This is a genomic window from Bacillus sp. JJ1773 (genome assembly GCF_036962035.1).
In the GTDB taxonomy this organism is placed as follows: Bacteria; Bacillota; Bacilli; order Bacillales; family Cytobacillaceae; genus Cytobacillus.
In genome coordinates, this window is the sequence record NZ_JBALNX010000043.1 from 1 (window position 1) to 57,671 (window position 57,671).

57 protein-coding genes, 1 pseudogene and 1 other annotated feature (1 of these 59 running past the window's edge) are annotated in these 57,671 nt (G+C 38.4%); of the genes and pseudogenes, 48 read left to right on the forward strand and 10 right to left on the reverse strand.

Annotation, left to right across the window (positions count from 1 at the left end):
* A partial coding sequence (locus tag V7127_RS11985) for a prepilin-type N-terminal cleavage/methylation domain-containing protein (RefSeq protein ID WP_335486262.1) occupies window positions 1-275 on the reverse strand: 275 nt, incomplete at its 3' end.
* 181 nt (window positions 276-456) lie between these two features.
* On the opposite strand from V7127_RS11985, the gene V7127_RS11990 reads away from it, so the two are divergent.
* The 28 genes from V7127_RS11990 to pheA all read left to right on the forward strand — a co-directional run bounded on the left by V7127_RS11990 (window position 457) and on the right by pheA (window position 25,625).
* Entirely contained in the window at window positions 457-1,287 is an 831-nt protein-coding gene (locus V7127_RS11990; RefSeq protein WP_335345773.1) for a hypothetical protein, read from the forward strand.
* 30 nt (window positions 1,288-1,317) lie between these two features.
* Window positions 1,318-2,631: a hypothetical protein gene (locus V7127_RS11995; RefSeq protein WP_335486265.1), complete on the forward strand. Its 1,314-nt coding sequence runs from the start codon at window positions 1,318-1,320 to the stop codon at window positions 2,629-2,631.
* A 22-nt stretch (window positions 2,632-2,653) separates the two neighbouring features.
* Complete coding sequence (locus V7127_RS12000; protein ID WP_335486268.1) at window positions 2,654-4,315, forward strand: GspE/PulE family protein; 1,662 nt, start codon at window positions 2,654-2,656, stop codon at window positions 4,313-4,315.
* Between the two features lie 11 nt (window positions 4,316-4,326).
* On the forward strand, window positions 4,327-5,367 hold the full coding sequence (locus V7127_RS12005; RefSeq protein WP_335486271.1) for a type IV pilus twitching motility protein PilT: 1,041 nt from the start codon (window positions 4,327-4,329) through the stop codon (window positions 5,365-5,367).
* A gap of 1 nt (window position 5,368) precedes the next feature.
* Entirely contained in the window at window positions 5,369-6,574 is a 1,206-nt protein-coding gene (locus V7127_RS12010; protein ID WP_335486274.1) for a type II secretion system F family protein, read from the forward strand.
* Window positions 6,575-6,681: 107 nt separating this feature from the next.
* Window positions 6,682-7,113, forward strand: a complete 432-nt coding sequence (locus V7127_RS12015) for a type IV pilin protein (protein WP_335486277.1) — start codon at window positions 6,682-6,684, stop codon at window positions 7,111-7,113.
* Between the two features lie 38 nt (window positions 7,114-7,151).
* The gene (locus tag V7127_RS12020) at window positions 7,152-7,901 is read left to right on the forward strand and encodes a prepilin peptidase (protein ID WP_438824000.1); all 750 of its coding nucleotides are present in this window, start codon (window positions 7,152-7,154) and stop codon (window positions 7,899-7,901) included.
* Window positions 7,902-7,922: 21 nt separating this feature from the next.
* Complete coding sequence (pilM, locus tag V7127_RS12025) at window positions 7,923-8,915, forward strand: type IV pilus biogenesis protein PilM (RefSeq protein ID WP_335486280.1); 993 nt, start codon at window positions 7,923-7,925, stop codon at window positions 8,913-8,915.
* A gap of 2 nt (window positions 8,916-8,917) precedes the next feature.
* Complete coding sequence (locus tag V7127_RS12030; RefSeq protein WP_335486284.1) at window positions 8,918-9,547, forward strand: hypothetical protein; 630 nt, start codon at window positions 8,918-8,920, stop codon at window positions 9,545-9,547.
* On the forward strand, window positions 9,544-10,296 hold the full coding sequence (locus V7127_RS12035; protein WP_335486287.1) for a pilus assembly protein PilO: 753 nt from the start codon (window positions 9,544-9,546) through the stop codon (window positions 10,294-10,296). The genes V7127_RS12030 and V7127_RS12035 overlap by 4 nt, the downstream gene beginning before the upstream one ends.
* Before the next feature lie 108 nt (window positions 10,297-10,404).
* The gene (locus V7127_RS12040) at window positions 10,405-11,487 is read left to right on the forward strand and encodes an SPOR domain-containing protein (RefSeq protein ID WP_335486290.1); all 1,083 of its coding nucleotides are present in this window, start codon (window positions 10,405-10,407) and stop codon (window positions 11,485-11,487) included.
* Window positions 11,488-11,835: 348 nt separating this feature from the next.
* Window positions 11,836-12,411 carry a Maf family protein gene (locus V7127_RS12045; protein ID WP_335486293.1) on the forward strand — a complete coding sequence of 192 codons (576 nt, stop codon included), beginning with the start codon at window positions 11,836-11,838 and terminating at the stop codon, window positions 12,409-12,411.
* A 56-nt stretch (window positions 12,412-12,467) separates the two neighbouring features.
* Entirely contained in the window at window positions 12,468-13,157 is a 690-nt protein-coding gene (gene radC, locus V7127_RS12050; protein ID WP_335486297.1) for a RadC family protein, read from the forward strand.
* Between the two features lie 170 nt (window positions 13,158-13,327).
* The gene (locus tag V7127_RS12055) at window positions 13,328-14,344 is read left to right on the forward strand and encodes a rod shape-determining protein (RefSeq protein WP_335345760.1); all 1,017 of its coding nucleotides are present in this window, start codon (window positions 13,328-13,330) and stop codon (window positions 14,342-14,344) included.
* Between the two features lie 140 nt (window positions 14,345-14,484).
* Entirely contained in the window at window positions 14,485-15,369 is an 885-nt protein-coding gene (gene mreC, locus V7127_RS12060) for a rod shape-determining protein MreC (protein ID WP_335345759.1), read from the forward strand.
* The gene (mreD, locus tag V7127_RS12065; protein ID WP_335345758.1) at window positions 15,366-15,881 is read left to right on the forward strand and encodes a rod shape-determining protein MreD; all 516 of its coding nucleotides are present in this window, start codon (window positions 15,366-15,368) and stop codon (window positions 15,879-15,881) included. The genes mreC and mreD overlap by 4 nt, the downstream gene beginning before the upstream one ends.
* A 147-nt stretch (window positions 15,882-16,028) precedes the next feature.
* Window positions 16,029-16,706 (forward strand): septum site-determining protein MinC, encoded by a 678-nt coding sequence (minC, locus tag V7127_RS12070; RefSeq protein WP_335345757.1) that lies wholly within the window; start codon window positions 16,029-16,031, stop codon window positions 16,704-16,706.
* Window position 16,707: 1 nt separating this feature from the next.
* Window positions 16,708-17,511, forward strand: a complete 804-nt coding sequence (gene minD, locus V7127_RS12075; RefSeq protein ID WP_335345756.1) for a septum site-determining protein MinD — start codon at window positions 16,708-16,710, stop codon at window positions 17,509-17,511.
* A gap of 146 nt (window positions 17,512-17,657) precedes the next feature.
* Window positions 17,658-18,434 carry a M23 family metallopeptidase gene (locus V7127_RS12080; protein ID WP_335486300.1) on the forward strand — a complete coding sequence of 259 codons (777 nt, stop codon included), beginning with the start codon at window positions 17,658-17,660 and terminating at the stop codon, window positions 18,432-18,434.
* A complete protein-coding gene (locus V7127_RS12085) occupies window positions 18,427-19,293 on the forward strand; it encodes a M50 family metallopeptidase (protein ID WP_335345754.1) in 867 nt (288 codons plus the stop codon). The genes V7127_RS12080 and V7127_RS12085 overlap by 8 nt, the downstream gene beginning before the upstream one ends.
* A gap of 21 nt (window positions 19,294-19,314) precedes the next feature.
* Window positions 19,315-20,775, forward strand: a complete 1,461-nt coding sequence (locus V7127_RS12090; protein ID WP_335486303.1) for an Rne/Rng family ribonuclease — start codon at window positions 19,315-19,317, stop codon at window positions 20,773-20,775.
* A 49-nt stretch (window positions 20,776-20,824) separates the two neighbouring features.
* Window positions 20,825-20,916: a sequence feature (ribosomal protein L21 leader region), on the forward strand.
* Window positions 20,917-20,929: 13 nt separating this feature from the next.
* Window positions 20,930-21,238: a 50S ribosomal protein L21 gene (rplU, locus tag V7127_RS12095; RefSeq protein ID WP_066292891.1), complete on the forward strand. Its 309-nt coding sequence runs from the start codon at window positions 20,930-20,932 to the stop codon at window positions 21,236-21,238.
* A 10-nt stretch (window positions 21,239-21,248) separates the two neighbouring features.
* Complete coding sequence (locus tag V7127_RS12100) at window positions 21,249-21,593, forward strand: ribosomal-processing cysteine protease Prp (protein WP_335347765.1); 345 nt, start codon at window positions 21,249-21,251, stop codon at window positions 21,591-21,593.
* Window positions 21,594-21,887 (forward strand): 50S ribosomal protein L27, encoded by a 294-nt coding sequence (gene rpmA / locus V7127_RS12105; RefSeq protein WP_066292897.1) that lies wholly within the window; start codon window positions 21,594-21,596, stop codon window positions 21,885-21,887.
* 324 nt (window positions 21,888-22,211) lie between these two features.
* Window positions 22,212-22,754, forward strand: a complete 543-nt coding sequence (locus tag V7127_RS12110) for a sporulation initiation phosphotransferase B (RefSeq protein ID WP_335347766.1) — start codon at window positions 22,212-22,214, stop codon at window positions 22,752-22,754.
* 80 nt (window positions 22,755-22,834) lie between these two features.
* The gene (obgE, locus tag V7127_RS12115) at window positions 22,835-24,121 is read left to right on the forward strand and encodes a GTPase ObgE (RefSeq protein ID WP_335486306.1); all 1,287 of its coding nucleotides are present in this window, start codon (window positions 22,835-22,837) and stop codon (window positions 24,119-24,121) included.
* Window positions 24,122-24,149: 28 nt separating this feature from the next.
* Window positions 24,150-24,605: an ACT domain-containing protein gene (locus V7127_RS12120; RefSeq protein WP_066292905.1), complete on the forward strand. Its 456-nt coding sequence runs from the start codon at window positions 24,150-24,152 to the stop codon at window positions 24,603-24,605.
* A gap of 141 nt (window positions 24,606-24,746) precedes the next feature.
* On the forward strand, window positions 24,747-25,625 hold the full coding sequence (gene pheA / locus V7127_RS12125) for a prephenate dehydratase (protein ID WP_335486310.1): 879 nt from the start codon (window positions 24,747-24,749) through the stop codon (window positions 25,623-25,625).
* Between the two features lie 422 nt (window positions 25,626-26,047).
* Here pheA and V7127_RS12130 read toward each other — a convergent pair whose 3' ends face one another.
* Together V7127_RS12130 and V7127_RS12135 are read right to left on the reverse strand one after the other, a co-directional pair.
* A complete protein-coding gene (locus tag V7127_RS12130; RefSeq protein WP_335345558.1) occupies window positions 26,048-26,584 on the reverse strand; it encodes a transcription repressor NadR in 537 nt (178 codons plus the stop codon).
* Between the two features lie 71 nt (window positions 26,585-26,655).
* The gene (locus tag V7127_RS12135) at window positions 26,656-27,798 is read right to left on the reverse strand and encodes an IscS subfamily cysteine desulfurase (protein WP_335486313.1); all 1,143 of its coding nucleotides are present in this window, start codon (window positions 27,796-27,798) and stop codon (window positions 26,656-26,658) included.
* A 160-nt stretch (window positions 27,799-27,958) separates the two neighbouring features.
* On the opposite strand from V7127_RS12135, the gene nadB reads away from it, so the two are divergent.
* From nadB to V7127_RS12165, 6 genes are all read left to right on the forward strand, one after another.
* Window positions 27,959-29,548 carry an L-aspartate oxidase gene (nadB, locus tag V7127_RS12140; RefSeq protein WP_335486316.1) on the forward strand — a complete coding sequence of 530 codons (1,590 nt, stop codon included), beginning with the start codon at window positions 27,959-27,961 and terminating at the stop codon, window positions 29,546-29,548.
* A complete protein-coding gene (gene nadC / locus V7127_RS12145) occupies window positions 29,517-30,356 on the forward strand; it encodes a carboxylating nicotinate-nucleotide diphosphorylase (RefSeq protein ID WP_335486320.1) in 840 nt (279 codons plus the stop codon). The genes nadB and nadC overlap by 32 nt, the downstream gene beginning before the upstream one ends.
* A gap of 60 nt (window positions 30,357-30,416) precedes the next feature.
* Window positions 30,417-31,523 (forward strand): quinolinate synthase NadA, encoded by a 1,107-nt coding sequence (nadA, locus tag V7127_RS12150; RefSeq protein ID WP_335486322.1) that lies wholly within the window; start codon window positions 30,417-30,419, stop codon window positions 31,521-31,523.
* A 206-nt stretch (window positions 31,524-31,729) separates the two neighbouring features.
* Window positions 31,730-33,418 carry a SafA/ExsA family spore coat assembly protein gene (gene safA / locus V7127_RS12155; protein ID WP_335486325.1) on the forward strand — a complete coding sequence of 563 codons (1,689 nt, stop codon included), beginning with the start codon at window positions 31,730-31,732 and terminating at the stop codon, window positions 33,416-33,418.
* The gene (locus V7127_RS12160; protein ID WP_335486328.1) at window positions 33,402-34,382 is read left to right on the forward strand and encodes a phosphotransferase; all 981 of its coding nucleotides are present in this window, start codon (window positions 33,402-33,404) and stop codon (window positions 34,380-34,382) included. Before safA ends, V7127_RS12160 begins: the two co-directional genes overlap by 17 nt.
* Window positions 34,383-34,484: 102 nt before the next feature.
* The gene (locus V7127_RS12165; RefSeq protein ID WP_335486331.1) at window positions 34,485-35,147 is read left to right on the forward strand and encodes a YhcN/YlaJ family sporulation lipoprotein; all 663 of its coding nucleotides are present in this window, start codon (window positions 34,485-34,487) and stop codon (window positions 35,145-35,147) included.
* 89 nt (window positions 35,148-35,236) lie between these two features.
* Here V7127_RS12165 and aroD read toward each other — a convergent pair whose 3' ends face one another.
* A complete protein-coding gene (aroD, locus tag V7127_RS12170; protein WP_335486556.1) occupies window positions 35,237-35,995 on the reverse strand; it encodes a type I 3-dehydroquinate dehydratase in 759 nt (252 codons plus the stop codon).
* 15 nt (window positions 35,996-36,010) lie between these two features.
* Window positions 36,011-36,559: pseudogene (locus V7127_RS12175) on the reverse strand (shikimate kinase); the annotation flags it as partial.
* A gap of 190 nt (window positions 36,560-36,749) precedes the next feature.
* Here V7127_RS12175 and V7127_RS12180 point away from each other — a divergent pair.
* The 6 genes from V7127_RS12180 to yajC all read left to right on the forward strand — a co-directional run bounded on the left by V7127_RS12180 (window position 36,750) and on the right by yajC (window position 41,746).
* A complete protein-coding gene (locus V7127_RS12180; protein ID WP_335486334.1) occupies window positions 36,750-37,301 on the forward strand; it encodes an intercompartmental signaling factor BofC in 552 nt (183 codons plus the stop codon).
* Between the two features lie 155 nt (window positions 37,302-37,456).
* Complete coding sequence (gene ruvA / locus V7127_RS12185; RefSeq protein ID WP_335345549.1) at window positions 37,457-38,068, forward strand: Holliday junction branch migration protein RuvA; 612 nt, start codon at window positions 37,457-37,459, stop codon at window positions 38,066-38,068.
* Between the two features lie 37 nt (window positions 38,069-38,105).
* Window positions 38,106-39,107: a Holliday junction branch migration DNA helicase RuvB gene (ruvB, locus tag V7127_RS12190; RefSeq protein WP_335486337.1), complete on the forward strand. Its 1,002-nt coding sequence runs from the start codon at window positions 38,106-38,108 to the stop codon at window positions 39,105-39,107.
* A gap of 56 nt (window positions 39,108-39,163) precedes the next feature.
* Window positions 39,164-40,192, forward strand: a complete 1,029-nt coding sequence (gene queA, locus V7127_RS12195; RefSeq protein WP_335486559.1) for a tRNA preQ1(34) S-adenosylmethionine ribosyltransferase-isomerase QueA — start codon at window positions 39,164-39,166, stop codon at window positions 40,190-40,192.
* A gap of 49 nt (window positions 40,193-40,241) precedes the next feature.
* Window positions 40,242-41,381: a tRNA guanosine(34) transglycosylase Tgt gene (gene tgt, locus V7127_RS12200; RefSeq protein ID WP_335345546.1), complete on the forward strand. Its 1,140-nt coding sequence runs from the start codon at window positions 40,242-40,244 to the stop codon at window positions 41,379-41,381.
* A 74-nt stretch (window positions 41,382-41,455) separates the two neighbouring features.
* The gene (gene yajC, locus V7127_RS12205; RefSeq protein ID WP_335486340.1) at window positions 41,456-41,746 is read left to right on the forward strand and encodes a preprotein translocase subunit YajC; all 291 of its coding nucleotides are present in this window, start codon (window positions 41,456-41,458) and stop codon (window positions 41,744-41,746) included.
* A gap of 167 nt (window positions 41,747-41,913) precedes the next feature.
* On the opposite strand, the gene V7127_RS12210 is transcribed toward yajC, so the two are convergent.
* Window positions 41,914-42,306: a TIGR04086 family membrane protein gene (locus tag V7127_RS12210; protein WP_335345561.1), complete on the reverse strand. Its 393-nt coding sequence runs from the start codon at window positions 42,304-42,306 to the stop codon at window positions 41,914-41,916.
* Window positions 42,307-42,507: 201 nt separating this feature from the next.
* On the opposite strand from V7127_RS12210, the gene V7127_RS12215 reads away from it, so the two are divergent.
* Window positions 42,508-43,158 (forward strand): DUF421 domain-containing protein, encoded by a 651-nt coding sequence (locus V7127_RS12215; protein ID WP_335345544.1) that lies wholly within the window; start codon window positions 42,508-42,510, stop codon window positions 43,156-43,158.
* Between the two features lie 24 nt (window positions 43,159-43,182).
* Here V7127_RS12215 and spoVB read toward each other — a convergent pair whose 3' ends face one another.
* Complete coding sequence (spoVB, locus tag V7127_RS12220) at window positions 43,183-44,745, reverse strand: stage V sporulation protein B (RefSeq protein WP_335486343.1); 1,563 nt, start codon at window positions 44,743-44,745, stop codon at window positions 43,183-43,185.
* A gap of 122 nt (window positions 44,746-44,867) precedes the next feature.
* Between spoVB and V7127_RS12225 the strand changes: the two genes are divergently transcribed.
* The 7 genes from V7127_RS12225 to dtd all read left to right on the forward strand — a co-directional run bounded on the left by V7127_RS12225 (window position 44,868) and on the right by dtd (window position 54,469).
* Window positions 44,868-45,164, forward strand: coding sequence for a post-transcriptional regulator (locus tag V7127_RS12225; protein WP_335486346.1), 297 nt, complete (start codon window positions 44,868-44,870; stop codon window positions 45,162-45,164).
* Window positions 45,165-45,321: 157 nt separating this feature from the next.
* Entirely contained in the window at window positions 45,322-47,589 is a 2,268-nt protein-coding gene (secDF, locus tag V7127_RS12230; protein ID WP_335486349.1) for a protein translocase subunit SecDF, read from the forward strand.
* A gap of 154 nt (window positions 47,590-47,743) precedes the next feature.
* Window positions 47,744-48,604: a cation diffusion facilitator family transporter gene (locus V7127_RS12235; RefSeq protein WP_335486562.1), complete on the forward strand. Its 861-nt coding sequence runs from the start codon at window positions 47,744-47,746 to the stop codon at window positions 48,602-48,604.
* A gap of 91 nt (window positions 48,605-48,695) precedes the next feature.
* Window positions 48,696-51,062 carry a single-stranded-DNA-specific exonuclease RecJ gene (gene recJ, locus V7127_RS12240; protein WP_335486352.1) on the forward strand — a complete coding sequence of 789 codons (2,367 nt, stop codon included), beginning with the start codon at window positions 48,696-48,698 and terminating at the stop codon, window positions 51,060-51,062.
* Window positions 51,053-51,565: an adenine phosphoribosyltransferase gene (locus V7127_RS12245; protein WP_335486355.1), complete on the forward strand. Its 513-nt coding sequence runs from the start codon at window positions 51,053-51,055 to the stop codon at window positions 51,563-51,565. Before recJ ends, V7127_RS12245 begins: the two co-directional genes overlap by 10 nt.
* Before the next feature lie 255 nt (window positions 51,566-51,820).
* The gene (locus V7127_RS12250; RefSeq protein ID WP_335486358.1) at window positions 51,821-54,016 is read left to right on the forward strand and encodes a RelA/SpoT family protein; all 2,196 of its coding nucleotides are present in this window, start codon (window positions 51,821-51,823) and stop codon (window positions 54,014-54,016) included.
* A gap of 12 nt (window positions 54,017-54,028) precedes the next feature.
* Complete coding sequence (gene dtd, locus V7127_RS12255; protein ID WP_335486361.1) at window positions 54,029-54,469, forward strand: D-aminoacyl-tRNA deacylase; 441 nt, start codon at window positions 54,029-54,031, stop codon at window positions 54,467-54,469.
* 191 nt (window positions 54,470-54,660) lie between these two features.
* On the opposite strand, the gene V7127_RS12260 is transcribed toward dtd, so the two are convergent.
* From V7127_RS12260 to V7127_RS12270, 3 genes are all read right to left on the reverse strand, one after another.
* Window positions 54,661-56,433 carry an SH3 domain-containing protein gene (locus V7127_RS12260; RefSeq protein WP_335486365.1) on the reverse strand — a complete coding sequence of 591 codons (1,773 nt, stop codon included), beginning with the start codon at window positions 56,431-56,433 and terminating at the stop codon, window positions 54,661-54,663.
* Window positions 56,434-56,870: 437 nt separating this feature from the next.
* A complete protein-coding gene (locus V7127_RS12265; RefSeq protein ID WP_335486368.1) occupies window positions 56,871-57,560 on the reverse strand; it encodes a DUF2642 domain-containing protein in 690 nt (229 codons plus the stop codon).
* Window positions 57,561-57,603: 43 nt separating this feature from the next.
* Window positions 57,604-57,671, reverse strand: the final stretch of a protein-coding gene (locus tag V7127_RS12270; protein WP_335486371.1) for an arsenic transporter. The gene runs 1,288 nt beyond the window's last position; the window shows 68 of its 1,356 coding nt (coding positions 1,289-1,356); its start codon lies beyond the right edge, outside the window; its stop codon occupies window positions 57,604-57,606.

Genomic DNA, 57,671 nt, shown 5'->3' on the forward strand with positions numbered 1-57,671 from the left:
GTTTTATTAGTAATGCTGCCTGTTTTACCATTATTAATATCCTTTTGAATATTCTCAGGAAAAATAATAAATTCTTTCTTATCCTTTTTCTCTTTTTCTCTTTCTTGCAATATATTTAATACCATTTGAGCAGTATTAGCCGCAGAGAATTTTTCTTCATTTTTCTTTATAAAAAAGGCTGATTGAGAGAAGAATGTCATGAATGAGATAAAAATAATGGTGAGTATTAATATGGATAGCAGTAATTCCAGTAAAGTAAACCCTTTTTGATTCATTTCTATCCCTCCAACTCAAAGAAAGTACAATCTTCTCAAACACTCTCATTTATTATACAATATGAATCATCCATGAAAAGTTCTATTTAGGTCTTTTTTAGTAGTTTTTGAAAAAATGTAACATTTTGCCTGCAGTTTTTGTGATAAATTGGGATTATAATTTTTTTGGGGGTGTAGAGGAATGATAACTGCTATATTTTTGATAGTTTCGTTGTTAATTCTTACGCCCGTATTGCTTTTGCTGCCGATTGGGTTTCCTAAGAAGTGGAAACTTGTTCTTATTGGTGTTGCATTCTTACTAGCAAATGTAGGACTAATGGCTAATATGCAATTACCAATATATCAAACGATATTGATTATTTTTCTGCTTTGTTTTTTAATTACCCTTTTGATAGAGAAAAGAATAGTGAATGTTACTCAAACGAAAGTAGATTCTAAGCCGATAGAGAAGAAAATCATATCCATAGAAAAAGAAACTTTACATAGAGAAGATGAGAAACCAAATATAGTCATAGAAAAAGAAGCTTTACCCACTGTGCTAAATGAAGTAGCTGCAGCTAGCGAAATTCCTCAAGAAGAGGATGACTTAATGGAGCAGGAAAATTCTCTCTATGAGGAAGACGAGGCTTCTGAGGAAATTCAAATAGTTGCACAAAAAATATTTGATACTGAAACTCCGGTAGATCCTCTAGACTTAGATGAGGATGTTTCATTTCTAGAGAATCGGGTAGCAACGATCACTACTAATGGAGACGTGAGCAGTACAAAGCATCAGGAGAATAATTCTGAAAACGCTTATATGTCAGAAATTGAGAAATTACTCGAAGAAAATGATATAGGGTATGAGGAAACAGAAGAGATGCCTAAAACAATTGATCATGTTCCTCAACCTGTAATGGAAGAATTAGAGGAAATTGTGTTTACTAAAGAGCTTCAAATAGAAGAAGATAATGAGGAAAAAACTGATTTGGATGAAGAAATTGAGATTGAAGAACTAGTATTTCATAAATAAGAGATAAGCAATTGAAGGGGAGTTGGCTAGGTGAAAAACAAGCAAGGAATTAAAATTTTTATTGTGCTTTTCCTTTCTACATTTTTTATCTTTGCCTTCTCGCATTACGGTGCTTCCGCTTTCAATTCGATTATCAATAATGCTGACAACTTTGATGAGAATACAGTGGTTGGAAATGTTAACATTTCGGGCAAAAATGAATCAGAGGCGATGAAAGCTGTAGATGAGCAGCTAACCCTTTGGTTAAATGAAATGGTAATAAATATTCATTTTAAAGAAAATCAGATTCAGTTAGACAATGCTTTGTTTCGTTTTAATATTACTGAATCAGTTAAAACAGCACAAAATGGGCAGCAGAATACGGTAATTGTCCAATTTGAAGAGAACACGTTAGAAGATTCTATCTTGAATTCTTACCCTTTAATAGATTCCCGATCTATTGATTTTGAGAAATTACAGACAGATTTGTTAAAAAGTGCAACACGATTACAATCTGAACAACTTGAATTAAAGCTTGAAGACTATATTACAAGTTCAAGTATTAATGAAGATGTTGTAATTCATGAAGTTCAAGTTAAAACAGATGTAGTTTATTTTAGCAGTATATTAGAAAAGCCTATTGAGATTCCAGCTAATAATAGGTTCTCTTTACTTAAGCTAATAGAAGAAAAAGGGTTTAACAATATGTCTGCAGATGCTCTAAATGCCATAGCCTCTGGCATATATCAATTAATTTTGCCGACTAACTTTGCAATTATTGAAAGAAATATCGGGAATGAAAAGCCTGAATATATTCCATTAGGTTTTGAAGCAAAAGTAGATTCACAAAAAAATATCGATCTTATTTTTGTTAATCCGAATGAAATACCATACGAAATTAATATGCAGTTTTTTGACAGTGTGTTAATCCTTTCGCTCAAAGGGAAATCCTTTTTAAATAAGTATGAGGTTATTTCAAATGATGAACAAAGCTTTAAACCCAAAATTATAAAACAGTATAATTCCTTGTTAAAGCCTAGTGAAAAAGTGGTTGAAAGGCAAGGTAAAGAAGGATTATTTATTAAAGTTTTTCGAGAGATTTATGATGAAAAAGGAGCACTTTTAAGAAGTGAAGCTATTTCAGAAGATTTCTATCCTCCAATTCATCAAATTGAAGTGTACGGTCTCATCAATAAAGCCGATGTTGAAGCTAGCAGACAGGCAGAAACTCGTTCCGAAAATACTGAGTCCTTAGATGATAATCAACAGAGTAACAATAGCAATCATATGGATGAAGAAGCAATTGGAGAAGTGATTAAATCAAATAGTGATCTCTGGGGCAAGCCATTTGAAAAAATGAAATAATCATATAAAGCAGGGATAGTATATGAAACAAAATCGGCAGCGGCTTGGTGATTTACTTGTAAATGCTGGCCTTATTACAGAAGAGCAGCTCCTAGTAACATTAAAGGAAAAAAGTAATGGGCAAAAGCTTGGTGATGCCCTTCTTCAAAGGGGATTTATTACAGAACAGCAGCTTATTGAAGTACTTGAATTCCAGCTCGGCATTCCACATATAAGCCTGTATCGCTATCCATTTGATACAAAGCTATTTAATATTATTCCAAAAGAGATAGCAAAGCGTCAGCTCTTAATTCCTATGAAAAGAGACGGGGACAAGCTGTTTGTCGCTATGGCTGATCCAATGGACTTTTTTGCAATTGATGATTTACGTCTGTCAACAGGATTCCAGATTGAAACGGCCATTGCAACGAAAGACGATATTTTAAGAGCGATAAACAAGTATTATGACATCGATGAGGGCTTTGAGGAGCTACTGGGTGATGATTCGCAAACTGAGACAGTTCAAGAAGAAAAGATAACAGATCAGGATTCACCAATTGTAAAATTAGTGAACCAAATATTATCGAATGCAGTTACGATGAAAGCTAGTGATATTCACATTGACCCACAGGAAACGAAGGTTGTTGTTCGTTACAGAATTGATGGGGTCCTAAGAGTAGAACGTGTTCTTCCAAAGCATATGCAGGGTGTTCTGATTGCTAGGATCAAAATAATTGCAAACCTAGATATTACAGAGCACCGCATCCCGCAGGACGGGAGAATAAAAGTAAACCTTGACTTCCATCCTGTTGATTTACGTGTTTCTACATTGCCTACTGTATTTGGCGAAAAAGTGGTTATGCGGATTCTCGATTTAGGCAGCTCTTTAAATGATATCAACAAGCTAGGCTTCAATAAATTAAATTTAAAGCGATTTAAAGACATGATCGAAAAGCCAACGGGAATTGTTTTGTTAACAGGCCCTACAGGTTCTGGGAAATCATCCACTTTATATGCGGCATTAAACCAGTTAAATAGTGAAGAAGTGAATATTATTACGATTGAAGATCCGGTTGAGTACCAACTTGAGGGTATTAATCAAATTCAAGTAAATTCCAATATTGGGATGACATTTGCGGCAGGATTGCGCTCTATTCTTCGCCAAGACCCAAATATCATTATGGTTGGTGAAATTCGAGATAAGGAAACAGTTGAAGTCGCTATACGAGCTTCACTTACAGGGCATTTAGTATTAAGTACTCTCCATACGAACGACTCTATTGGTACCATTACTAGATTAATGGATATGGGAGTAGAGCCTTTTCTAGTTGCTTCGTCACTTAGTGGAATTGTTGCCCAAAGACTTGTCAGGAGAATTTGCCGAGATTGTGCAGAGGTTATTGCACCTTCTAAGCGAGAGGTAGAGATTTTTGCAAAAAGAGGGATGAGTGTAAATAATGTCACTCGCGGTCGAGGCTGTTCATCATGTAATATGACAGGCTACAAAGGTAGGATTGCCATTCATGAGGTGCTTGTCGTTAGTGATGATATACGACGCACGATTATGAATGGAGAATCAATTACTAGATTAAGAGAATTAGCAATAAAAAATAAAACGATCTTCCTTATCGATGATGGCTTGTTAAAGGTAAAACAAGGACTCACTACTACTGAAGAAGTATTACGAGTCGCGATACTTGAATAGGGGTGCGAGGAATGAAGGAAAAAATAGATTATTTATTACGCGCCGCATTTGAATTGAAAGCATCAGATTTGCATTTAACCGTTGGTGTTCAGCCAATTCTTAGAATAAATGGAGACTTGAAAAAATACGGAAAAGAACCATTATTGCCTGACGAAACGGAAGGCATGGCAAGGGCGATTATTCCTAAGCATATGTGGGAGCAGTTTAAGGAAAAGGGAGAATTGGATTTCTCCTATGGTATTCCGGGTGTTTCCAGATTTCGTGTGAATACATATCACCAAAGATCGTGTATAGCAATGGCTATTCGGGTTGTACCGACAAAAATTCCAACGATTGAGGAGTTAGAGCTGCCGAATATTTTACGAAAAATAGCCGAAAAGCCACAAGGCCTTGTCCTAGTGACTGGCCCAACAGGAAGCGGTAAATCTACGACACTAGCTTCAATGATCCAGTATATGAATGAAACGATGCGAAAGCATATTATCACACTCGAAGATCCAATTGAGTATTTGCATAAGCACGGCAATTCAATTATTGATCAGAGAGAGGTTGGCTTTGATACGAAGAATTTTGCCAATGGCTTAAGGGCGGCATTACGCCAGGATCCTGACATTATTTTAGTTGGTGAGATGCGTGATTTGGAAACTATTCAAACTGCGATTACGGCTGCTGAAACGGGGCATTTAGTGTTAGGGACATTGCACACATCCAGTGCGCCATCGACAATAAATCGGATTATCGATGTATTCCCACCTTCTCAGCAGCCGCAAATTCGAATTCAGCTTGCTTCTGTTCTAGTGGCGATTATTTCACAGCGGCTCTTTCAACGAGAAGATATTAAAGGCCGGAAAGCTGCAACTGAAATATTAATTAATAATTCGGCAGTAGCTAATCTTATTCGAAATGAAAAAATCCATCAAATCGTGAATATTATGCAAACGTCACGTGGGCAGGGAATGCATACACTTGAGAGCAATATTAAGAGTCTAATTCAGTCCGGCATCATCTCTAAAGACATTGCAGAACCATTCCTGCAGGAGATGTTAACTTAAAATGGGAAGATATAAATATTCCGGCCGAAATCGTAAAGGGAAAATAGAAGGAATAATCAACTCAACATCGAAAAGGGAAGCAATGTTTAAGTTAAGGGAGGAAGGAATTAGGGTTTTAGAGATCGCTGAAGTGCCTGAATCCTTCTTAACAAAAGATATTTCAATTGGAAATCCTGTTAAGCTACAGCACTTTGTTATTTACTTAAGACAATTTTCAACATTATTAAAAGCAGGGATATCTGTAGTAGAATCTACAAAAATACTATCTGTGCAAACGGAAAGTAAAGCGTTGAAAAAAGCGCTGTTGGCTATTGAAGGAGATTTAAGAGAGGGAAATCCACTCTCGGACGCCGCTGCTAAACATAAAAAAATCTTTACTTCGATGTTTATCAATATGGTTCGTGCAGGTGAGGCAGGCGGTAATATGGATGAAACGCTTGAAAGACTTGCTGAACATTTTGAGAAACAGCATAATACTAGGCAGAAAATCAACTCTGCCCTTGCTTATCCAATTGTCGTGGGGATCGTGGCAATTGCTGTTGTTATTTTTCTTTTAGTTTCGGTTGTGCCGACATTTGTTGCAATGTTTGAAGATTTCGGAGGAGAATTGCCAGCCATTACGAAGTTTGTTCTGAGCGCAAGCGAATTTATGCAATCTTATTGGTGGCTAGTTTTAATCTTTTTTATCAGTTTGGTAATTATGATTATAATCCTGAGGAATAATTCGAAGACAAGATATTATTTAGATTATATAATTCTAAGAATCCCTATATTTGGAAAGATGCTGCAAAAAGCAGTAATCGCAAGAATGACAAGGACATTAAGCTCGCTATTTACGAGTTCTGTCCCCATATTACAGGCCATGACGATAGTTGAAAAGGTTGTTGATAATGAAGTTATGGCAAGGGTTATACGGCAATCAAGAGCTTCTCTTGAAAAAGGTCAATCATTAACAGAACCAATGAAAAAGCACTGGGCCTTTCCTCCTCTCCTAACACAAATGATCGCTATTGGGGAAGAAACAGGTGCTTTGGACGCCATGCTTGGTAAAGTAGCTGATTTCTATGAAAAAGAGGTAGAAAACAGTACTGATAGAATTAAATCTCTTATTGAACCGTTAATGATTGTTTTCCTTGCGGGCATTGTCGGAACGATTGTGACATCCATAATGGTTCCAATGTTTGAGATCTTTAATCAGGTCGGATAATGTTTTCAAAAAATTAACATTTTATATCTATTATTTTTATTAGCGTCTAGTATAATTAAATTTAGGTCTTATGTCATAATTTGATATTAATAGAGAGGGAGATTAGTATGTTGAAAAGAATTGGAAAGAGATTGAAGGATCAGCGTGGGTTGACGTTGGTTGAATTGTTGGCGGTAGTTGTAATTTTGGGGATTATAGCGGCTATTGCAGTTCCAAGTATCGGAGGTATAATTGAAAAGTCTAAAGAAGATGCAGTGAAGGCTGAGGCAGTACAAGTTTTAAATGCAGCAAAGCTTTATACAGCTTCTAATAACGTTGTAGGATCAATTACCTTATCACAAGGAACCGCTGCAGGAACGGGGGTTGGTAACTTGGATAATTTTTTAGATAACCCAGGCCCTTATTCCATTACTATTACTAATACAGCTGGGAATGTAGACTATACAGCTGTTTCAGTTACAAAAAATAATATAACAATGACATTTGCTACTGAACAAGTAGTATTAGATGGTAAACCAACAACAACTACAAAAAAATAATTGTTGAAATAGAATATTAAAAATATAGGAGTATTAGGTTGATTTTACTTATAATTTTTTTATATGGAATATTTCTCGGCTCCTTTTTCAACGTGGTCGGCCTCCGAGTCCCACAAAACCAATCCATTGTGGCACCGCGTTCAGCCTGTCCTAATTGCCATCATCAGCTCAAACCTCATGAGCTGATACCGGTTCTATCATACATCATCCAAGAGGGGAAATGCCGCCAATGCAAGGTGCGCATTTCTCCTATTTATCCATTAATGGAGCTGCTAACTGGATTGCTGTTTGCGGCAGCGCCGTTAATATTAGGTTGGTCAAGTGAGCTGTTTGTTGCTTGGACGTTAATTTCATTATTTATGATTATTTTTGTATCTGATATCAAGTATATGATTATCCCTGATAAAGTTTTACTCGTGTTTACAGGGATTTTTTTATTAGAACGGATTCTTATTCCTCTTGAACCATGGTGGAATTCCCTCCTAGGGGCAGCTGTTGGTTTTTCCCTCCTGCTTTTTATCGCAATTATTAGTAAAGGAGGTATGGGGGGAGGAGATATTAAGCTTTTTGCCCTTATTGGCCTTGTGGTTGGATTGAAAGTAGTTCTATTATCTTTCTTTCTAGCAACCTTATATGGGGCGGTTTTTGGTATAATTGGATTATTAACCGGGAAGCTGAAAAGGAAAAATCCAATTCCGTTTGGTCCGTTTATTGTTGCAGGAACACTGACTGCCTATTTTTATGGAGATTTGATCCTCGAAAGTTACTTTCGCTTATTTGCATCTTGATTTTAGTAAGGGGTTTAATAAATGGCACTTTCCCTTTTTTTGCGAAAAAACCGTATCATTAATCTGATTATTAATGACTATTCGATTCGGTTTGTCGAATTGAAGCAAACGAATCCGCTTAGTATCCACAGATGGGGAGAGCGGTTTATTCCGTTTGGGATTGTCAGAGACGGAAAAATAATTGACCATGAAACATTAGAAATGATTCTTGAAGAATGTCTTGCTGATTGGAAAATTCAGAAGCGCGCTGTTCGATTTATCGTTCCTGATTCCTTTGTCATTATTCGAAAGGTAAATATTCCTGGCGATGTCAAGGACGATGAAACCAATGGCTATTTATATCTAGAACTTGGCACTATTATTCATCTTCCATTTGATGAGCCTGTATTTGACACGTATACGGTGAGAAAAGAAAAAGATAAAAAAGAAATTTTAATATTTGCTGCACAGGAAGAGAATGTCTTAGACTATGCTGGACTACTCACGAATGTAAAGCTCGTTCCTGAAGCTGCTGATGTTTCTTCACTTTCTCTTTATCGGCTTTATCATCATTTAGGGATGCCTGATCAAGATGAGCAGCTCTTAATGATTCAATTTGATATTAATATGGTAAACCTCTGCATTTTTGAGAACCAGCTACCTCTATTTATGCATCATTTAGTATTCGATTTTGAAGAAGATAAATGGGAGATCAAATCAGGCAGGAACGGGTCACATGAGCTTCAATATAACGGGGATCCAGAGGATTTGCTTTTTCAACTTGAGGACATATATAAAGAGATAAGTAAATTCATGGATTTCTACCGATATTCAATTAATCAGGGAAAACAGCAGGTAACCAAAATTTTCTTAAATGGTGATCATCCTTACCTTGATATCATCAAAAAAGAAGTGGAAAACCGATTTGACCTTCCACATCAATCGATTAATGCAAACTCAATTCCTTCAGCAACAGAAGAAAAGCTGCCAAGATCTCATTATCTGACTCTTGGGCTTGCATTGAAAGAGGTGTAAGCATGCTCATCGAAATCAACCTATTGCCAAAAAAGGAATCGAGGAATAAATCTCTTGTCATGTCAGCTTGTGTGTTGGTTTTTATTTTGCTTTTGGGAATCGGATCTGCTGTTTGGGTTGGGCAAAGTTATAAAGGAAAAATTGACTCTATTTCACAGCAGCAAGCACAAATACAGAAATTAATTGCTGTGGAGCAAGAAAAAGTGGCCAATGCGGAGTCCCTTAATTCATTGGAAGAACTCGAAAAGGCAGTAAGTTGGGCTCAAGATTACCCGATCAAAACAGTACCTATACTTAGGAAGTTTACCGCCCTATTACCAGAAAGAGGCTTTGTTCAAACCATTAACTACGAGGAAACGGGTAATATTGTGTTAACTGTTCAGTTTGATACAAGTCGCGAAGCGTCCTATTACTTAAAATCAATGCTGGATTCAGAATGGATTGAAGATGCTACTATCAATACTTTAACCACTATTGATATAACAGAGGAAAATAGCGACCAAGAACACATTTTTGAGCCAGATAAAGAAAAAATTCTGCCTCGTTACCTTGCTGAATACGAGATTATTATAAATCGATCGGTTATTAAACAGGATGTAGAGTTAGTTGAAAATGGGGGGAATGAATCATGACCCTTCTTTCTTCAAAAAAAGAAAAATTTATAGGGATTACTGGCTTTATCATATTAGTCTTAATTTTTTTAGGTATCTACTTTCTTTATATTCAGCCGCTAAGGTCTACGCTAGCCAGTAAACAACGGGAGTTGCAAACGGAGGAACAGCTGCTTGCGGTTATTGAAAGTCAGATTAAAAAAACAGACTCTAATACGTATGAAGGAACAGAAGCACTTCAAAAAAAAATCCCCGTAAAGCCGCTGGTTGAACAACTGCTTCTTGATATTGAAAAGGCTGAAACTGTATCAGGGAGTTTTGTTTCAAATATGGAGTTTTCAACAGATGAAAAGGAAGAAGATGCACAGGGTGAAACAAATGATTCAATTTTAGAAGAATCGTCAACCAATCAAGAGGAAGAAGAAAATTCAAACATTCCAATGCCAGCTGGGATGAAAAAAACAACAGTTTTACTAACCGTTAAATCCTCTAACTATTTTGAAATGGAGAAATTTATCGAGTCGCTAGAATCAGAAAATAGGATCATCCTTGTTGAGACCCTTAATATTTTCGGTCAGGATGAGATTGTTTCTACAGATCAAGAAAAACAGACGATTGAATCGGAAATAACCATTTCCGCTTTTTACATGCCGGCATTAACTGACCTGAGAGATCAGCTTCCAAAAATGGAAGTTCCAAAGACAAGCGATAAAAAGAATCCGTTTAGCATGTCTGGAAATATTTCAAATAAAGCAAATAAAGAACAATAAAAAATTTGACGAAAATCCCCCGTAACAAGACGACAAAAGTCTTGTTATTTTTTTTTTTCGATATGTTAGGATGAAACATAATCATCAATCGACATGGAAGGAGGACGAATGGTGGAAGGCCGGGAAAAAGGTAGAACCATTACGATAAAAATAAATGGCGAGCATCGGTCCTACGAAGAAAACCTTGTGGAAGAAAATCAAAAAGAGGATATAAAAATTGAGCATTTACAACAGGAAGGCAGAACAGAAAATTGGGACAATATGTCTTTGGAAGAATCGGCAGCCGCTAAGGAAACAGCTGATGATGATAGCTTTGATTGGATTCTGCCAGAAGACACGATAGAAGAAACAGATTTAAAAGAGTATAATATAGCTGCACAAACGAAGAAATCTAGTAAAAAAGGAAATGGGACATTCGGCCAAAGCTTTAAAAAGAATAGGCATAAGGGATTTCTCACATCCGTATTCATAACAGTATTTTTTGCTATTTTACTAGGGACAGGCTTTGGATTTATCATGTTAAAGCTAGTCATCACTGAAAATTCAGCAGAAATTGAACAGCCGGTTATTGCCGAGCCAGCCGTAGAGGAAGTGGTCAAACAACCTGAAGGTTCTGAAACAGCCGTTTTACAACCTCTATCAACCTTTGTTATCCAAGGTGGTGTTTTCTCTAATATTGAAGCAGCTAGGCAAATCGAAGGGGATCACATACAAAAAGGAATCCCTTCAAAGGTTATTGATATAAATGGACAGGCCGTACTTTATTTAAGTATTGCCTCAAGTATTGAAGAAGCCAAAGAAATAGGGAATCAATTCAAGGACAAAGGATATGAAGCTTTTGCAAAACCTATCACTTTAGATGAGAAATCACTAGAGGGGCTTCTAGCAGTGGAGAAAAAAATAATCGATGCTGCCCCCGGTATTTTTCAAGCTATCGCAGAGGGAGCAACGGAAGCAGCTACGAAACAAACATTATCTGATGCTAATGTTGATAAGATAGCAGCCCAAATTGAAAGCATAAAGACCGATAAAGGTGATCAGATAAAAAACAAAGGGATCATTTCTTTAAATAATGAACTAAATCATGCCCATCAACAGTTAATGGCATATAAAGAGTCAAAGGATTCCGCAACTTTAACAAAGGTTCAACAGCATTTACTTGAATTTTTTTCGGTTTATCAAGCATTGTAAAAGTACATATTTTCGTGTGCATAAAAAAGTAGTTGAAAGGTTAATTATGTTTTATAAATGAAAGTTCAAGTGCCTATATAGTACCTAAATGCTTTTAAGTCTAACAAAATCAAGTTTCGACATTAACCTCCCTTAATCGAATATTTTCTGGGAAATAACGCACATTATTTGAGTCTGTTCTTACTTTTTCGACAGACTCCTTATTTATTTTGATAAGGTAAAGGGTTAAAGTGGTTAATCGCATTAAAGATTTATTATTTGTTGGAATAAAATTGTTTGTCCTGCTGAATTTTGGTACGATATAGATGTATCTCCCGATATGATACAAATTTAAGGTAAGGTGATTATATGAAAAACCTCATTCTAGCCTCTTCTTCTCCACGACGAAAAGAACTTCTTGAAAATCTTCATTTAACCTTTGAAGTATCCAGCAGCGATGTCGATGAAAGCTTTGACCCGGCATTAACACCGGGTGAAATTGTCATGGAGCTCAGCAATAGAAAGGCAAAGGCAGTAAGTTTACAAAACCGAGAGTCATTTGTCATTGGTGCAGATACGGTAGTAGTTCTTGAAGGAGCCGTATTAGGAAAGCCGAAGGACAGAACAGAAGCCTACACGATGCTAAAAAGTCTATCGGGTAAAACTCATTCTGTCTATACAGGGGTATCCATAATCGCACCGGAAAAAGAAAAGAATTTCTATGTGAAAACAGATGTGGTGTTTTGGGAGCTTTCAGATGAAGAAATAAATGCTTACATTGACACCAGTGAACCCTTTGATAAGGCAGGAGCATACGGGATTCAAGGCTTCGGAAGCGTTCTCGTCAAGGAAATCAATGGCGATTATTTTTCTGTTGTTGGTCTGCCAGTATCAAGGACAGTTCGTGAATTAAGAAATGCAGGATATTCCCAACCATTTCCATAAACAGCGAATTCATCTTAATCTCCCTCGCGCCCATGTGTAAGGGAGGAAATGAAACAATGGAAACACAAAGCTTAATGATCAAGGATTTTCCGCAGGATGAACGTCCAAGGGAACGCTTTATCCAAAATGGACCTCAAAGTTTATCTACCCATGAACTTGTTGCCATCCTTCTTCGTACCGGTACAAAGGATGAATCAGTTCTGCAATTATCTAATAGGCTCCTTACTCACTTTGAAGGCTTACGGCTATTAAAGGATGCAACATTAAATGAAATCACTTCCATAAAAGGCATTGGTACAGCAAAAGCCATTCAGCTTTTGGCAGCCGTTGAAATTGGCAGAAGAATATCCAATTTATCTTATGACGACCGTTATACGATCCGCTCTCCAGAGGATGGGGCAAAATATGTCATGAACGACATGCGCTTCCTATCTCAGGAGCATTTTGTTTGTCTCTATCTAAATACAAAAAATCAAGTTCTTCACAAGCAAACGGTTTTTATCGGCAGCCTAAATGCCTCGATCGTGCACCCAAGGGAGGTATTCAAAGAAGCGTTCCGACGTTCAGCTGCTTCAATCATCTGTGCCCATAATCATCCTTCTGGTGATCCCGCGCCAAGCAGAGAGGACATTGAAGTAACGAAAAGGCTTTCTGAGTGCGGAAAAATAATTGGCATTGAGGTGCTCGATCATCTTATTATTGGAGAAAATAAATTTGTGAGTCTGAAGGAAAAAGGGTATTTATAGCACTATGTTTTTATTTGACGATAAGCTATAATATTGTTTATGCTTTTTTACGTGAATGATTATAATCACCTATTCGAAAAGTAACTTTTTTATGAAAATAAATATACTAGTCAGCTAGCAGCTGGCTCTGTTCATTTTCGCATTTCGTATCAGAAAGGGAGATACAAACGATGTTTGGAACTAAGGATCTTGGAATTGATTTAGGAACGGCTAATACACTTGTATATGTGAAGGGAAAAGGAATTGTAGTAAGAGAGCCTTCAGTAGTTGCTTTGCAAACAGATACAAAACATATTGTGGCTGTGGGGAATGATGCAAAAAATATGATCGGCCGGACACCAGGGAATATCGTAGCACTTCGCCCAATGAAGGATGGGGTTATTGCTGATTATGAGACAACAGCCGTCATGATGAAATACTATATTAAGCAAGCAAATAAAAGCAAAGGACTGTTCTCTGGAAAGCCATATGTGATGGTTTGTGTACCGTCAGGGATTACTGCAGTTGAGCAACGTGCAGTTATAGACGCTACTCGTCAGGCAGGTGCTAGAGATGCATACCCAATTGAGGAGCCCTTTGCAGCGGCAATTGGTGCAAATCTTCCTGTATGGGAGCCTACTGGCAGCATGGTCGTTGATATTGGTGGAGGAACAACTGAGGTAGCGATCATTTCTTTAGGTGGTATTGTAACTAGCCAGTCCGTTCGTGTAGCTGGAAATAATATGGATGAAGCGATTATCAATTACATTCGTAAACACTATAATCTTTTGATTGGTGATCGTACATCTGAAACGATTAAGGTCGAAGTTGGTTCAGCGGGTGATCCTAACGGTATCGATAATATTGAAATACGCGGACGTGATCTTTTAACTGGACTTCCTAAGACTATTGAAATAACAGCTGAGGAAATTTCTAAAGCTCTGCATGACACAGTTTATGCCATTGTTGACGCTGTAAAAGTAACACTAGAGAAAACGCCACCAGAGCTTGCAGCAGATATTATGGATCGCGGGATAGTTTTGACTGGCGGAGGCGCCTTACTTCGAAACTTGGACAAGGTAATTAGTGAAGAAACGAAAATGCCAGTATTAATTGCTGAAAATCCGCTTGATTGTGTAGCGATTGGTACGGGAAAAGCACTGGATCACATTGATTTATTTAAAAATAAATCAAGGGATTCCCGTTAATATCATGATTGAAGCCCATTCACCTAAAATAGTGACTGGGCTCCAATCGTGTTTATGATAAGACAGTTCCTAGATCTTGTTTTAGATATACAATGCTCTTCGTACATTTCTTATATAAATAGTAAATTGAGGTGTTAAAAATGCCACAATTCTTTTTGAATAAACGCCTGATTCTTTTGCTTGTTAGCATCATTATTCTCGTGGCATTGATTGGGTTTTCATTAAAGGAACGTGAACAATTAAGCTGGCCAGAGCAATTTATCAAGGATACCACTGGATGGATTCAAACTGCCATTTCACGCCCAACTCATTATGTTGCTGGTTTCTTTGAAAATTTGCAAGACTTGCAAAATACATATACAGAAAATAAAGAGTTAAAAAAGCGGCTGGATGAACTCGCACGTCTTGAAGCAGATGTACAAATGTTTAAAAAGGACAATGCTGAGCTTCGTGAAATTCTTGATAAAAAGGAATCGTTAAGTGAATTTGATCCAATACAAGCTACAGTAATTGGAAGAAACCCTGACCGATGGACCGACCTTCTTATTATCAATAAAGGGTCTAAAGATGGCATTAAACAAAATATGGCTGTCATTACTGCAAATGGTTTGATCGGGAAGGTGAAAAGCAGTCAGCCTCTAACTTCTACAGTACAGCTATTAAGTGCGATGGATCCGACAAATCGTATATCGGCTGAAATTCAGGCAGATGGAAATAGCTATTATGGCCTAATTGAAGGATATGACAAAGATAAAGGACTTCTATTACTGAAAAGGATTCCATTTGATGCAAAAGTAGAAAAGGGGCAAAATGTCATTAGCTCCGGTAAGGGCGGGGTATTTCCAAAGAATCTTCCGATTGGAAAGGTAGTTGAAGTTGCACCTGCTGAATATGGACTAACTTTAACAGCTTATGTGAAGCCAGGGGCAAATTTATATGATATTGAGCATGTGATGGTTGTAAATAGGAAAGCTTTACAGCCTGACTTGGAAGAAATGATAGATGATAAGGAGGAGGAACTGTGAGAAAATTCCTTCTTCCTCTTTTATTCATTTTGATTTTCATTGCAGAAAGCATTTTTGTAGAGCTAATGCCTGAAAAAGCTTTTGGAGAAGCTTATATTATTGTGCCCAGGTTTTTAATAATTGCTTTAACTTTTCTAACAGTTTATGGACCTGGAAAATATGGGATCATTTATAGCTTCTTTGTTGGACTTCTATTTGATATTGTTTATACCGAAATTATCGGGATTTATTTGTTTATGTTGCCATTAGTTTCCTATATTATTCTGAAGCTAATGAAAATATTACAAACCAATATTGTCATTGTTTCAATTGTTGCCTTGATTGGGGTGCTGCTTCTGGAGTTAGGAGTTTATGAAATGTATTTCCTAATTCATCGAACCAACATGCCATTTTCTACTTTTATGTCACTTCGTTTTTTGCCAACAGCGATTTTTAATTTAATTTTTATTATTATTGCAGCTTATCCACTCAAAAAGCATTATGATAAACTAGTAGCAAGCTTGGATATATAATACCGTTCATTGTAAAAATTAAATTCCCACACTTTCTATCAATGAATTCTTATCTTAAAAAGGATTTTTTAGTCTTTCTGTCGAATTCTTTTTATTTATGGAGCGTATAAAGCGCTTGCGCTTTTCTTATGAGGTGAACATCTTGACATGAAGAAATTCCAAAATATAACGATTAAAGGGACAAAGGATGGGTTAATACTCCATCTCGATGATTCCTGTTCTTATGAAGATTTAAAAAAAGAGTTAGATATTAAGCTTTCTGAAAGCTCGAGATCACGTGAAGATCGCCTAATCACAGTAAAGGTTCAGGTTGGCAACAGATATTTATCGAACGATCAGGAAGAAGAACTAAAAGAGCTAATTCGACAAAAGAAAAATCTTGTTGTAGATTCAATCATTTCCAATGTCGTTTCGAAAGAAGAAGCAGCAAAATTAAAAGAAGAAACCGAAATTATACCTATTGCTAGAATTATTAGGTCTGGTCAAGTATTACATGTACAAGGCGATCTCCTCCTCGTTGGGGATGTTAATCCTGGAGGGACAGTGATTGCAGGCGGAAATATTTATATTATGGGGACCTTAAAGGGGATAGCACATGCGGGCTTTTATGGAAATAAAGAAGCAATTGTTGCAGCATCTAGCATGAAGCCTTCACAATTGCGCATTGCATCTTGTATAACAAGAGCTCCTGATCAAAATCAGGACCAGGAAAAAAGAGAAATGGAATGTGCTTACATAAATGAACAAGATCAAATAACAGTAGATAGATTACAAGTGTTGATGCATCTAAGACCAAACATTACGAGATTGGAAGGGGGACAATAGGATGGGAGTAGCAATTGTCATAACATCAGGTAAAGGTGGAGTTGGAAAAACGACAACTTCAGCTAATATTGGAACAGCTTTAGCTCTGCAAGGAAAAAGAGTTTGCCTCGTCGATACAGACATTGGCCTCCGTAATTTAGATGTGGTGATGGGACTTGAAAACCGTATTATCTATGATTTAGTCGATGTATTAGAGGGACGGTGCAAGATTCATCAGGCACTTGTAAAAGATAAACGGTTTGAAGATCTGCTTTATTTATTGCCTGCCGCACAAACGAGTGATAAAACCGCAGTCACTCCTGAGCAAATGAAGGTACTCGTTAATGAATTAAAACAAGACTATGATTATATCATTATTGATTGTCCTGCAGGTATTGAGCATGGATACCGCAATGCAGTTGCAGGTGCTGATAAAGCAATTGTTGTGACAACACCAGAAGTTTCAGCTGTTCGAGACGCAGACCGTATTATTGGTCTGCTTGAAAAAGAAGAAAATGTTGAAGCGCCAAGGCTAGTGATTAACCGGATCCGCAGTCAAATGATGAAAAATGGGGATATGCTCGATGTGGATGAGATTGCCGCTCATCTGTCTATCGAATTAATAGGCATTGTGGCAGATGATGATGAAGTCATTAAAGCTTCAAATCACGGAGAACCAATTGCATTAAACCCTAATAGCAAAGCTTCTATTGCTTATAGAAACATTGCCCGCCGAATATTAGGAGAATCGATTCCCCTCCAGCCTCTGGAGGAAGATAATGTAGGCGTTTTCTCAAAAATTAAAAAGTTTTTTGGTGTCAAGTAAAAGTCAGGGAAATTCCTTGGCTTTTTTATTTTAAATAAATAGCCTCTCGTTTCTTCTTCTAGAAGATTCAATTTATTTCAAGTCATACTCCCATTGGACAACTCATAGACTTGTACAAAAGAATCGTAAGGGAATGGTGGGGGCGTATGAGATCACGAGCAGACGAAATACGAAAGCGGATGGAACGAAGAAAAAGAGAACGAGAGCGAATGTCAAAACCGATAACAAAACAAAATCTGTGGACGGAAGATGAAGAAAGATATGGCTTTGATAGGATTTCTTCGTATGACGGCAAAGGGGAAGAAAGCTTTCATCCTTTATTCCGAAAAGAACATTTCTTATTTAAAATACTTGCCTCTGCATGCCTATTTTTAATTATCGCCATCATGTTCAAAAACAATGCTGGAACCTTTGAACCTGCGAGGAACTTTGTCATGAAAGCGATGGAAAATGACTTTCAATTTGTGGCTGTTGCGAATTGGTATGAAGATAAATTCGGCAAACCCCTTGCCCTTTTACCATTTAAGGATGAGAAGGAAGGGAAAAAGGAGTTATCCCCAAAAACGGAGTATGCTTTGCCGGCTTCAGCTAGAATTCTTGAGGATTTTCAAGAAAATGGGCAGAGAATTACAATTGAAACGAGCAAGGATGCTGCTGTTATCGCCATGAGTGAAGGTTTAGTTAAATTTGCGGGGAAAAAGGACGGCTTTGGAAAAACCGTCATTATTAGCCACGCTGATAATAGTGAATCATGGTATGGGAATTTAGAGGAAATTAACGTGAATCTCATGGAGTATGCTGAAAAAGGCACTGAATTGGGTAAGTCAACTGCAATGGAGGATGGAATGAAGCGTTCCTTTTATTTTGCTATTAAAAAGGGTGATGATTTCGTTGACCCGATACAGGTGATCCCATTTGAATAAATTTGCAGGATTGATAAAATATATTTATATTCACCCGCTTCTTTGGGTTGTTATTGGATTAGCTGTGATGACCGCTCATTTTATAGAATTGTCTCTGTTTTTGCTAATAATTTTTGTTCATGAAATGGGGCATGCGGCAGCAGCGTCTTTTTTTTCGTGGAGGATTAAAAGGATTGCCTTGCTGCCATTTGGTGGGGTTGCGGAAATAGAGGAGCATGGAAATCGCCCTTTAAAGGAAGAACTGATTGTTATCCTATCAGGGCCTCTCCAGCACATTTGGATGATGGGGGCTGCTTACCTTCTTTATGAGCTTTCATTTCTTTCAGAAGGCATGTACGAGCTGTTCATTCAGTATAATTTAATGGTCTTATTATTTAATCTGCTGCCCATTTGGCCGCTTGATGGCGGAAAGATCGTTTTTCTATTCTTATCCATCTATCAATCATTTCCAAATGCACATCGGAGAGCTTTGCTAATTTCTGCTGTTTGTACATTGCTTTTTTCAGTTTTTATCTTAATATTTTCACCAATCAATTTAAATATTTGGGTAGTGATCGCCTTTTTGTTATTTTCACTGTACCATGAATGGAAACAAAGCCGTTACGTTTTCATGCGTTTTCTGCTTGAAAGATATTACGGGAAGAATAGTGACTTTCGTCAGCTAAAGCCCATTGTAGTGAAAGAGGATGAAATGGTTATGCATGTGCTTGAGAAATTTCAGCGCGGCTTTAAGCATCCGATTATTATTGAAAAAGACGGGAAAGAAAAGGGTTCAATGGACGAAAACGAGCTTTTACATGCTTATTTTACGGAAAAAATGGTAACATCCCGTATTGGAGATCTACTCTATGTTTATTAGAAGTTAAAGTGAGGAACTATTTTGTATACATTGATTATTAATCATTTAACTAGGGAAAAACGGTTTGCTTTAGTAAAAAATAATGTGGTGGAAAAGCTATTTATTCAACAGCCGAAGCAACAGTCAGCTGTAAGCAAAATTTATTTAGGAATAGTTGAAAAAGTGCTACCCGGAATGAATGCCGCCTTTGTGGATATTGGCGAGGAAAAGAGCGGGTACCTACATCGGGATAAAATGGCATCTTTTGTACAGGCAGAGGAAGATGGAGCTAAAAGTGTTTCTTCCTATGCTCATCAAGGCGAAAGGCTGCTTGTTCAAGTAGAAAAGGATGCAGCAGGAACAAAGGGACCGCGTCTCTCTGGTATCATTGAGCTGCAAGGAAATCATTTAATTTACATGCCTCGTGGACGTTATGTCGCCGTATCCAAAAAAATTGAAGATAGCCAAGAAAGAGAAAAGCTGCGGGAGCTTGGCCATGAAATGAAGGAGCCAGAAGAGGGTCTTATTTTTCGAACATCTTCAAAAGGCACACAAAAAGAACAGTTATTAGCCGAGCTTGAACAGCATCGGCTTAAATATAACGAGATCCTTCAAACGGCTGGTGTTTTAAGAAAGCCAGGATGTGTGCTGGAGCGAAATTCATTGATTGATGAAATTTCTGAGGAGATAGAAAGATTAGAAATAAATGAAATTATTGTGGATGATTCCGCTTTTAAGGTTGAGCTTCAGAAGAAATTTCAATGCTCCATTCAGCTATATAGTGGAAAAGAAAACATTTTTTCTGCTTATAGACTTGAACATGAAATTGAAAAAGCGTTAAAGAGAATTGTATGGCTGGAAAATGGTGCCTATCTAATTTTTGACGAGGCGGAGGCATTAACGGTCATTGATGTGAATACAGGGAAATACTCGGGTAAACAAGACCTTTCGGATACGATATTAAAGACAAATGAATGGGCAGCAGTTGAGGCCGCTAGACAAATTCACCTTCGCGATATTGGCGGTATGATCTTAATCGATTTCATTGATATGAAGAAGGAAAAGGATCGGCAGCATATTATTAGCTTGTTAGAGGGTGAGCTTAGGAAGGATGAGAGACGGACAAAAGTAATAGGCTTTACCCCGCTCGGAATCCTGCAATTAACGCGGAAGAAGACTAAGCCTGCCCTATTAGAATCCTTGACGATGAAGTGCCCAAGCTGTGAGGGGACAGGTCGTGTATTAAGTCCAGAGTCAATCGCTTTTCGCTTAGAAAGAGAGCTATGGGAGCATAAAGGCGGGGACTATGAGGCCGTCTTCATAGAAGCTACACAAGATGTTCAAAGGACTTTCTCTGGAGAGAAAAATGTCCACAAGGAAAGAATGGAGGAATTGCTCGGTCTAGAGATTATTTTTAGCGGCAGTGATTCTTTAAAACCAAGTTATGAGATTCGGCAATTTGGAACTTCAGCTGATTTAAGAAAAAAGCTAGAATCCAATTGACATTTCGGGGCAATTTATGATAGGATTTTCATGTTATGTTTGTAGCGCACCCGTGCTACAACCGCTCAGAACAGGTTATAAGCTTTTGCATTACTTTCAAGTAATGTAAGACGCCTGATGATGGCGAGTCTTAGTCTAAGAGGAGGTGCAGTTCATGTACGCGATTATTGAAACTGGTGGCAAGCAAGTACGTGTAGAAGAAGGTCAAGCTATCTACATCGAAAAGCTAAACGCAGAAGCAGGCGAAACAGTAACTTTTGATAAAGTTCTTTTCGTTGGCGGAGACAATGTAAAAGTAGGAAGCCCTGTTGTTGAAGGAGCTACTGTTACAGCTAAAGTTGAAAAGCAAGGCCGTGCGAAGAAAATTATTGTTTTCAAGTACAAAGCGAAGAAAAACTATCGCAAAAAGCAAGGTCATCGTCAGCCATACACTAAAGTTGTGATTGAAAAGATCAACGCTTAAGGCGATTAACATGATTCAAGTTACGGTGAATCGAAAAGAGTCCGGTATGATTCAGTCATTTGAAATAAGCGGCCATGCCTTTTTTGCTGAAAGAGGGAATGATATTGTCTGTGCAGGCGTATCAGCCGTATCGATTGGCGCCATTAACGCGGTGCATGCTTTAATCGGCATTACACCCGATATTGAGCAAAAGGAGGATGGTTTTCTCCGCTGTGCAATTCCGGACAATTTGCCGGAAGAAACAAACGAGAAAATTCAACTTCTTTTAGAAGGAATGGTTGTCTCATTGCAGACGATCGAAGAGCAATACGGGCAGCATATAAAAATGACCTTCAAAAAGCAGGAGGTGGAATAAATGTTACTAAAATTAGATCTTCAGTTATTTGCTTCTAAAAAGGGAGTAGGTTCAACGAAGAACGGCCGTGATTCTATCGCGAAGCGTCTAGGTGCTAAGCGTGCTGATGGTCAGTTCGTAACTGGTGGTTCTATTCTTTACCGTCAACGCGGTACTAGAATTTACCCAGGTGTAAACGTTGGTAAAGGTGGAGATGATACACTTTTCGCGAAAGTGGATGGTGTTGTTAAATTCGAGCGCCTTGGCCGTGATCGTAAGCAAGTAAGCGTATATCCTGTAGCTCAAGAAGCATAAGGAATGCTTAGGAAAACTCTAGCCTAAATGGTTAGAGTTTTCTTTTTGGTTTGAATCATGTATATTTTGCTTACGTTAGCTTGGTTTTTTGATATACTAACAGCAAGTGACACTTAACTTTATTCAGCCATTTTCATCCATTACTATAGGCTGTTAGATGAATGCAAAATAGCTATTCAATTAAGTCGAGCTAAAAAAAGGCTGAATAAAGTTAAGCCTCTGGCGGATGCCTCAGATTTTTCAGAGGAATTTATCGAGCGAGCTCAGGTAATCTGGGCGCAAATACGCCAAGGCGAATTTGATTTCATGTGTAGGAGTGCATGTATGAAGACTGATTGGGATGTAATCGAGGTGCTGCGTTACGCACGCCACGACTGGTTAAACAAAATCCAACTAATAAAAGGAAATCTGGCATTAAATAAAATTGACCGGGCTAAAGAAATTATTAATGAAATTGTTGTTGAAGCCCAAGCTGAAGCTAAGCTGTCTAACTTGAATATTCCTCAATTCGCCTCCTTGCTTCTTACATATAATTGGGAAAATCATTCGTTTCAAATTGAATATGATGTAATGGAAAGTTCAGTGAACGGTTTATTGGATGATGATTGGCTTACAAATTGGACTAGATCTTTTTTCGATTATTTGGATTCATCTATTAAGCCGTTTTATGAGAATCATTTATCTGTTACAATTGAGCCGCAAATGGATGGAACCCGTTTCTTTTTTGATTTTAGAGGGATAATAATAAATAAGATGCAGCTAGAGCAATTTTTGGAGATAAAAGGATCAACATATCCAGAAATTGTTATTCAAAGCTGGACTGAACAAGAATTATCATTTGATTTTTTAGTTTCCCCTAGAAAATAATCCATCATCATAGTACATAATGAAAACATACAGTTCTTGCTGTTCTATGAAATGGGAACAGCTAAGACGGGAGGAATAATATGTTTGTCGATCAGGTAAAAATTTATGTTAAAGGCGGAGACGGAGGAAATGGTATGGTTGCCTTCCGCCGTGAAAAATATGTTCCTAAGGGAGGACCTGCGGGCGGAGATGGCGGTAATGGCGCAGATGTCGTTTTTGAAGTGAACGAAGGTCTGCGTACACTAATGGATTTCCGTTATCAGCGCCATTTTAAAGCTACCCGCGGGGAGCATGGCATGTCCAAAAACCAGCATGGCAAAAATGCTAAAGATATGATTGTTAAGGTTCCCCCTGGAACAGTTGTTACAGATGTAGAAACAAATGAGATCATTGCTGACCTTACTGAGCATGGCCAAAAAGCTGTTATTGCAAGAGGTGGCCGAGGTGGAAGAGGAAACTCTAGATTTGCTACTCCATCTAATCCAGCACCAGAATTATCAGAGCATGGAGAGCCGGGAATCGAGAGAGAAGTCATTCTTGAATTAAAGCTTTTGGCGGACGCTGGGCTTGTTGGTTTTCCAAGCGTAGGCAAATCAACGCTATTATCTGTTGTTTCTTCGGCAAGACCGAAAATTGCAGAATACCATTTTACGACTATTGCTCCAAATCTAGGTATGGTTGAAACCGAAGACGGGCGCAGCTTTGTCCTAGCAGACCTGCCAGGATTAATTGAGGGGGCACATTCTGGAGTTGGTCTTGGCCATCAGTTCCTAAGACATATTGAACGTACCCGGGTTATCGTTCACGTCATTGACATGGCGGCAACAGAGGGCAGAGATCCATATGAAGACTACTTAACCATTAATAAAGAATTACGAGAATATAATTTACGATTAACGGAAAGACCTCAAATTATTGTTGCAAATAAAATGGAAATGCCTGGAGCGGAGGAAAATCTTCAAAAGTTCAAAGAGCAAATTGAAGAGGATTATCCAATTTTTCCAATATCGGCGATTACAAGACAAGGGTTAAGAGATTTAGTATTTGCCATTGCTGACAAAATTGAAAAAACACCTGAATTCCCGCTTCATGATGAGGTCGAGACAGGTGTTCATCGCGTAGTCTATAAACATGAAGCTGAAGAATCAGAATTCGTTATTACAAGGGATTCAGCTGGTACATTTATTGTTTCAGGAGACGCGATTGAGAAGCTCTTTAAGATGACTGACTTTTCTAGGGATGAATCTGTCCGCCGTTTTGCAAGACAGCTCCGTGGAATGGGTGTCGATGAAGCTCTCCGTGAAAAAGGGGCAAAGGACGGGGATACAGTAAAGCTTCTTGATTATGAATTTGAGTTTATAGAATAATCTCAGGATGGCTTAATGGAGTGTAGGTATGAGACAGGAGAAATTCGATAAGAAATTTTATCTCGTTCGGGAAGATGTTCTTCCGGAGGCTATGAAAAAAACATTAGATGCTAAAGAAATGATTGAGAGAGGGAAGGCAGAATCCGTTTGGGATGCCGTGCAAAAGGTAGATTTGAGCAGGAGTGCCTTTTATAAATACAGGGATACTGTCTTTCCTTTCCATACGGTAGTCAAAGAAAGATTAATTACTTTATTTTTCTATCTGGAAGATCGTTCAGGTACTTTATCTCATCTACTTGCAGTGGTTGCCTCTTCTGGGTGCAATGTCATGACAATTCACCAAACGATCCCTTTAATGGGGAGGGCAAACGTCACCCTTTCCTTAAATATTACTGCGATGGCTATTGAAATTGAAGAACTGCTTGCAAATTTGAGAAAGCTGGAGTTTGTTGAAAAAGTTGAGGTGCTCGGCTCAGGTGCATAATCATTGCACCTATTCCGGCCCTGATTTTTTCTTTTACGGGCAGTTTATCAAAACAATCAAAATTGATTACTTACATTCTTCGTGTAAAGTGGTAAAGTATTAGTATGAAAGAATGCTTGTAATTAAAGGGAGAGATTTTTCGTGAAAGTAGGTTATTTAGGTCCGAAAGCAACATTTACTGATATCGCTGTACGGGAAATGTTTCCCGAAGAACAGGCTGTGCCCTATTTAACAATTCCTGATTGTTTTGACGCTTTAATAGAGGATGAAATTGAAGTAGCTGTAGTGCCACTAGAGAATGCACTTGAGGGATCAGTTAATATTACGCTTGATTATTTAGTTCATGAAGTGGATCTTCCAATTGTTGGGGAAATAACTTGTCCGATTAGGCAGCATTTTATGGTTCATCCAGCAAATAAAGATCATTGGAAGGAAGTTGGTGTTGTTTACAGTCATTCTCATGCTTTAGCTCAATGCCATAAATTTTTGCATAAAGAGCTTAAGGGGACGCCATCTGAAAAAACAACATCGACTGCTGCTGCAGCTCAATTTGTAAAGGAGCATCCAGACATTAAAGCGGGTGCCATTGCCAACGAGCTCGCGGCAAAGGAATATGGTCTTGAAATCGTACGTGAGGATATTCACGATGTCAGCTATAATCATACACGTTTTATAGTTCTATCGAAGAACGAGGTCTCTTTACGGGAAGAGAAAACATCATTTAAGGGCTACAAAACTACCGTTATGATTACTTTGCCATCTGATCGTTCCGGAGCTCTTCATCAAGTGCTGTCCGCCTTTGCCTGGAGAAAATTAAATCTTTCTAAAATTGAATCAAGGCCAATGAAAACAGGACTTGGAAATTACTTCTTTATAATTGATGTGGATATGAAGCAGGATGATGTTCTCATTCCAGGAGTAGTCGCCGAACTGGAAGCATTAGATTGTAAGGTAAAAATTTTAGGAAGCTATCCATACTTTCAGCTCGGAATGGAAAAAAGCCGAGTGCAACATATATGAGTAATTACGGCATTGTAAATTGGTTCGATAATGTTGAGAAAAATTTCAAATAACAACAGAAAAATGAACGCTCAAAATCACTTTGAGCGTTCATTTTTTTATAATATTAATTTTAAGCGGCCAATGAGTCCTTTATTATTAATAAATGACCATAATTTAAGAGCTAAGCGGACTCTAGGTACGTTAATTACAGAAAACATAAGCAAATTACTCTTTAATTACAAATAGCGGAACTTATGTCCACAAACATAAGGAAATTCCCTATTTTTTCGCATATAACAGAACTGATGTCCGCCAAGCCCGGATAATCAAAATAACAAAAGTTGTTAATCCATACTGGTTAAAAGTCAGCAGGGCCAATCCGAATGTCAAGTCAATTAGTATACTTGCTTATCCGCAAAATCATTATATGTTTTTTTCTCCTATTCCACGATAAAATTAGCTTGCTTCAATGCATTGACTGCTTCATCCAGTTTTTGTTCAGAGGCAGCTTGGATGGTGTGGAGGTGAATGCCTTCTGTTAGCTCTGATAGGTAGGCTGCCTTTGTTGCTTTGATTTTTTCAATAAATTGCTTGACTTCTTTTCGATTTGAAACCATAACCGAAGCAATTAAATCCCCGTAAACGGGATGTTCAATTCGCACGTCCTTGACGGTAACTCCATGGTCCACAAGTAAATTCAGCTCTTCTTCTGTTCTTTCGGGAGTGTGGGAACTTGCAACGGTACGTTCAAAAGATGTGGAGATGGAAGCTTGGGTTAAGTAAATATATCCTTGGCTTGTAGCAAGGATAGGCTCTCCTCTTGCTTTAAGCAAGGTAATATCACCAACAATGACTTGCCTGCTTACGTTCGTTCTCGTTGCAAGCTCATTCCCTGTTATCGGTTCACCATTTTTCTTCAATAACTCGAGCAGCAGTTCTCTTCTTTCCTCACCGAGTACCTTTTTCTGATCCTTCATTTTTCGAAAACTCCCTTTATATGACGATAATGATACATTTTAACATATTTGTTCAGTAAAATTAAATTTGCTTAATCCGGAAACCATTCTTGAGTTATTCTTACAAGAGCTTTCCCTAATGCTTCTGTGTCTGCTTCTGTTGTATCCCAGCCAAAGGAAATTCTAATAAACTCTTTCGCATCCTTCCCTGTTATTCCCATAGCATTCATCGTTTTAGATATCGTTTGTAAGCCTACCTGGCAAGCACTGCCTGTTGAAACAGCAAAGCCCATGCGATTACACTCAAGCATCACAAATTGCCCTTCAATGCCCCTTATTCGCATCCCAATCGTTGATGGGAGCTGTTGATTGTGATCAGAGCCGTAAATAATATACTGACCATTTATAGGTTCAAGGGCATGTAAAAAAATCTCCCGTAGATGATGATAATGATTTGTGTGATTGTCCAGATTCTTATAAGCCTTTTGGGCAGCAATAGTCATAGCAGCAATACCCGGGACATTGACAGTACCTGGCCTGAAGCCTCTTTCATGAGATGTTTTTGGATAATAAGGCATCCAATGTAAATGGGGATCGATATAAACAACTCCTGTTCCCTTAGGTCCAAAAAATTTATGTCCAGAAATAGAGAGACTATCGACCAATAATGCAATTTTTCTAAAATCCGTTTTACTAAATGTGTGTACACAATCACTATGAAACAGAATTTGATTCTTTTTGCAGAGCATACTAATTTCTTCAAGGGGCTGCAAGGTGCCAATTTCAGAATTTCCATGCTGAATGGTTATTTGCACGGTATCCTCCCTGATTGCTGATCTTAGGTCGACTAAATCAATTAATCCCTTAGAATTTAGTGGAAGTGCAGTTACTTCAAAATGATGCTCGTCAATTAATTTGTCTAACGTACTATGAACGGACGAATGCTCTGCCATGCTTGTTATGATATGCTTGCCCTTTTTTTTCGAGGCTGTTAATAGTGCATGAATAGCAAGGGAATTACCTTCAGAGCCCCCGCTTATAAAATAGATTCCTTCCTTCTGAACATGAAGTAAGCTGGCCCATTCACTTCGGCAATGTTCTAATAAGCTGCTGGCTTCACTCCCTTTATCATGCAGGCTTTGTGCATTTCCATAATATTGGGTTGCCGCCTTTATAAATGTCTCAGCTGCTTCCTCATCAAGAGGGCAGGTTGCAGCATAATCAAAGTATTTCATCCCAGTATCACTCCATAGTCATATTCTCTAATTCTCAAAAGATCTAAAGTTATAAATGATAGAGCTGCAATTCTTATGACAAATCTATAATAACTCTTGTCATAAGTTTAAATCTATGTAAATATAAGTGTCAAGACAACTGTGAAGTCAGGAGGTAAATATGAATAAGGCCAATGTAATCATAATTGGCAGCGGGATATCGGCTTTGCAATTAGCAAAGAGTCTTCGCTGTGACTTGAATGTGATTATTCTCACAAAGTCTAATGTGTATAATAGTAACTCATTTTTCGCTCAAGGAGGTGTAGCCGCGGCCATTGGAAAAAAGGATCATCCAAATAAGCATTATCAGGATACGTTGGAAGCGGGAAGATTTCATAATGATCCTGTAGCAGTGGAGAAATTAACGCAGGAAGGTCCAGCATTAATAAATAGCTTAATAGCTGAAGGCTGTTCATTTGATAGAGGATCGGATGGGGAACTCTCTCTTGGAATGGAAGGAGCACATAGTGATCATCGCATTGTCCACAGTGGAGGGGATGCCACCGGGAGAAATCTCATTCAATTTATGACTGCAAATGTAAATCAAAATATAACCATTATGGAGAATATTTTCGTATTTGACTTATTAATAGATGAGCCTGGGGAAAGATGTATCGGCGTCAAAGGAAAATATCCCGACGGAAGAACAGAAACCTTTTTTGCTGAACATATTGTTTTAGCAACGGGAGGCTGTGGACAGCTATTTGCTTATACATCGAATGCAGCCACAGTTACCGGAGATGGAATTTCTCTTGCTTATAAGGCGGGTGCCGAAATCACTGATATGGAATTTATCCAGTTCCATCCAACATTGCTTCATATTAACGGAAAAGCGGTTGGATTAATTTCAGAAGCAGTTCGTGGTGAAGGAGGACGCCTTATAACAAAGGGAGGCAATTCGATTATGAACAGCATTCATCCTTTAGGTGATTTAGCGCCAAGACATATTGTTTCTCAAACTATTTACCATTATCTCGAAAATGGAGAGCCCATTTTTCTGGATATTTCTTCTGTACAGGGATTTGAAGAACGATTTCCAACGATAACTGCTTTATGTGAGCAACATGGGATTAACATAAAGGAAGGGCTTCTTCCTGTAGCTCCAGGCAGTCACTTCTTAATGGGCGGCATCAAAACGGATTTATTAGGACGGAGCAGTTTAGAAGGGCTATATGCAATTGGGGAGGCAGCCTGTACAGGCATCCACGGGGCAAACAGACTTGCAAGTAATTCCTTACTGGAAGGATTATTCATTGGAAAAAAACTCGCCGAATGGATCAATACATCTCCAATAAGGCATTCAGTTAACTTGAAATCAATTGAACAGTCAGAAATTCGAATGAGTATAGCCAAACTACTCCCTTCTCCCTTTATCATCCAAAAATCAATGATGGAGAATGTCGGCATCATACGCACGAAAAATGGCCTCTCGAGGCAGAAGGAATGGCTTGAAAGCTTTCACATCAATAAATATTTGAACGCCAATTTTGCTGAATTATCTATTGAAGAAATTGAGATAGTATTCATGCTTATAACTGCATGGCTTGTAACAGATTCAGCTTTAAAAAGGACTGAAAGCCGTGGCGGACATTTCAGACAGGATTACCCATGTGAAAATGATCGGGATTGGCTGCGAAAGCAAATTATACATTGCAGAAAAACAGAAAAGGATGATAAGCATGAACAAATTGAAGCTGCGATTGCAACTTGAGCAATTTTTTTTGGAGGATATTGGTGACCGGGATATTACGGGTGAGCTTATTTTCGGAAGAGAAGAAAAAGGGGAAATCGTTTTTATTGCTAAGGATAATGGAGTTTTCTGCGGGGAGGATGTTATTCGGACTGGTTTTTCCATTCTGGACAGCGAGATTAAAGTTGAAATGAAGATAAAAGATGGGGAATCCATTGAGAATGGGCAAGTTTTAGCAACAGCAGAAGGAACTGTCGCCAATTTATTAAAAGGTGAAAGAGTCATTCTTAATCTTATTCAGCGAATGAGCGGCATTGCCACCATTACCAACAAAGCGGTCTCTGTATTAAATAGTTCACATACGAAAATTTGTGATACGAGAAAAACAACCCCAGGTCTAAGAATGCTGGAAAAATACGCTGTACGCTGTGGAGGAGGGTTTAATCACCGTTATGGGCTTTATGATGCGGTGATGATTAAAGACAATCATATTTCCTTCGCTGGCTCGATCGAAAAGGCAGTTTCAGCCGTTCGTTCTTATATTGGTCATATGGTTAAGATTGAGGTAGAGACCGAAACAAAAGCACAAGTTATGGAGGCGGCTTCAGCAAAAACAGACGTCATCATGTTCGATAATAGACAGCCTGAAGAAATTAAGGAATGGATTCCATACGTGCCTGTAGGAATAGTTACAGAAGCCTCTGGCGGGATTACGCTTGATAACATTGCCAGCTACAGTGATTTAGGTGTTGATTATATCTCTCTCGGCTTTTTAACCCATTCTGCTAAGTCATTAGATATTAGTGTAAAAGTAAAGGTTGGAGAGTAAATCAATAAAAGATAGTTAAAACAACTACTATTAGATAAATACCGCAAAGGGGATTAAGGGATGAATATATTTCAAACGCTTGAAAAGGGGTCAATTGTTCTTCCAGATAAATATCGAAAAATGACAACAGAAGAACTAGAGAATCAAGTAAAATCCATTAAAAATAAACTTGGAAAAAAATTATTTATTCCGGGCCACCATTATCAAAAAGACGAGGTCATTCAATTTGCTGATGCAACCGGTGATTCCTTGAAGCTGGCTCAATTATCTGAGGATAATAAAGAGGCAGAGCATATTGTTTTTTGTGGAGTTCATTTTATGGCAGAAACCGCTGATATTTTGACTACAGAAAATCAAAAGGTGTACCTGCCAGATATGCGCGCAGGGTGCTCGATGGCGGATATGGCGGATATTTACCAAACAGAAAGAGCATGGGAGAAGTTAATTGCCCTTTTTGGAGAAACGATCATACCATTAACGTATGTGAATTCAACAGCTGCTATTAAGTCGTTTGTAGGTGAGCATGGCGGTGCAACTGTCACCTCCTCGAATGCAGAGAAAATGGTTCAATGGGCATTTGAACAAAAATCCAGAATCTTATTTTTGCCTGACCAGCATTTAGGCAGAAATACGGCCTATAATTTAGGAATAGATCTTGAGGAAATGGCTGTGTGGAATCCAATCAATGATACGCTCGAGTATGATGGCCCGATTGAGAATATCAAGGTTATTCTTTGGAAGGGGCATTGCTCCGTCCATGAGAATTTCACAGTCGCAAATATTGAAGATGCTCGTAGGACCTATCCAGATATGAAAATTATCGTCCATCCTGAATGTTCAAGAGAAGTAGTGGCTCTATCAGATATGGCAGGATCGACCAATTATATTGTTGACGCGATTAATAAAGCTGAAAAAGGTTCATCCTGGGCAATTGGGACAGAGATGAATCTTGTCAACCGAATAATAAAGCAGCATCCGGATAAACAAATTATCTCGCTAAATCCACATATGTGTCCTTGCTTGACTATGAATCGTATTGATTTGCCTCATCTAGTATGGTGTCTAGAGACAATTGAACAAGGTGAAGAGCATAACCTAATAAAAGTAGATAAAGCAATTGCTTCAAATGCAAAGCTTGCATTAGACAGAATGCTAATCCAATCATAAACCTCCAATTCGGGGGTTTTCTTTTTTTAAAAGTCATCCGACAGGAAAATTTAACAAAATCCTAAGAAAAAAATAATTAAATTCGTTGTAAAATGGGTCTCTAATCATATTATTAATAATAAGTGCATAAGTTTTTGTGTAGATTGTTAGCAATTTGCCCACTTTGACATACACTATATGGACATTTGACTAGGAGGGAAATCAGAGTGAAGATCCATATCGTACAAAAAGGGGATACTCTTTGGAAGATCGCCAAAAAGTACGGCGTGAATTTTGAAGAGCTGAAAAAATTAAATACACAGCTCAGCAATCCTGATATGATTATGCCCGGTATGAAAATAAAAGTTCCTGGATCAGGTGGATCCATAAAAAAAGAAGCTCCAATTGGAGGCATACCGGAAACAAAAGTCAGTATGGGTGCTAAAAAGGAAATGCCTATTGCAGAACACCCTTTTGCAAAAGAAAAACCAATTACATTGCCTGTAGTTGAAGCACCAAAACAAATACCGATAAAAGAAGCACCACAAGTAGAAGTACCAAAGCAATTGCCAAAAATGGTATCACCACAGGTAGAAGCACCAAAGCAATTGCCGAAAATGGTATCGCCGCAGGTGGAAGCGCCAAAGCAATTGCCGAAAATGGTATCACCACAGATGGAAATACCAAAGCAATTGCCAAAAATGGTATCACCACAAATGGAATTGCCGAAGCAATTGCCAAAAATGGTGTCGCCACTAGAAGAAATGCCAGTGAAACCATACGCTCCAAAAATGCCAAAGCCCATTATGCCTAATTTAGCGGCTCAGCAGCAGGCACCACAGCTCCCGCCAAAACCAGTAAACATCCTTCCACAAGTTAAACCAATTGCCCATGTAAGCCCTGAATCAATTGAAAGTGATCATATAAAACAAGGAGGGTTTTATCAGCCAATGTATCCATACCAACCACACAGTTTTTATCCTGTTTCTCCAGTCATGCCTGGAACTGGATTTCCTGGAGGATATCCACAAACTATGGGCTACCCGCAAGTTCAGGGGGCAGCAACTATGCCTATGTATCAGGCACAAGCAATGCCGATGCATCAAATGCCGCATTACGGATTAGCAGGTGTCGAAAGCCATGGTTTTGAGGAATCATCCTCATTCATGCCGATGCATCAAATGCCATATACGAATCCAGCCTTTACTCAAGTACCAGGAGCACAGATGCCAGCACCTGTAATGGGTGTTCAAGAGATGGGGCAGCATCAATTGCCGCTTCAGCCAACATATACGGCACCAGCGATGCAGCCAGCCTATGGATATCCACAGGCGCCATGTCCTCCTTTCCTGCCACCAATGATTCCGATATCACCAGTCATGCCTGGGTCCGGTTTTTGCGGACCAATGCTATACGAACAAATGCCGTATGGATATCCGCAAATGGGTGTAATGCCTCAAGTACAAGGGGTGATGGAGGAATCACCTGGTATGGCTCAGATGCCTTTAATGCCAACTCAAAGTCAGATGCCGATAATGCCAACTCAAACCCAGATGCCAATAATGCCAACTCAAACCCAGATGCCAATATTGCCATCCCAAAGCCAAATGCCATTAATGCCAACACAAGTTATGCCAATGCAAGGAGTAAAAGAAGATTGCGGCTGTGGCAGCGGAGCCCCACAAATGTTTCAGGGAGCGTATAATCCAGGCTTTGGAGCACCTGGAATGTATGACATGGGAGTAGCTCCAATGTACCGTGCTCCATATGGACAGCAATATGGCAATCCGCAAATGGGTTACCCTATGACTGGGGTCATGAACCCATATATGAGTCCATATGGACCAGGGCCATTGGGAGGTCAGGCTTTGGAGATGCCGCGAAGCTTTGAAGAAAGCGATGAATATGAAGATTAATCACGGAGGAGACGATTTATTTCTTAATCGTCTCTTCTCCTATTTACAAAATCAGCTAACGATTACAATTGAAGAAATTAAACCAATTAGAAAAAAGGTTTTTTATGTTAAGGCGACTGACGAGGATTTTATATTAAAGGGATTTTCGACTTTTTCACGACTAAAGCAGCAGGAAGACTTTGTAACGTCTTTGAAGGAAAAAGGATTTTTAAAAACATATTCTTTTTATCAATTGGCAAAGTATCCGCCATTACAGTTTGAAGGCAGCTTTTATGGTTGTCTGGAATATATACAGCCTTCAGATCATTCATTTACATTTCATCACCAGCAAGATCAGCAGGAAGGTTTATACTTATTAAACGATTTTCACTCAGCAACAGAAAATATGGCAAAACAATTTGAACAGGGACTCCCCCAATTTAATCAATTTGCCAAATGGAATGAAAGATTAACGATATTTTTTAATAATCTGCCGATCATTAAATATTATGTGCAAAAAGAAATAATTAATGAGTTACTCGTTTGGGCAGACTGGTCTTTAAAAGGGATTCAGGCAGAAGATAACTTTTTTCAAAGCGGGAAAAAGGTTATTCTGCATGGCGATGTCGCCCATCATAATTTTTTGCGAGCAAACAACGATGAATTACATCTGATTGACTTTGATTTAATTAGTATAGGACTACCACATTCTGACTATCTCCAATATGCCAATAGGATATTGCCTAACTTACAATGGTCATTTAAGGAGCTGGAAGGTATTAAGATCATACACCCGTTTATGCTTGAAAAGGGGTTTTTATACGGGCTCGGGTATCCAACCGACATTTTCAGGGAATGGAATCGTTCTATAAGAGAACGGTCGCATTTACAGCAAGAAAAAATTCAGCAATTGCTGCATATAACAGTTGGACAATTTAAGCAGAGACAAGATTTTTTCAAGGAATTGCAAAATAAGGTTGAATGAGTGTTATTTGGTCGTAACTAGGCAGAATGAAAGCGAGTCTAACCTGCCACCCTATTAATGAGCATTAGCTCATGCTTTTACTTTGCGAGGGGGGTTTTTCGCTTGAATAAAAAGCTATTTGCACTACCTGTTGCAGCGATAATGTCGATAGGTTTAGCTGGATGCGGAGTAAATGATAATGAAACAGCTGTCCAAGACCGTAATAATAAAAACGTTCAGCCAATAGGGTATTATTCAAGTGATAATCAGCGAAATGGCGGAGGGAATGCCCGTATTCTTGATGGAGTGGATAATGATGGACCCGTTACTGAAATGATGGATAATACGATTAATAATGGGGACCGAAATTACCAGCGACTGCAAAATGACGGTTTCAGCCGGAATGATGCCAATTACCATGGGCATCTAGGCTTTAATGAACGTAAGCCGCGATCCTCTTATTATGAAGGCTACGATGGAAATTTCATCAATCAAATTAATCAGGCTGCCCGTGTAAATAATGTGAGGGACGTTGAATCACTTGTAAATGGAAATGATGTCCTAATCGCTGTCAATCTTGCTGATAATGATCGAAAACAAGAAACGATCACAAAAATCCAACAAGCAGTTAGTCCTTACTTAAATGGAAAAACTGCCCATATTGTCACAGATTCATCGACCTTTAATCGTATAAAGGTGATTGATAATGACTTGCGGGAAGGCGGCCCAAGGGATCAGATTAATTTAGACACTCAAAACATCTTTAATTCGCTGAAAAAACGGTAAATTTAACGGATTTGGACAGGTTTTTGATAAAACGCTGCAACAAGTACAGAAACATAAGGAGCAAAGTTATGCTTTGCTCCTAACTTTACTTATTTGTGGAGAATGGTTAATACTCTGCGTAGCTCTGTAGCAGCTATTTGTCCTGGTGCAGATACTTTTTTCGCAGAACCGAATGTTATGCTTGAACCAAAAATTCCTCCTGATAAACGGCTTATTACCCCTTTTTCTGCCATCGACATCGTAATAATCGGGCGATCAGCATAATGATCATACATTGTAAGTGTGGCTTCTAATAGTGTTAAGACATCTGATGCAGTTGTAGGCATGACAGCAATTTTGGGAAGATCGCCGCCAAGCTCTTGCGCCTTACGGAGACGTCTAATTATTTCATCTTTTGGAGGCGTTTTTTCAAAGTCGTGATTGGAAATGATGACAAAAACATGATTGGTGTGTGCGGTATTTACAACCTCTCTAATAATAACCTCATCACTAAATAATTCTACATCCACAATATCCACTAAACCTGTATTGATAACTGCTTTATTTAATTCCGCATAATAGGCAAGGCTGATGTCTTTTTCGCCGCCTTCCCTTGCACTTCTAAAAGTGAAAATAATAGGCGTGGAAGATAATTCCTTGTGGATCATTCCCAAAGCCATTTTAACTTGGTCAATATCCTCAACATTCTCGAAAAAGTCGGCCCGCCATTCTACTAAATCTGCATCAATTGTTTTTAAATACGTTGCCTCTTCCTTTATTTGACTTATTGTCTCCCCAATAATAGGGACACATATTTTCGGAGGCCCATCGCCAATTACAATATTCTTAACTGTTATTTGCTTGTTCAAGAGTAATGTTTTTACAATCTGGTCGGAAACTTCTTCCGCTTCTAGATTTTCTGTTTCAAACTTATGATGGTGATGAGAATAAATTTCCTGTCTTATTTGAAAAAGCTCTTGAATTTCATTCAAAGATTTTCCTTGCAGCACAGGACGGCTATCAATAATTAAAGGAATTCTTTCCTTCCAGCTTTCCCAAGGCAAGTGAATATAAATAACAATACAATTCGCTAAACAGGCCTCTCTAATTTCTTTCTGAAGAAAAGCTCCTCCGCCAAGAGATAAAATATGAGATTTTTCTTGGCTCAATTTAATAATGAGTGCTTTTTCCTTCTCCCTAAACTGCTTCTCACCTAGCTGACTAAAAACTTGGGATATGGGCATTTGAAATTCTTTTTCTATTTCAACATCTGTATCAATAAATTTCCGGCCTAGCTTTTCAGCAACCAAATTTCCTATAGTTGTTTTGCCAACTCCCATAAATCCAATAATAACTATGCTTTTTTCCCTCAAAGGAATTTCTCGGCTTAACAAAATACATGATCCCCCTAAGTAAATATAACTTTTCCTCATTATAGAACTTCTTTCATGCTAATCATAGTTTAAATATTTTGTTATTTGCTCAATTACTTTTTTGAATGATTCACTGTTTATTAATTAATTTGTAAAATATAACCGGATAAGGAAGAAAAATATGGTCACAATAGTTAATGATATGAAACAAAATTTAAAAGCACCGTATTCAATAACGAGGTGATCAATAATGAGAACCAAATGGTCCATAGCCCTTTGCTTTGCTATTCTACTTTTGATTCAGTTTTCCCCTATCAATGGATTAGCAGAGGGAAATGCTTCACAGGGGAATATGGGGAATAACAAGGTTACAACTTTTGAGGAACCACTGCATATAACGGTCGTTTTAGAGCGTATGTATATGGATGGAGAGTTAAGCCAGGAACTTCTTACGGAAACAATCTGGTCCATGGAAGAATTTTGGGCGAAATATGATGAATGGCAGCTTATAGATATGGAAGAAGAGAAAATGATCTTCCGTAAATATATGGATGACATATCCCCATTACTGAAAGCGAACGGTTATTTTGGCATTACAGATAAAGGGGTTTTAACGATCTTTAACGGAAGGCCGCATAAGTCAAATATAATCCAGTCCTTTTTTCAGATTGACTTAGGCCGGCTTGAAAGTAAAAAGTGTAAGGAATTAAAAAAAGGAATCCCAATAAAAACAAAGGAACAGTTTGTTGAAGTGCTGGAGACATTTAAGTCTTACTCCAAAGTAGAAAAACAAGCGAATTAAAAAACAGTGACAGCTACTACAATTACAGTGGCTGTCACTGTTTTTTTGTGATGATTATTTACATACCAGCCTTGGTTTTTTACTGCTATTTTTTCTACGAATATATGTAAAGTATGATACAATGATGTACAGCAAAATAGAGGAGCGAAAAGGCATTGTATGAATTTATTAAAGGGCGGGTTGACTATATTGGGCCCGAATTTGTTGTCATCGAGAATAACGGTATAGGCTACCAAATCTCTACTCCAAATCCATTTAGCTTTTCAAAGGATTTAGGACAAGAAGCTAAGGTATTCACTTACCACCATGTGAGACAGGATGTCATAGCCTTATACGGTTTTCATTCGAGAGAAGAGAAAACGCTGTTTATTAAACTATTAGATGTTACTGGAATTGGACCGAAGGGTGCATTGGCCATTCTGGCATCTGGGGAACCGGAACAAGTGGTTCAGGCGATTGAAAATGAGGATGAAGCATTCCTTGTGAAATTCCCGGGAGTCGGTAAAAAAACAGCGAGACAAATGATCCTGGATCTTAAAGGGAAATTGCAAAATATTGTACCGGACTTTTTTCCAGATTTATTTTCACAGGATAAATTACATCCTCAAATGAACGAGCATAGCCAAGAGTTTGAGGAGGCAATCCTTGCATTAAAGGCACTTGGATATTCGGAAAAGGAGATTAACAAAATATCTCCGGCATTAAAAAAAGAAAAACTAACAACAGACCAGTACATAAAAAAAGCGCTGCAAAGGCTGTTAAAATAATGGCTTAGTTATTACTAAGTGAAATTGTGGTGATGATATGGAAGAACGTATAATATCTAGTGAGGCTGATCTGCAGGATCTCTCATTTGAACAAAGCTTACGTCCCCAGAATTTAAAACAATATATCGGTCAGGATAAGGTAAAGGAAAACTTGGAGATATTTATTAAAGCGGCTAAGCTCCGACAAGAAACCCTTGACCATGTTTTACTTTACGGTCCTCCTGGCCTTGGGAAAACGACCTTGGCAGCCATTATTGCTAATGAAATGGGTGTGAATATCCGCACGACAGCTGGACCTGCTATAGAGAGGCCAGGAGATCTTGCAGCCATTCTTACAGCACTAGAGCCTGGGGATGTGTTGTTTATTGACGAAATTCACCGCTTGCCAAGGACAATTGAAGAGGTTTTATATCCAGCAATGGAAGACTTCTGTCTAGATATTGTCATTGGAAAGGGCCCTAGTGCGAGATCCGTTAGGCTAGACCTCCCTCCATTTACTCTAGTGGGAGCTACAACAAGGGCAGGTTCTTTATCAGCGCCTTTACGGGATCGATTCGGAGTGCTTAGCAGATTGGAATACTATAACGAAATCCAGCTTCAGGAAATTGTGACAAGGACAGCGGAAGTATTAGATACAGAGATTGATCCTTTGGCCGCAGCCGAAATTGCAAGAAGGTCAAGAGGGACTCCGCGAATTGCCAATAGGCTGTTAAGAAGAGTGAGAGATTTTGCCCAAGTTAAAGGGAACGGCATAATTGATGAGGCCCAAGCAAATGAAGCCTTGGAGCTTCTTCAGGTAGACCGTTTAGGTCTTGATCATATTGACCATAAATTATTAAGAGGGATCATTGAAAAGTTCCGTGGAGGCCCAGTAGGATTAGAAACCATTGCCGCAACAATCGGTGAGGAATCACTTACTATCGAAGATGTTTATGAACCATACTTATTGCAAATCGGGTTTCTGCAGCGGACACCGCGAGGACGGATCGTGACAGATTTGGTATACAGGCATTTACAAATAGAGGTGCCTGAAGATTAATCCATCCTTTTTGTATGAATGGAGAAAAGCAGAATAATATTAAAGTTGGTGTCAGCATGAAAGTAGACTTATTTGATTTTCATTTACCTGAGGAACTTATTGCACAGACTCCTCTTACCGAGAGGACTAGCAGCAGATTAATGGTGCTTGATAAAACGACATGTGCAATCACACATGATACATTCAAACATTTGAAAGATTACCTAAAAGCTGGGGACTGCCTTGTCTTAAATGATACAAAGGTGCTGCCAGCAAGACTTTTAGGTGAAAAAGAAGGCACCGGTGCAAAAATTGAGGTGCTCCTATTGAAACAGCAGGATGGGGATGTATGGGAAACGCTTGTAAAGCCAGCGAAACGGATAAAAGAGGGGACAAGGATTGAATTTGGAAATGGACTGCTTTCCGCTGTTTGTGTTGGAAGCTCAGATCATGGAGGAAGAACCCTTGAATTTCATTATGAAGGCATTTTTTATGAGGTGCTCGATCAATTAGGGGAGATGCCTCTTCCGCCATACATAAAGGAGCAATTAGAGGATCGAGAACGGTATCAGACTGTTTTTGCCCGTGAAAGAGGCTCTGCAGCTGCACCTACGGCAGGACTCCATTTTACAGAGGAATTGTTAGAGGAAATAAAAAAAATCGGTGTACATATTGCTTTTATTACTCTCCATGTTGGTCTTGGTACATTCAGGCCTGTTAGTGTAGAGGAAATTGATGAGCATGATATGCATGCAGAGTTTTATCAAGTAACAGAGGGGACGGCTAATCTTTTAAATAAGGTTCGTGAAAGCGGCGGCAGAATTATTACGGTCGGGACAACCTCTACAAGAACACTAGAAACAATTGCTTCTAAACATGATGGCCGGTTTGAAGAGGCAAGCGGCTGGACAGATATATTTATTTATCCTGGCTATGAATTTAAAGGTATTGATGGGATGATCACAAACTTTCATTTGCCTAAATCCACGCTTATCATGCTAGTTAGTGCTCTAGCAGGCAGAGAAAATGTATTGCATGCATATCATAAAGCGGTGGAGGAAAAATATCGATTCTTCAGCTTTGGGGATGCCATGCTAATTTTATGAAAAAAGTTTCACTGAAAAAATGGTTTAATCATGGAAGGAGAAAACTGAATTGACAGCAATTCGCTATGAATTAATTAAAACATGTAAACAAACGGGGGCTCGTCTTGGACGAGTTCATACGCCGCATGGCTCCTTTGAAACCCCTGTGTTCATGCCTGTCGGTACGCTTGCAACCGTCAAGACAATGTCCCCTGAAGATTTAAAGGAAATGGGAGCAGGTATTATCCTAAGTAATACATACCACCTATGGCTACGCCCGGGGCAGGAGATCGTTGAGGAAGCGGGCGGTCTGCATAAATTTATGAACTGGGACCGTGCCATCTTAACCGACTCGGGAGGCTTCCAAGTATTTAGCTTAAGCGAATTCCGTAAGATTGAAGAGGAAGGGGTCCATTTTCGCAATCATTTAAATGGAGATAAGCTCTTTTTATCACCGGAAAAAGCGATGGAGATTCAAAACTCGTTGGGCTCCGATATTATGATGGCTTTTGATGAATGTCCGCCATTCCCGGCTACTTTCGAATATATGAAGAAGTCAGTAGAACGAACTTCCAGGTGGGCTGAGCGCTGTTTACAGGCGCATAAAAGGCCAAGTGACCAAGGTCTTTTCGGTATTGTTCAAGGTGGCGAATATGAAGAATTACGGAAACAAAGTGCAAAGGACTTAGTTTCACTTGATTTCCCTGGCTATGCTATCGGTGGATTATCAGTAGGTGAACCAAAGGATATTATGAACCGTGTGCTTGAATTTACAACTCCATTACTCCCATCTGATAAACCAAGATACTTAATGGGGGTTGGATCACCTGACTCATTAATTGATGGAGCCATTCGCGGCGTAGACATGTTTGATTGCGTGCTGCCAACTAGAATCGCAAGAAATGGTACTTTAATGACAAGCGAAGGCCGATTAGTTGTAAAGAATGCAAAATATGCCAGAGATTTTGGCCCAATTGATGAGCATTGTGATTGCTATACTTGCCGAAATTACAGCCGTGCCTATATCCGGCATTTAATTCGTTGTGATGAAACTTTCGGAATTCGACTTACGACTTACCATAATCTATATTTTCTGCTAAAATTGATGGAAGGGGTCAGACAAGCGATCAGAGAAGACCGACTTGGTGACTTTAGAGAAGAGTTTTTCGAAAAATACGGTTTTAATAAGCCTAATGCGAAAAATTTCTAATTTGCATATTCAAAAAGATGGACAAACCCTGACTTTTTGAGGAAAATCTTTTTATATGGAAGGAGGGAAAGTAAATGGAAATGTTAGGTACAATTGGACCACTATTGTTAATGTTTGTTCTATTTTATTTCTTGCTTATTCGTCCGCAGCAGAAGCGCCAAAAGGCGGTTCAAACAATGCAGGGCGGCCTGAAAAAGGGAGATAAGATTGTTACAATCGGGGGTCTACATGGCTTTGTCGATGCTATTGATGAAGGAAAAGTAGTCATTAAATGTGGTGATGGTAGCCGTCTTACATACGATCGTGCTGCGATTCGCGAAGTAACAGAGTCAGCTGCTGGCGGAGATATACTAGCAAAATCTTAATGAGAAAAGAAGCGGGGTTATAAGATTCCGCTTCTTTTTTATTATATGTCTAGCTCCAGCGCCTACCCCCTCGAGGTCACAAGCCAATCCTCCCAGAAAGGCAAAGTACACCTTTCCGGGAGGCTCGTCTTGTGCTTGTCGGGGGTGAACAAGGCGCTTGCGCTTTTCTACGCATTTCTCGTTGTCTTATTCGACATATTAACACCCAATATGCCGCCCATCATCGCTGTCAGCATATAACATGTATGATAAATAATTTGCTCTGTATCAAATAGACTGTCTACTCCTAAGTATTGATAAAGAAAAATAATAATAGAATAAACAAGCCCTGTTAACCCACCAAGAAGCCATCCCTTTTGTTTTCCCTTGCCACCCGAAATGAAGCCGCCAATAAATAACGAAATGAAGGAGATTGCAGTAATGACAAATTGTAAGGATGACTCCTGTAGAGAAGTGAATCTTAATAATAGTGAAAATATTAAGCTGCTGATCAAGGCTAGCACAAAAACTGCAATAATCCCATAAAGAATAGCACCGCTGATATTTCTTGATTCTTCTATATTGCCCCTCTCCCTTCTTTTTTATTTAGATCGCAGATTGGTACAAGAATACTGCTAGTACAAGCATATTCACACAAAGAAAAAATAGAATCGAATTCTTAGTTAAGGAATTGCATTTGCTCAAATTGGAACTAATATATCACATGAATATGTTTTTTTTGCCCATAATAAAAGAGAATGTCACTAAAGGGGGAATGAAAAGTGCATGATTATTCCATGATCATATTGCGGACCATTATTTTGTACACCCTAATATTGGCAGTTTTTAGAATCATGGGTAAAAAGGAACTTGGACAGCTAAGTATGATAGATTTCGTAGTAACGATCATGTTGGCTGAAATGGCCGTATTGGCTATAGAAAACCCAACGTCCCCGCTCTTGCCAAATGTTCTCCCTATGTTAGTGTTAATGGTTATCCAAATCACGCTTGGCTTTTTGACCTTAAAGAGCAAAAAGTTTCGTGATCTTGTTGATGGGAAGCCAACCATTATAATTAATAAAGGTAAGATCGATGAGGCAGCTATGAAAAAGCATCGTTATAACTTTGATGATTTGCTTCTGCAATTAAGAGGGAAGGATATACGAAATATTACCGATGTAGAATTTGCCATATTGGAAACGACAGGTGAATTATCTGTATTAAAAAAGGAAAAAAAGAAAACAGGAAATTTAACAGTTCCGTTAATCTTAGATGGAATCATTCAGGAATCAGGTCTAGAAAGCATTAACCAAACAAATTTTTGGCTCCGCCAGCAGCTTAGAAAAAGGGGATACACCGAAATACAGAAAATCTCCTTTTGCAGCTTTGAAAATGGTCAGTTTTATATCGATTTAAAGGATGAAAAAAAGTAAGGGACACTGTGCGGTCTCTTACTTTTATTTAAAGACAAATCTTGAAAATGGTTTGCCAATCCAAGGTATACGGCTGACTTCATCCTTTTTTACAAGTCCAAGCAAGAGAGTAAAAATTAAATAAACTATCGTGATGATGAATGTAATGATCAGTACTTGAATGGTGAGAGAAAACTGAGAGTTTAAATTCTGAAGCAGCCAAAATCCTACCCATGCTGAAAGCGCCATGACCAAAAAGGTTTTCAAGTAGTCGCGTACATAAAATGTAAAAGAAATGGCTTTTAACACAGTCGCGAAGTGCAGCAGTGTGACAAGCACGAATCCAACAAGAATCCCCATTGCTACGCCGTTAATTCCGAATGTAGGCTGACTAGCCAAAATAAAAATGACCGCGGTTTTGATAATGGCTCCAATTAAGCTATTGATCATAGCGGCTCTTGCTAAATTTAGTGCCTGGAGGGTAGCTTGAAGAGGACCCTGATAGTAATAAAAGATGATAAATGGAGCCATCAGCTTAATAAATTGAGCCCCGCTATTGGATCCATACATAACCTTCATCAATTCATCTGACAGTACGAATAATACAACAACTGCCAAGCCGCCTGTTAAAAATGTAAGGCGAAGTGCCTGCTGCAGCCGGTATTCAATAATATGATGCTGATTTCTTGAATTTGCTTCACTAATGGCTGGAACTAAAGCAGTTGACAGCGAGTGAGTAATAAATGATGGGAGCATTAATAACGGTAAAGCAAAGCCAGTAAGCGCCCCATACTGCTTCGTTGCAGCGATAGCAGCCACCCCCGCAATAGCAAGACTGTGAGAAACAACGATGGGCTCAAAAAACCACGCCAAAGAACCAATCATTCGGCTTCCTGTAGTTGGGAGGGCGATGCTCATTAAATCTTTAAAGGTGCTTTTTCCTGTTTTGACAGACTTAAAAAAATGCTTCCGGACTTTGAATTTCTTTTTGATTTTGAAAGTGGTTATTAAATAGATTAGTGAAGCTAATTCACCTACTACCGAAGCAAGCATTGCGCCGGCCGCAGCATATTCGATCCCATATGGAAGAAACGCTTTCGTCATCGCTGCAATTAATGTAATTCTTACGATTTGCTCTAGCATTTGTGAAATAGCTGCAGGCTTCATATTTTGCCGGCCTTGAAAATAACCTCTTAAAACAGAAGAAATAGCAATAATTGGAACAACAGGTGCAATGGCTAATAGTGGAAGATATGTGCGTGAATCGGTAAATAACGTATCAGCTAGATAAGGGGCTAAGAAAATTAATGCAGGAGTAAATATGACAGAAAGAGAAATAGTGGTTGCTAATGATACAACTAATATTTTCTTTACTTTGGCTTTATCCCCTCTTGCCTCTGCCTCCGCCACATTTTTGGATATAGCTACAGGTAAACCAAGCTGTGTTATAGTAACAGCAAGAATTAAAGTTGGGAAAGCCATCATGAATAAACCAACGCCTTCTTCCCCGATAAATCTTGCAATAACAATCCGATTAATAAACCCAAGCACCCGTGTAACAAGTCCAGCTGCCAGTAGAATCATCGTTCCTTTTAAAAACTTCGACATTTGGCTCCCTGCCTTCTCAAAATAGGTGTTATCATATACAATTAACTATATGCTAGGAAGTGGACAAAGCATGACAAGCAAAGTTTTATTTTCCTTTTAAATTGAATAAGGAGGCGGCTGTTATGGAAATCAGCCATACATATGATCATCTTCGAAATGAATTGAAACCGGCGTTGAAAAGTAAGCAAGAGGAGTTTGCTTTATTAGGGTATGGTCAAGTTTCTGAACAAGAGCTCTGGAATTTTCTAAAGAGAAAAAAGTGGCGGAAAGCAGATGAAAATAAGAGAATATCTGAAATTGTTCAGGATGTTCTTTCCGTAAAGGTTGGCGAGTATTTCAATTATGCCACGGTCGAAGCTTTTAAAGAGGCGGACTTTGCATTTGATGATGAAGATGAGCTTCGTAAGCTTTTAAAATAACTCACCTATAGAAAAATTGACAGCTTTTGCAAACTGTTTCATAATGATAAATGGAATTCTAGTCGAATCATCGGTATAAAGTGATGAGATAGATAGTTTATGTATGTTTTATGCTGTGAGCCAATTTAGGCTTGTATTTAAGGAGGACATTTGCATAATGGTTAAGCGAGGACGAATTGTTGCCTTCTTTCTGATTGTATTATTGATTGGAAGTTTGATGGGTACAACAACAAATAATATTCTAAAAGATATTAAGCTGGGACTGGATCTTCAAGGTGGATTCGAGGTTCTGTATGAGGTATCACCGATTGATAAAAATCAAAAAATTGATAATACTGTTTTAGCCAGTACGGCAAAAGCCTTGAATGAACGCGTAAACGTATTAGGAGTGAGTGAACCTAATATTCAAATTGAAGGGGATAATAGAGTTCGTGTCCAGCTGGCTGGTGTTTCTGATCAGCAAAAAGCGCGTGAAATACTCTCTACTGAAGCCAATCTGACTTTTCGGGATGTAAATGATGAACCATTGATGGATGGTTCCGATTTGGCAGAAGGCGGAGCAAAGCAAACTTTTGATGAAAATGGAAAGCCAAGTGTTTCAATTAAACTGAAAAGTGCAAGTAAATTTAAAGAAGTAACCGAACGAATTGTAAATATGGGAGCACCTAATAATCTGCTCATCATTTGGCTTGACTTTGAGGAGGGTACTACTTCCTTCAGAGAAGAAGCAGGGAAAGCAGACCCAGGTTATATCTCTGCCCCAGCGGTAAGTCAAGTATTTAACCAAGATACAGTCTCGATTGTTGGAAGTTTCACGATCGAGGAAGCAAAGACATTAGCGGACTTATTAAATGCAGGATCTCTACCTGTTAAATTAACTGAAGTATATTCAACATCTGTTGGTGCCCAATTTGGGGAGCAAGCCTTGAACAAAACAGTTTTAGGCGGGATTATCGGTATTGCGCTTATTTACTTATTTATGATCGTTTACTACCGATTCCCAGGATTTATTGCTACTGTGGCACTGTCAATTTATATTTATCTAATTCTCCTTATATTTGACTGGATGAATGCTGTATTGACGCTTCCTGGTATTGCTGCCCTCATTCTTGGGGTTGGAATGGCAGTCGATGCCAATATTATTACGTACGAAAGAATTAAAGAAGAATTACGAGTAGGGAGAACGGTTAAGTCTGCTTTTCAAGCAGGTGGCAAAAATTCTTTATCTACGATTTTCGATGCCAATATTACAACGATCTTAGTGTCTGGTGTTTTATTTGTTTATGGGACAAGTTCCATTAAAGGGTTTGCCACGATGTTGATTATTAGTATCCTAGTCAGCTTCATTACAGCTGTCTATGGCTCTAGGATACTCCTTGGACTATGGGTAAACAGCAATCTATTTAATAAAAAGCCAAGCTGGTTCGGTGTTAAGAAAAGTGATATTAAAGATATTGCAGAAAATTATGATACAGTTGATTTGCCGACAAGGTTTGACCGCTTTGATTTTGTTAAACATCGGAAAAAATATTTTATATTTTCCGGGGCCATTCTTGGAATTGGGCTGATTTGCGTGGTTATGTTTGGCCTGAATTTAGGGATTGATTTCTCAAGTGGGACTCGTGTGCAGCTTCAATCAAGTCAACCACTAACAAAAATTGAAGTAAAAGAGCAATTAGCTGAATTAGATATAGTAACAGATGATATTGTCATTTCTGGAACGAATCAAGAAATTGGTGTGGCAAGACTTAAAGGGGTTCTCAGTAAGGACGAAATTGCTGAATTAAAATCCCATTTCAATGAAAAATTGGGAGCAGAACCAAATGTAAGTACGGTTTCACCAACAGTCGGAAAAGAGTTGGCGAAAAATGGATTCATTTCTTTGTTGATTGCCTCTATTGGTATCATCATTTATGTAACCATCCGTTTTGAAATGTATATGGCTGTTGCAGCTATTCTTGGTCTATTATATGATGCGTTTTTTATCATCATTTTCTTTAGCATTACAAGATTAGAAGTTGATTTAACCTTTATCGCGGCTGTTTTAACGGTTATTGGTTATTCCCTTCATGATTCAATCGTTACATTTGACCGGATGCGCGAAAATATGCAAAAGAAAAAGCGAATTAAAACGTTTGAAGAACTTGCAGATGTTGTTAATTCAAGCTTACGTCAAGTAATGGGACGATCTATTAATACTGTCTTAACCCTTCTTATTGCTGTATTAGGAATCTTAATATTCGGAAGCGAAGCCATCCGTAACTTCTCCTTTGCTTTACTAATCGGATTGGTAGCAGGTGCTTACTCCTCCATTTTCTTATGTGCTCAACTGTGGCTCGTTTGGAAAGGGAAAGAGTTAAAGAAAAAAGGTGTAATTAAAACAGCGAAAGAAAAACGAAAAATTAGCGATGAACCTCAAGTATAATTCAAACCCCAGGATATCCTGGGGTTTTCTTTTTTTCAAAGTATGCTCATAATCATTGAAAATAGGATAAACTAGCAACAAGTTCATTTTTTAGGAAGGAAGTTTCATTTTGAATCATAAAGATGATCGATTTAAAAAGGCTGAATTTGCAGCCATGCTTGGCATCGTGATAAACATTGTCCTTGCGATTGTCAAATGGGGAATCGGCGTCTATGCGGGGAGCCGTGCTTTAATTGCTGATGCTGTACATTCTGCCTCGGATATTGCTGGATCATTAGCAGTCTATTTAGGCTTGAAGGCAGCAAAGCAGCCGCCTGATGAAGACCATCCATATGGACATGGGAAGGCAGAATCTATCTCAGCTATTATTGTTGCTGTTTTGTTATTGTTTGTTGGATTTGAAATTGGCAAGTCATCTGTAACAGCTTTTTTTAAACCAATAGAAGCACCAAAAACAATAGCTATTGCGGCTGTTATTTTTTCAATTATTGTAAAGGAAGCATTATTTCGCTACAAATACAAGCTTGGGCGTGAGTTGAATAGTGATGCATTAATTGTTAATGCCTATGAGCATCGATCAGATGTTTATTCATCCTTTGCTGCATTGGCTGGTATTGGTGCTGCGATCATCGGCGGTAAGCTTGGCATCGAATGGCTGGAATATGCTGACCCTGTTGCTGGGGTGATTGTTTCCCTCATGGTTATCCAAATGGCGTGGTCGCTAGGGAAAGAATCGATTCATAACACACTTGATCATGTGCTGCATGAAGAGGATACACTGGAATTAAGAGAAGCAGTGGAAAGTGTTAAGGAAGTTAAGAAAATTAATCAGCTTCATGCAAGAGAGCATGGGCATTATGTGATCATTGATTTGAAGATTTCGGTCGATCCGAATATGACCGTGGAAGAGGGTCACCGAGTTGGCAAGGAGGTAAAGGAAAAGCTATTAAAAATGAATAATGTTCACAATGTGTTTGTTCATATTAATCCCTATAATGAAGAAGATGAAAATTAAACAGCGTCCTTCGCTGTTTTTCTTTTTTCAGGACTTCGCATTGAAACACAAAGGACCCTCTTGTATAATTAAAAAGTTGAGGGGTGAACAAATGTTACAATCAAAAACTCGCTGGATTGTTCGGAAATCAGATGAAGACAAGCAAAATCTTCTCGTTCAACAATTAAATTTAACTCCTCTCCTTGCTGCATTGCTTGTAAATAGAGGAATTGAATCACCGGAATTAGCACAAAGTTTTCTATTTGATGATAAACAAGAATTTCATGATCCTTTTTTATTAGCTGATATGGAAATTGCCGTAACACGGATAAAAAAGGCGATAGATAAGGAAGAACCGATTTTAATATTCGGAGATTATGATGCAGATGGTGTGACAAGTACGACCGTGATGATGAAGGTACTTCGGGAATTAGGCGCTAATGTCGAATTCTACATACCAAACCGATTTTCGGAAGGCTATGGTCCAAATATCCCAGCCTTTCAATATGCAGAGGAAATTGGAATCAAACTGATAATAACGGTTGATACGGGTATAGCTGCAGTAAAGGAAGCCGCTGCTGCTGCTGAGCTTGGACTCGATTTAATTATTACAGATCACCATGAACCAGGGCCAGAATTGCCAAAGGCATTGGCTATCATCCACCCGAAACTTGAAGGAAGCCAATATCCATTTCGTGAGTTAGCTGGTGTTGGGGTTGCTTTTAAATTAGCTCATGCTTTATACGGTAAACTGCCAGAGCATCTTCTAGAAATAGCGGCAATAGGGACGGTTGCAGATTTAGTTTCCTTAAAAGGAGAGAATCGATTAATCGTTAAACGAGGCTTGAAGAAGCTTAAGTCCACTAATAATGTTGGCTTAACAGCCTTACTAAAACAAAACAAGGTAGAACCAGGCTCAGTAACGGAAGAAACGGTAGGATTCCTGATCGCGCCACGATTAAATGCTGCTGGGAGATTGGATAGTGCAGACCCGGCTGTTGACTTATTGCTTACTGAAGATAGTTATGAGGCTGAAGCGATAGCTGAGGAAATAGAGCAAATGAACAAGGAAAGACAAGCGCTAGTAAGCAATATTGCTGAAGAAGCAATTCGTCAGGTTGAAGAAAATTATCCAATCGATGAAAATGCAGTCCTTGTCATCGGTCAAGAAGGCTGGAATCCAGGTGTTATAGGAATTGTCGCTTCAAAGCTAGTAGAAAGATTCTACCGTCCAGTCATTTGTTTAAGCTTTGATAGAGAGAAGGGCTTAGCAAAAGGCTCTGCACGTAGTATATTAGGATTTGATTTATTTAGAAACCTATCTGAATGCAGAGATATATTACCTCATTTCGGCGGGCATCCGATGGCTGCCGGCATGACATTGGAACTGAGTCATGTCGATGAGCTTAGAAACAGGCTAAATTCAGCAGCAAAGGAACAATTAGCAGATGAGGACTTTATTCCAGTCACTACGTTGGATGGTACAGTAAATATGTCAGAGATTCACTTGAATTCTATAGAGGAAATGCAAATGCTCGCCCCATTTGGAATGGATAATCCGAAGCCAAAAATATTAATTAAGGATGCAAGCATTGCAAATATGAGAAAGATCGGTTCGGATCAAAATCATTTGAAAATGACAATTGAGAGTGAAGGCAGTACACTTGATGGTGTAGGATTCGGACTAGGAGAATTATATGAGCATATTTCGCCATATTCTAAAATATCCGTAATTGGAGAGCTTTCGATTAATGAATGGAATAATATCCGAAAGCCGCAAATTTTCCTCCAGGATGCGGTTATTCAAGACTGGCAGCTATTTGATATAAGGGGGATTAAACGATTTGAACAATTAATAGATTTGATCCCCAAAAAACAATCTAAATGGATTGTATTTAATAAAGAAAATGCTATAAAGTTTCCAACATATATAAATGAGAATATGGTAACAGTAAGTTCATATGAGGAAGCAGCGGCATTAAATATAGATCAAGAAAATGTGATATTAACGGATCTTCCACCCTCCAAGGAATTTCTGACCCAATTATTTTCTGGGAAAAATCCTTCAAGGGTATATGCACATTTCTATAAAGAGGAGAGTGCCTTTTTTAGCACACTTCCAACGAGGGATCATTTCAAATGGTTCTATGCCTTTATATTGAAAAAGGGTCCAATTAGCCTTCAGCAATACCGAGACAATATTGCAAAGCATAAAGGATGGAGCAAAGAAACAATTGACTTCATGTCACAAGTGTTTTTTGAATTAGATTTTGTTAAAATAAACAATGGAATCATTTCTATTAATGAGACTTCGCAAAAACGTGATTTAACTGATTCGCTTATTTATGAACAAAGACGTAAACAATACACAATCGAAAGCGAATTGCTATATTCAACTTATCAACAGTTAAAAAGCTTTTTCGATTCAGTAATCCAAGGTTCTGTGAAATTTGAGGAGGAAGTAAAAGAATGGACTTAAAACAGTATATTACAATCGTCCAGGACTGGCCAAAGCCAGGTATTCAATTTAAAGATATTACGACATTAATGGATAATGGTGAGGCATATAAATATGCCACAGACAAAATCGTTGAATACGCACAAAAAAAGCAAATTGATTTAGTTGTAGGTCCAGAGGCGCGCGGATTTATTATTGGCTGCCCTGTTGCTTATTCACTAGGAGTCGGCTTTGCTCCAGTTAGAAAGGAAGGAAAGCTTCCTCGTGAGACGATTAAAGTGGAATACGGGTTAGAATATGGGAAGGATGTTCTGACCATCCATAAAGATGCCATTAAGCCAGGACAAAGAGTACTAATAACAGATGATTTGCTTGCAACTGGAGGAACAATTGAAGCAACCATTGAATTAGTTGAACAACTTGGCGGTATTGTAGCTGGAATTGCATTCTTAATTGAATTGTCATATTTAAATGGGCGAGATAAGCTTGGAAAATATGATATTCTTACTTTAATGGAATATTAATTTAAACGGGAGCGCTGATGGGGCGCTCTTTTTATTATGGAACGATCGGCACACTTAATAAAAAGCAAAGGATATATCCTATTAAAAATTTACAAATTTCGACAAATTTTTTATTTTTCAGGAAATTAATCGCTATCCCTTTACATATTCGCTTTTTTTTTCGATAATAGTAGCAATCATTCTAATTTTGTTATGACAGTTTTAAACGGAAAATGACAAATCGACAAATGAAAATTAATAATAAAAGGTGATCCCATGGCGAACGATCATGTTCTGACCGCTGAACAAGTCATCGACAGAACGAAAGTATATTTAAATGATGAGCATGTGGCGCTTGTTGAGAAGGCATATGAATATGCAAGACATGCCCATCGTGAACAATATAGAAAATCGGGTGAGCCTTATATCATCCATCCCATTCAAGTAGCAGGCATTTTGGCCGACTTAGAAATGGATCCATCTACGGTTGCAGCCGGTTTTCTTCACGATGTTGTAGAGGATACAGAGGTCACACTTGCTGATATTAAGGCAGCCTTTAATGAAGAAGTGGCCATGCTTGTTGACGGTGTAACAAAGCTTGGAAAAATTAAATATAAATCGAAAGAAGAGCAGCAGGCAGAAAACCATCGCAAAATGTTTGTGGCAATGGCACAGGATATTCGTGTCATCTTAATAAAGCTGGCAGATAGACTTCATAATATGCGTACCCTTAAGCATTTGCCTGCTGAAAAACAGCGCCGTATTTCTAATGAAACATTAGAAATTTTTGCCCCTCTTGCCCATCGTCTGGGAATTTCAAAAATTAAATGGGAGCTAGAGGACACAGCTCTAAGATATTTAAATCCACAGCAATATTATCGAATTGTTAACCTAATGAAGAAGAAACGGGCTGAGCGGGAGCAATATCTTGAAGATGTAATCAATGAGGTGCGCAACCGAATGAATGAAGTTTCCATTCGATCAGAAATTTCCGGCAGACCTAAGCATATTTATAGCATTTATCGTAAAATGGCTTTGCAAAACAAGCAATTTAACGAAATCTATGATTTGCTTGCTGTCAGAATTGTTGTAAATAGCATTAAGGATTGCTATGCTGTCCTCGGTATTATCCACACATGCTGGAAGCCAATGCCTGGTCGCTTTAAAGATTATATTGCAATGCCAAAACAAAATATGTACCAATCTCTTCATACGACAGTCATTGGTCCTAAAGGTGATCCGTTAGAAGTGCAAATTCGTACATTCGAAATGCACCGAATCTCTGAATTCGGGATTGCTGCTCACTGGGCTTATAAGGAAGGTAAAAAGGTCAATGAAAGACTGTCAATTGAAGACAAGCTAACATGGTTCCGTGAAATTCTAGAATTTCAGGACAGCTCCAACGATGCAGAAGAATTTATGGAGTCTTTAAAAATTGATTTATTTTCTGATATGGTGTTTGTCTTTACTCCAAAAGGTGATGTCATCGAGCTGCCATCAGGATCAGTTCCCATTGACTTTGCGTACCGGATTCACTCCGAGATTGGAAATAAAACTATTGGTGCGAAAATAAACGGGAAAATGGTAACACTCGATTATAAGCTGAAAACTGGCGATATTATTGAAATTTTAACCTCCAAGCACTCATATGGCCCAAGCAAGGATTGGCTAAAACTAGCTCAAACCTCACAAGCCAAAAACAAAATTCGTCAATTCTTTAAGAAACAAAGAAGAGATGAGAATGTTGAAAAGGGTAAAGAGCAAATTGAAAGAGAAATCCGCAATATGGATTTCGATTTGAAAGAAATTCTTACAGCCGAAAATATAAAACGAGTAGCCGAAAAGTTTAATTTCATGAATGAGGAAGACATGTATGCAGCAGTAGGCTATAACGGTGTAACGGCCCTTCAGGTTGCAAACCGCTTAACAGAAAAGCAGCGCAGAAAGCGTGATAAGGAACAAGAGGCAAATATTACAGATGCTGTTTCTGAGTTACGATCGTTCCCATCTACTAAAAGGCGTGAATCAGGGGTCCGTGTTTCCGGTATTGACAATTTGCTTATCCGTCTTTCCCGCTGCTGTAATCCGGTACCAGGGGATGAAATTGTTGGCTTTATTACGAAAGGACGCGGAGTCTCTGTTCACAGGGCTGATTGCACGAATATTGTCAATGATGAAGCAAAAGAAAGACTTATTCCTGTTGAATGGGAAACGGACTTAAATGACCGGAAAGAATACAGTGTTGAAATCGAAATTACGGGCTTTGACAGACGAGGAGTACTTAATGAGGTATTGCAGGCAGTGAATGAGTTAAAAACAAATATTTCTGCGGTATCAGGCCGTTCAGACCGTAATAAAGCGGCAACAATTAATATGACAATAGCGATTCACAATGTAAACCATTTACAGAAGGTTGTCGAACGGATTAAACAAATTCCTGATGTTTATGCAGTTCGCAGGATTATGAATTAAGGAGTATTGGTTATGCGAGTAGTTGTACAGAGAAGCAAGGAAGCAAGCGTTAAGGTTAACGGTGAAATAGTTGGGAGTATTCCAAAGGGCTTTGTCCTCTTAGTAGGAGTGACACATGAAGACGATGATAAGGATGCTGAATTTTTAGCTGATAAAATTGCCAATCTACGAGTCTTTGAAGATGAAAGCGGAAAAATGAATTTATCATTACTGGATAAAGGCGGAGAAATTTTATCGGTTTCCCAATTCACCTTATATGGAGATTGCCGAAAAGGGCGCAGGCCTAATTTTATGGAAGCAGCTAGACCTGAACACGCATTGAAAATATATGAAGCCTTTAATGCCTATCTTCGTGAAAAAGGATTAAAGGTTGCGACAGGTGAATTTGGCGCCATGATGGATGTTCAGCTAACGAATGATGGACCCGTTACACTAATTGTTGATAGTAAATAAGAAAAGTGTAAGCGCCTTGAAAGATGAACATCGACTAAATACCGCCACGTCCTGTGGCGAACGCCGATGTCAGCACATCCTGTGCTTGTCGGGGGTAGGTGCTGAAGCTAGACAATAAAAAAGGCCAGACAGTGTTCATACTTAAGTATGAATGTGTCTGACTTTTTTTATTTAGCCTTTAAGAATTAAATCTAGTTCTCCTTAAAATACCTAGCTAGCCCCTGGTAAATGCCAGTCGTCACCGTGTCTTGAAATTGGCTGGAAGATACGAGTATTTCTTCCGTAGGATTGCTGAGGTAACCTAGTTCTAGCAGAATTGCATTACGCTTATTTTCTCTTAACACATAATAATCTCCGGAACGATAGCCGCGGTCCTTTAGATTTGTCTTAGAAGTAATAGACGAGTGAACATTGGCAGCTAAATTCTTTTGATAGGAATGATAATAATAGGTGGTCATTCCATGAACACTCCGGTCTAACATACTATCATAGTGAATACTGATAAAGGCATCGGCGTTATGATAATGTGATGTATACACCCGTGATGATAGAGGGATATATGTATCATTATTACGAGTTAATATGACGTTAGCCCCTGTAGATTTCAATTTTTCATATAAGCTTTGAGCTGTCTGCAATGTTAATAATTTTTCAAGCGTTCCTCTTGCCCCTGTTGTCCCATTGTCTCTTCCGCCATGACCGGGGTCAATAACAATTTTTTTATTCTTCAAGTGTAACTCTGATCCGGGTTTTTCTACCATAGGCGCTGAACCATTTACGGAAACAATCCAACCGGCAATATAACCGCTTTCCCCATTAGAGAGACGGATTTCATACCAATCATTTTGGATACTAATAATATCAAATATATCTCCCTTATTGGCCCTATGTACTACTTCAGACTGAGTATTTGCATTTTTTCTAATGTTAGTTGCATCATGAAGAATTGTAAGAGAGCTATTCTTCACATTTTGCTCACTTACAGAAGGTTTGGCGATATCAGACTTGTCCAAATACCAGCTAGCCACCCAGCCGAATAATCCCTTTTCATACTCGATTTTTGCCCAGTTATTGGCTTCCTCGATAATTTGATAGCTTTCATTTTGTTGTACCGAGCCAATTGCTTTTCCACTTAAAGAGGCAGTATCTCTGACAGTTAACGATGTTGCCGTTACCTTGGCTGATTTACCTGAGCTTGTTGATTTACTTTGTTGTTTTTCGGGAGCGGGACTATTGGAAACAGCTTTGTCTATTTGAATATATTGGCTGCTTATCCATGCCTTCGTCCCAGAAAAAGAGATTTCAGTCCATTCACTTGTTTGAGATAATATCTTTACATTGTCTCCTAAACTTAGTTTTCCAATAATAGAACTATTTAGAGAAGGTGAGTTTCTGACATTTAAGGAATTTGCAGTAATACTGCCATTCGATTTTCCTTCTAAATTAGTAGCTTTGCTACTAGTTTGGATTTGGATAAAGTCATTAGAGACCCAGCCATTGCCAAATGGCGTTTGAAGATTCACCCAATTTCCATCCATACTGTGAACCGTGTATGCTTCTCCTTTATTAACTGTTCCAATCACTGGAAAGCTTGTCCCTGGACCTTTTCTAATTCGAAGGCCATCTGTTGAAATGGTAGCATTCTTGTTCTTCTCTAATTTTTCTGAGGAACTGTCCGAGATACTCGCGCTTTCCTTCGTCACGAGCCAATTAGCTACCCAGCCACGAACACCGTTACCAAGCTGAACTTCAATCCATTCATTCTTTTCGGAAAGGGAAGGGTATTTTTCTCCTTTTTTTGCCTTCGCAACGATCGGATAGCTCAAACCGGGACCTTTGCGAATATTTAAGCTATCTGTTCCCACTGTGACAGTTTGGCCCACTGCTTTTGCCGCTGACGGAGGAGTGGCTAATCCTATGAAGAGAACAGAGCAAAAAAATAAGAGAATTTGTTTCTTGAGCATTTGCTCCCTCCTTTTTGATAGATTCACATCTTTAAGAAAAACAAATTTTGTTTTTTTAGTCAAGCCTTTCCTTTTACTAAATGATATTACTTCTCTTTAGATCGCTTAAATCCTTCCAAATGAGATGAAAAGTTTCAAAATATGCGTCTGATTGCTCTATTGTCAAAATATCATAAATTTTATTGCTTATTGGCGACTTTTTCATCAAAGAAAAAAGCTATCTCAAATGAAATAGCTTTTTTTCTTAATATTTAATGTCTTTCGTGTAAATTACCTAGTTCATTTCCGGTTTCTAAAACATATCTTAAAAGTGACTGTAACTTATCTTTGTGGTTTTATTTATATAACTTACAAAGGAATTTTTTGAGGCGCTGCTTTTGCCTCTTTTTTTTGTAGTTTTACATAAAAGCTTCTTAGGGACTTCATGCATCCCGCTATTATGGTATTTGAATTGATTTTATATGGGAAAGCCTCAAACATATATTCTCCCCCTTTGCAAGTATTATTTCTGCGAGGTTATTTTCAATCTTTTTTAACAGTCCCACTTTTTTAGGATCTTTTCCCCCATCAAAGATGACAAGTTTTCCTGCTTCTTTTTTTAACTGATCTTCCAAATTAGGAAGTAAAGGAAAATTCGTTGGACTTACTCCCAATTGTACGTGACTTTTGCTTAAAGATAGGTTCATGTTGTTTAAAGTATAAGGTGAAGAGTTTTCATTAAAAGGGACAAGCCATTTTATATGGTCTATTGAAATAAATATCAACTTATAAATAGGTGAATAAAAACCCACATAGTCATTATAGACATTTGTTATATATCCATAGTAAGATAAATCTTTTCCTACATAAAGTTCTGTAAACACTGCCTTTGATTTATTTAATACTTCTTTAATATTAAGAAGATCCATTTTTGCAAACGCAGAAGATTCACTAGGCGAATCTACATAATCATCTTTATTGCTGTTAAGCTGGAAATGATGTACGTGTAACAAAGGGATATATAAATACCGTTGACCATTAAAGATGACAACAATATCTTTTCCTGCGTCAAGTAAAATCCCATTAATTGTTTCTTTCCCAAGCTGTAAATTTACTTGTTTACCTTGTAAAGTGATTAAATCAGTCAAACTCTTTTCCTCCTTAATATTTTTCCATATTCCATCATTAAATTTAGGCAAATACCATTTGTACCCAATAGTACAATAAGAATAAGGTAAAAATTGTAGATATTGGGATAA

Coding starts and splice junctions, on each gene's coding strand:
- rplU (WP_066292891.1), top strand. CDS start 20,930: ATGTACGCGATTATTGAAACTGGTGGCAAGCAAGTACGTGTAGAAGAA.
- V7127_RS12260 (WP_335486365.1), bottom strand. CDS start 56,433: ATGCTCAAGAAACAAATTCTCTTATTTTTTTGCTCTGTTCTCTTCATA.
- V7127_RS12035 (WP_335486287.1), top strand. CDS start 9,544: ATGACCCTTCTTTCTTCAAAAAAAGAAAAATTTATAGGGATTACTGGC.
- dtd (WP_335486361.1), top strand. CDS start 54,029: ATGCGAGTAGTTGTACAGAGAAGCAAGGAAGCAAGCGTTAAGGTTAAC.
- V7127_RS12010 (WP_335486274.1), top strand. CDS start 5,369: ATGGGAAGATATAAATATTCCGGCCGAAATCGTAAAGGGAAAATAGAA.
- V7127_RS12045 (WP_335486293.1), top strand. CDS start 11,836: ATGAAAAACCTCATTCTAGCCTCTTCTTCTCCACGACGAAAAGAACTT.
- mreC (WP_335345759.1), top strand. CDS start 14,485: ATGCCACAATTCTTTTTGAATAAACGCCTGATTCTTTTGCTTGTTAGC.
- V7127_RS12055 (WP_335345760.1), top strand. CDS start 13,328: ATGTTTGGAACTAAGGATCTTGGAATTGATTTAGGAACGGCTAATACA.
- ruvB (WP_335486337.1), top strand. CDS start 38,106: ATGGAAGAACGTATAATATCTAGTGAGGCTGATCTGCAGGATCTCTCA.
- yajC (WP_335486340.1), top strand. CDS start 41,456: ATGGAAATGTTAGGTACAATTGGACCACTATTGTTAATGTTTGTTCTA.
- V7127_RS12245 (WP_335486355.1), top strand. CDS start 51,053: ATGGACTTAAAACAGTATATTACAATCGTCCAGGACTGGCCAAAGCCA.
- V7127_RS12130 (WP_335345558.1), bottom strand. CDS start 26,584: ATGAAGGATCAGAAAAAGGTACTCGGTGAGGAAAGAAGAGAACTGCTG.
- V7127_RS12100 (WP_335347765.1), top strand. CDS start 21,249: ATGATTCAAGTTACGGTGAATCGAAAAGAGTCCGGTATGATTCAGTCA.
- V7127_RS12030 (WP_335486284.1), top strand. CDS start 8,918: ATGCTCATCGAAATCAACCTATTGCCAAAAAAGGAATCGAGGAATAAA.
- recJ (WP_335486352.1), top strand. CDS start 48,696: ATGTTACAATCAAAAACTCGCTGGATTGTTCGGAAATCAGATGAAGAC.
- spoVB (WP_335486343.1), bottom strand. CDS start 44,745: ATGTCGAAGTTTTTAAAAGGAACGATGATTCTACTGGCAGCTGGACTT.
- minC (WP_335345757.1), top strand. CDS start 16,029: ATGAAGAAATTCCAAAATATAACGATTAAAGGGACAAAGGATGGGTTA.
- nadA (WP_335486322.1), top strand. CDS start 30,417: ATGAATATATTTCAAACGCTTGAAAAGGGGTCAATTGTTCTTCCAGAT.
- radC (WP_335486297.1), top strand. CDS start 12,468: ATGGAAACACAAAGCTTAATGATCAAGGATTTTCCGCAGGATGAACGT.
- V7127_RS12005 (WP_335486271.1), top strand. CDS start 4,327: ATGAAGGAAAAAATAGATTATTTATTACGCGCCGCATTTGAATTGAAA.
- V7127_RS11990 (WP_335345773.1), top strand. CDS start 457: ATGATAACTGCTATATTTTTGATAGTTTCGTTGTTAATTCTTACGCCC.
- V7127_RS12180 (WP_335486334.1), top strand. CDS start 36,750: ATGAGAACCAAATGGTCCATAGCCCTTTGCTTTGCTATTCTACTTTTG.
- queA (WP_335486559.1), top strand. CDS start 39,164: ATGAAAGTAGACTTATTTGATTTTCATTTACCTGAGGAACTTATTGCA.
- V7127_RS12225 (WP_335486346.1), top strand. CDS start 44,868: ATGGAAATCAGCCATACATATGATCATCTTCGAAATGAATTGAAACCG.
- V7127_RS12110 (WP_335347766.1), top strand. CDS start 22,212: ATGAAGACTGATTGGGATGTAATCGAGGTGCTGCGTTACGCACGCCAC.
- V7127_RS12135 (WP_335486313.1), bottom strand. CDS start 27,798: ATGAAATACTTTGATTATGCTGCAACCTGCCCTCTTGATGAGGAAGCA.
- secDF (WP_335486349.1), top strand. CDS start 45,322: ATGGTTAAGCGAGGACGAATTGTTGCCTTCTTTCTGATTGTATTATTG.
- nadC (WP_335486320.1), top strand. CDS start 29,517: ATGAACAAATTGAAGCTGCGATTGCAACTTGAGCAATTTTTTTTGGAG.
- V7127_RS12040 (WP_335486290.1), top strand. CDS start 10,405: ATGGTGGAAGGCCGGGAAAAAGGTAGAACCATTACGATAAAAATAAAT.
- V7127_RS12250 (WP_335486358.1), top strand. CDS start 51,821: ATGGCGAACGATCATGTTCTGACCGCTGAACAAGTCATCGACAGAACG.
- pilM (WP_335486280.1), top strand. CDS start 7,923: ATGGCACTTTCCCTTTTTTTGCGAAAAAACCGTATCATTAATCTGATT.
- V7127_RS12000 (WP_335486268.1), top strand. CDS start 2,654: ATGAAACAAAATCGGCAGCGGCTTGGTGATTTACTTGTAAATGCTGGC.
- V7127_RS12080 (WP_335486300.1), top strand. CDS start 17,658: ATGAGATCACGAGCAGACGAAATACGAAAGCGGATGGAACGAAGAAAA.
- V7127_RS12235 (WP_335486562.1), top strand. CDS start 47,744: ATGCTTGGCATCGTGATAAACATTGTCCTTGCGATTGTCAAATGGGGA.
- minD (WP_335345756.1), top strand. CDS start 16,708: ATGGGAGTAGCAATTGTCATAACATCAGGTAAAGGTGGAGTTGGAAAA.
- obgE (WP_335486306.1), top strand. CDS start 22,835: ATGTTTGTCGATCAGGTAAAAATTTATGTTAAAGGCGGAGACGGAGGA.
- V7127_RS12160 (WP_335486328.1), top strand. CDS start 33,402: ATGAATATGAAGATTAATCACGGAGGAGACGATTTATTTCTTAATCGT.
- V7127_RS12120 (WP_066292905.1), top strand. CDS start 24,150: ATGAGACAGGAGAAATTCGATAAGAAATTTTATCTCGTTCGGGAAGAT.
- rpmA (WP_066292897.1), top strand. CDS start 21,594: ATGTTACTAAAATTAGATCTTCAGTTATTTGCTTCTAAAAAGGGAGTA.
- V7127_RS12015 (WP_335486277.1), top strand. CDS start 6,682: ATGTTGAAAAGAATTGGAAAGAGATTGAAGGATCAGCGTGGGTTGACG.
- nadB (WP_335486316.1), top strand. CDS start 27,959: ATGAATAAGGCCAATGTAATCATAATTGGCAGCGGGATATCGGCTTTG.